Origin of the sequence: Curtobacterium sp. VKM Ac-1376 (assembly GCF_015351025.1) — a bacterium.
Classification (GTDB): domain Bacteria; phylum Actinomycetota; class Actinomycetes; order Actinomycetales; family Microbacteriaceae; genus Curtobacterium.
The window spans coordinates 1-53,948 of record NZ_JADKRV010000016.1 but is presented as its reverse complement, the minus strand read 5'-3'; the positions used below and the strand labels follow the sequence as shown (position 1 = coordinate 53,948).

At 68.7% G+C, this 53,948-nt stretch carries 45 protein-coding genes and 3 tRNA genes; 25 read left to right on the top strand and 23 right to left on the bottom strand.

Translation table 11 applies throughout. The features are described from left to right. Positions 1-258: 258 nt before the first annotated feature. From ITJ56_RS15195 to ITJ56_RS15185, 3 genes are read right to left on the bottom strand one after another with little or no spacing between them, the layout of a single operon-like run. The gene (locus tag ITJ56_RS15195; RefSeq protein WP_323749834.1) at positions 259-2,169 is read right to left on the bottom strand and encodes a S9 family peptidase; all 1,911 of its coding nucleotides are present in this window, start codon (positions 2,167-2,169) and stop codon (positions 259-261) included. Between the two features lie 23 nt (positions 2,170-2,192). Continuing rightward, positions 2,193-4,004: an N-acetylglutaminylglutamine amidotransferase gene (locus ITJ56_RS15190; protein WP_194631466.1), complete on the bottom strand. Its 1,812-nt coding sequence runs from the start codon at positions 4,002-4,004 to the stop codon at positions 2,193-2,195. Beyond that, a complete protein-coding gene (locus ITJ56_RS15185) occupies positions 4,004-6,607 on the bottom strand; it encodes a glutamate--cysteine ligase (RefSeq protein WP_228517989.1) in 2,604 nt (867 codons plus the stop codon). Before ITJ56_RS15185 ends, ITJ56_RS15190 begins: the two co-directional genes overlap by 1 nt. Before the next feature lie 109 nt (positions 6,608-6,716). On the opposite strand from ITJ56_RS15185, the gene ITJ56_RS15180 reads away from it, so the two are divergent. Further along, on the top strand, positions 6,717-7,370 hold the full coding sequence (locus ITJ56_RS15180; protein ID WP_194631465.1) for a DUF1345 domain-containing protein: 654 nt from the start codon (positions 6,717-6,719) through the stop codon (positions 7,368-7,370). 84 nt (positions 7,371-7,454) lie between these two features. Here ITJ56_RS15180 and ITJ56_RS15175 read toward each other — a convergent pair whose 3' ends face one another. Continuing rightward, complete coding sequence (locus ITJ56_RS15175) at positions 7,455-7,616, bottom strand: hypothetical protein (protein ID WP_194631464.1); 162 nt, start codon at positions 7,614-7,616, stop codon at positions 7,455-7,457. 256 nt (positions 7,617-7,872) lie between these two features. Then, positions 7,873-7,959: transfer RNA gene (locus ITJ56_RS15170), tRNA-Leu, on the bottom strand. An 86-nt stretch (positions 7,960-8,045) separates the two neighbouring features. Here ITJ56_RS15170 and ITJ56_RS15165 point away from each other — a divergent pair. From ITJ56_RS15165 to pknB, 7 genes are all read left to right on the top strand, one after another. Next, positions 8,046-8,726, top strand: a complete 681-nt coding sequence (locus ITJ56_RS15165) for an FhaA domain-containing protein (protein ID WP_194631463.1) — start codon at positions 8,046-8,048, stop codon at positions 8,724-8,726. Continuing rightward, a complete protein-coding gene (locus ITJ56_RS15160) occupies positions 8,723-9,274 on the top strand; it encodes an FHA domain-containing protein (protein WP_194631462.1) in 552 nt (183 codons plus the stop codon). The genes ITJ56_RS15165 and ITJ56_RS15160 overlap by 4 nt, the downstream gene beginning before the upstream one ends. A 6-nt stretch (positions 9,275-9,280) precedes the next feature. Continuing rightward, a complete protein-coding gene (locus ITJ56_RS15155; RefSeq protein ID WP_194631461.1) occupies positions 9,281-10,633 on the top strand; it encodes a Stp1/IreP family PP2C-type Ser/Thr phosphatase in 1,353 nt (450 codons plus the stop codon). After that, on the top strand, positions 10,630-12,060 hold the full coding sequence (locus tag ITJ56_RS15150) for an FtsW/RodA/SpoVE family cell cycle protein (protein ID WP_194631460.1): 1,431 nt from the start codon (positions 10,630-10,632) through the stop codon (positions 12,058-12,060). The genes ITJ56_RS15155 and ITJ56_RS15150 overlap by 4 nt, the downstream gene beginning before the upstream one ends. Continuing rightward, complete coding sequence (locus ITJ56_RS15145; protein WP_194631459.1) at positions 12,057-13,511, top strand: peptidoglycan D,D-transpeptidase FtsI family protein; 1,455 nt, start codon at positions 12,057-12,059, stop codon at positions 13,509-13,511. The genes ITJ56_RS15150 and ITJ56_RS15145 overlap by 4 nt, the downstream gene beginning before the upstream one ends. Then, positions 13,508-15,277 (top strand): serine/threonine-protein kinase, encoded by a 1,770-nt coding sequence (locus tag ITJ56_RS15140; protein WP_194631458.1) that lies wholly within the window; start codon positions 13,508-13,510, stop codon positions 15,275-15,277. The genes ITJ56_RS15145 and ITJ56_RS15140 overlap by 4 nt, the downstream gene beginning before the upstream one ends. 120 nt (positions 15,278-15,397) lie before the next feature. Further along, positions 15,398-17,203, top strand: a complete 1,806-nt coding sequence (gene pknB, locus ITJ56_RS15135) for a Stk1 family PASTA domain-containing Ser/Thr kinase (RefSeq protein WP_323749833.1) — start codon at positions 15,398-15,400, stop codon at positions 17,201-17,203. Between the two features lie 238 nt (positions 17,204-17,441). On the opposite strand, the gene ITJ56_RS15130 is transcribed toward pknB, so the two are convergent. Further along, entirely contained in the window at positions 17,442-18,086 is a 645-nt protein-coding gene (locus tag ITJ56_RS15130) for an anthranilate synthase component II (protein ID WP_194631457.1), read from the bottom strand. A gap of 82 nt (positions 18,087-18,168) precedes the next feature. Here ITJ56_RS15130 and ITJ56_RS15125 point away from each other — a divergent pair, with 82 nt between their 5' ends. Beyond that, the gene (locus ITJ56_RS15125; RefSeq protein WP_194631456.1) at positions 18,169-18,423 is read left to right on the top strand and encodes a cell division protein CrgA; all 255 of its coding nucleotides are present in this window, start codon (positions 18,169-18,171) and stop codon (positions 18,421-18,423) included. Between the two features lie 492 nt (positions 18,424-18,915). On the opposite strand, the gene ITJ56_RS15120 is transcribed toward ITJ56_RS15125, so the two are convergent. Both ITJ56_RS15120 and ITJ56_RS15115 read right to left on the bottom strand, forming a co-directional pair. Beyond that, on the bottom strand, positions 18,916-19,770 hold the full coding sequence (locus ITJ56_RS15120; protein WP_194631455.1) for a rhomboid family intramembrane serine protease: 855 nt from the start codon (positions 19,768-19,770) through the stop codon (positions 18,916-18,918). 7 nt (positions 19,771-19,777) lie between these two features. Then, positions 19,778-20,317, bottom strand: coding sequence for a peptidylprolyl isomerase (locus ITJ56_RS15115; RefSeq protein ID WP_194631454.1), 540 nt, complete (start codon positions 20,315-20,317; stop codon positions 19,778-19,780). A 115-nt stretch (positions 20,318-20,432) separates the two neighbouring features. Between ITJ56_RS15115 and ITJ56_RS15110 the strand changes: the two genes are divergently transcribed. Further along, positions 20,433-21,008, top strand: a complete 576-nt coding sequence (locus ITJ56_RS15110; RefSeq protein ID WP_194631453.1) for a hypothetical protein — start codon at positions 20,433-20,435, stop codon at positions 21,006-21,008. 455 nt (positions 21,009-21,463) lie between these two features. Here ITJ56_RS15110 and ITJ56_RS15105 read toward each other — a convergent pair. The 10 genes from ITJ56_RS15105 to dnaA form a co-directional block, all read right to left on the bottom strand. Next, positions 21,464-21,536: transfer RNA gene (locus ITJ56_RS15105), tRNA-Ala, on the bottom strand. A gap of 53 nt (positions 21,537-21,589) precedes the next feature. After that, positions 21,590-21,666 (bottom strand) — tRNA-Ile (locus tag ITJ56_RS15100). A 75-nt stretch (positions 21,667-21,741) separates the two neighbouring features. Then, positions 21,742-22,149, bottom strand: a complete 408-nt coding sequence (locus tag ITJ56_RS15095; RefSeq protein WP_027466922.1) for a DUF3566 domain-containing protein — start codon at positions 22,147-22,149, stop codon at positions 21,742-21,744. Next, positions 22,142-24,799, bottom strand: a complete 2,658-nt coding sequence (gene gyrA, locus ITJ56_RS15090) for a DNA gyrase subunit A (protein WP_194631452.1) — start codon at positions 24,797-24,799, stop codon at positions 22,142-22,144. Before gyrA ends, ITJ56_RS15095 begins: the two co-directional genes overlap by 8 nt. Positions 24,800-24,931: 132 nt before the next feature. Continuing rightward, the gene (gene gyrB / locus ITJ56_RS15085; RefSeq protein ID WP_194631451.1) at positions 24,932-26,917 is read right to left on the bottom strand and encodes a DNA topoisomerase (ATP-hydrolyzing) subunit B; all 1,986 of its coding nucleotides are present in this window, start codon (positions 26,915-26,917) and stop codon (positions 24,932-24,934) included. 133 nt (positions 26,918-27,050) lie between these two features. Beyond that, positions 27,051-27,515 (bottom strand): DUF721 domain-containing protein, encoded by a 465-nt coding sequence (locus ITJ56_RS15080; RefSeq protein ID WP_323749832.1) that lies wholly within the window; start codon positions 27,513-27,515, stop codon positions 27,051-27,053. 35 nt (positions 27,516-27,550) lie between these two features. Further along, positions 27,551-28,825, bottom strand: a complete 1,275-nt coding sequence (gene recF, locus ITJ56_RS15075; protein ID WP_194631449.1) for a DNA replication/repair protein RecF — start codon at positions 28,823-28,825, stop codon at positions 27,551-27,553. 31 nt (positions 28,826-28,856) lie between these two features. After that, positions 28,857-29,744 carry a phosphogluconate dehydrogenase (NAD(+)-dependent, decarboxylating) gene (gene gnd, locus ITJ56_RS15070; protein WP_194631448.1) on the bottom strand — a complete coding sequence of 296 codons (888 nt, stop codon included), beginning with the start codon at positions 29,742-29,744 and terminating at the stop codon, positions 28,857-28,859. Between the two features lie 71 nt (positions 29,745-29,815). Beyond that, positions 29,816-30,961, bottom strand: coding sequence for a DNA polymerase III subunit beta (dnaN, locus tag ITJ56_RS15065; RefSeq protein ID WP_194631447.1), 1,146 nt, complete (start codon positions 30,959-30,961; stop codon positions 29,816-29,818). Between the two features lie 406 nt (positions 30,962-31,367). Beyond that, a complete protein-coding gene (gene dnaA / locus ITJ56_RS15060) occupies positions 31,368-32,822 on the bottom strand; it encodes a chromosomal replication initiator protein DnaA (RefSeq protein ID WP_194631469.1) in 1,455 nt (484 codons plus the stop codon). Positions 32,823-33,334: 512 nt separating this feature from the next. Here dnaA and rpmH point away from each other — a divergent pair. From rpmH to ITJ56_RS15020, 8 genes are all read left to right on the top strand, one after another. Further along, positions 33,335-33,472 carry a 50S ribosomal protein L34 gene (rpmH, locus tag ITJ56_RS15055; RefSeq protein ID WP_055951440.1) on the top strand — a complete coding sequence of 46 codons (138 nt, stop codon included), beginning with the start codon at positions 33,335-33,337 and terminating at the stop codon, positions 33,470-33,472. A gap of 47 nt (positions 33,473-33,519) precedes the next feature. Then, positions 33,520-33,870, top strand: coding sequence for a ribonuclease P protein component (rnpA, locus tag ITJ56_RS15050; RefSeq protein WP_194631446.1), 351 nt, complete (start codon positions 33,520-33,522; stop codon positions 33,868-33,870). Next, complete coding sequence (yidD, locus tag ITJ56_RS15045) at positions 33,867-34,250, top strand: membrane protein insertion efficiency factor YidD (protein WP_194631445.1); 384 nt, start codon at positions 33,867-33,869, stop codon at positions 34,248-34,250. Before rnpA ends, yidD begins: the two co-directional genes overlap by 4 nt. Before the next feature lie 8 nt (positions 34,251-34,258). Continuing rightward, a complete protein-coding gene (gene yidC / locus ITJ56_RS15040; RefSeq protein WP_194631444.1) occupies positions 34,259-35,227 on the top strand; it encodes a membrane protein insertase YidC in 969 nt (322 codons plus the stop codon). After that, on the top strand, positions 35,228-35,752 hold the full coding sequence (locus ITJ56_RS15035) for a R3H domain-containing nucleic acid-binding protein (protein ID WP_194631443.1): 525 nt from the start codon (positions 35,228-35,230) through the stop codon (positions 35,750-35,752). After that, positions 35,749-36,408, top strand: coding sequence for a 16S rRNA (guanine(527)-N(7))-methyltransferase RsmG (gene rsmG / locus ITJ56_RS15030; RefSeq protein ID WP_194631442.1), 660 nt, complete (start codon positions 35,749-35,751; stop codon positions 36,406-36,408). The genes ITJ56_RS15035 and rsmG overlap by 4 nt, the downstream gene beginning before the upstream one ends. 81 nt (positions 36,409-36,489) lie before the next feature. Further along, complete coding sequence (locus ITJ56_RS15025) at positions 36,490-37,383, top strand: ParA family protein (protein WP_323749831.1); 894 nt, start codon at positions 36,490-36,492, stop codon at positions 37,381-37,383. Next, positions 37,383-38,345, top strand: coding sequence for a ParB/RepB/Spo0J family partition protein (locus tag ITJ56_RS15020; RefSeq protein ID WP_194631441.1), 963 nt, complete (start codon positions 37,383-37,385; stop codon positions 38,343-38,345). The genes ITJ56_RS15025 and ITJ56_RS15020 overlap by 1 nt, the downstream gene beginning before the upstream one ends. Before the next feature lie 1,284 nt (positions 38,346-39,629). Here ITJ56_RS15020 and ITJ56_RS15015 read toward each other — a convergent pair. The 5 genes from ITJ56_RS15015 to ITJ56_RS18550 all read right to left on the bottom strand — a co-directional run bounded on the left by ITJ56_RS15015 (position 39,630) and on the right by ITJ56_RS18550 (position 47,698). Next, the gene (locus ITJ56_RS15015) at positions 39,630-40,592 is read right to left on the bottom strand and encodes a D-alanine--D-alanine ligase family protein (RefSeq protein WP_194631440.1); all 963 of its coding nucleotides are present in this window, start codon (positions 40,590-40,592) and stop codon (positions 39,630-39,632) included. A 61-nt stretch (positions 40,593-40,653) separates the two neighbouring features. Then, positions 40,654-41,958 carry a PLP-dependent aminotransferase family protein gene (locus ITJ56_RS15010; RefSeq protein WP_194631439.1) on the bottom strand — a complete coding sequence of 435 codons (1,305 nt, stop codon included), beginning with the start codon at positions 41,956-41,958 and terminating at the stop codon, positions 40,654-40,656. A 149-nt stretch (positions 41,959-42,107) separates the two neighbouring features. Beyond that, complete coding sequence (trxA, locus tag ITJ56_RS15005; protein ID WP_111124403.1) at positions 42,108-42,434, bottom strand: thioredoxin; 327 nt, start codon at positions 42,432-42,434, stop codon at positions 42,108-42,110. A gap of 65 nt (positions 42,435-42,499) precedes the next feature. Next, positions 42,500-43,498 (bottom strand): thioredoxin-disulfide reductase, encoded by a 999-nt coding sequence (gene trxB, locus ITJ56_RS15000; protein WP_194631438.1) that lies wholly within the window; start codon positions 43,496-43,498, stop codon positions 42,500-42,502. A 93-nt stretch (positions 43,499-43,591) separates the two neighbouring features. Next, positions 43,592-47,698, bottom strand: coding sequence for a DUF6049 family protein (locus tag ITJ56_RS18550; protein ID WP_228517980.1), 4,107 nt, complete (start codon positions 47,696-47,698; stop codon positions 43,592-43,594). Positions 47,699-47,829: 131 nt separating this feature from the next. Between ITJ56_RS18550 and ITJ56_RS14990 the strand changes: the two genes are divergently transcribed. The 7 genes from ITJ56_RS14990 to ITJ56_RS19150 all read left to right on the top strand — a co-directional run. Continuing rightward, positions 47,830-49,269, top strand: a complete 1,440-nt coding sequence (locus ITJ56_RS14990; RefSeq protein WP_194631437.1) for a CCA tRNA nucleotidyltransferase — start codon at positions 47,830-47,832, stop codon at positions 49,267-49,269. Between the two features lie 193 nt (positions 49,270-49,462). Beyond that, positions 49,463-49,852 (top strand): 30S ribosomal protein S6, encoded by a 390-nt coding sequence (gene rpsF, locus ITJ56_RS14985; RefSeq protein ID WP_110863692.1) that lies wholly within the window; start codon positions 49,463-49,465, stop codon positions 49,850-49,852. Positions 49,853-49,855: 3 nt separating this feature from the next. Further along, positions 49,856-50,443, top strand: coding sequence for a single-stranded DNA-binding protein (locus ITJ56_RS14980; protein WP_194631436.1), 588 nt, complete (start codon positions 49,856-49,858; stop codon positions 50,441-50,443). 100 nt (positions 50,444-50,543) lie between these two features. Next, positions 50,544-50,801, top strand: a complete 258-nt coding sequence (gene rpsR / locus ITJ56_RS14975) for a 30S ribosomal protein S18 (protein WP_017887834.1) — start codon at positions 50,544-50,546, stop codon at positions 50,799-50,801. Between the two features lie 14 nt (positions 50,802-50,815). Further along, positions 50,816-51,268, top strand: a complete 453-nt coding sequence (gene rplI / locus ITJ56_RS14970) for a 50S ribosomal protein L9 (protein WP_123680389.1) — start codon at positions 50,816-50,818, stop codon at positions 51,266-51,268. A 644-nt stretch (positions 51,269-51,912) separates the two neighbouring features. Next, the gene (gene dnaB, locus ITJ56_RS14965; RefSeq protein WP_416354794.1) at positions 51,913-53,277 is read left to right on the top strand and encodes a replicative DNA helicase; all 1,365 of its coding nucleotides are present in this window, start codon (positions 51,913-51,915) and stop codon (positions 53,275-53,277) included. 298 nt (positions 53,278-53,575) lie between these two features. Continuing rightward, the coding region (locus ITJ56_RS19150) for a helix-turn-helix domain-containing protein (protein WP_416354793.1) at positions 53,576-53,948 on the top strand (373 nt) is incomplete at its 3' end.

Here is a 53,948-nt window from a genome sequence, read left to right as displayed (position 1 = left end):
CAGTTCGACGGTGAGGATTGGCCAACAGTCGTCGCGGTGGCAGGCCTGGACCGGATGTAGCTGACCTTCGTCGCCAGGCCACGAGGACCTCTCCGGGTCGCGTCAGATCAGTCGTCGTCATCCCACCATTCTCCGCCCGCGGCGAGGGGGTCCGCGGCCCGTGCGAGGTTCCGTACATGGTGCGAGGGCGCGTGCACCGCACGGAGTACGGAACCTCGCACCAGACCGAGCACCAGACCGAGCACCGGCGCGCCCCGCCTACCCCAGGCGCGACGCCACGAACTCCACCATCCGCCGCACGAGCACCGCCCGCGACGACGCCCGCCGGTACTCGTGCCCCTCACCCTCGAGCTCCAGGTACTCCACGTCGTGCGACCGCTCCCGCAGCGCCGCGACGACCTGGTGCGCCTCACCGATCGGCACGTTCGTGTCGAGTTCGCCGTGCACGACGAGCAGCGGCGCCGTCACGTCGTCGATCGCACGCATCGGCGACAGTGCCGCGAGCAGGGCTTCGTCCTCGACGGGGTGGCCGTACTTGGTGGCGGCAGCGGCCGCGATCCACGGTTCGGTGTCACGGTAGAAGGTCGCGAAGTCGCTCATCCCGCACACCGCGACCCCGGCCGCGAACACGTCCGGCGTGAACGCCAACGACGCGAGGGTCGCGTACCCGCCGTAGGAGCGGCCCTCGACGGCGACCCGGGACCGCTCGGCGTGCCCGTTCGTCACCAGGAACCGTGCGCAGTCCACGACGTCGGCGAGCGCGTTCCACCGCAGCGCCAGGTCGTCGGCGTGCACGAACTCGTGCCCGTACCCGGAGGACCCCCGGATGTTCGGTGCGAACACGGTCACCCCGGCGGCGGCGAGCGCCTGGTGCTGCGGGGAGAACGTGGGGCGCTCCTGCGACTCCGGTCCCCCGTGCAGGTGGACGAGCGCTGCGCGCGGGCCGGGAGGCACGGCACCAGCAACAGGGTCGGCGCCCGCCGCCGACGCGGTCGGCTCCACCGCCCGGTACAGCCACCCGGTCAGCTCCAGCCCGTCACGGGCGGCGAACCGCTCGAGCGTCGGCTCGACCAGCTGCACGTCCGGCAGCGCGGGCACGTCGGTGACCCGGCTCCAGGTCAGCGCGTTCGTGTCGAGCCGCCACAGTTCGCGCGGCCGGGTCGGTCCCTCGACGGCGAGCAGCACGCTCCGCCCGTCGCGACTGAGCACGGGATCGGTGACGACGTACCCGGGCAGGTCCGGCACGGGGGTGCGCGAGGCGTCGTGGGTGTTGATGAGGTCGAGTTCACTGCGACCGTCGACGTTCCAGACGAGCAGCAGGGTTCGTCCGGCGTCGTCGGCGTCCAGGTACTCGAGCTCGGCATCGTCGCGCTCGGCGATCCGCCGGGGTGTGCCGCGCCAGCCGTGCGGACCGACCGGCTGGGCGACGAGCCCGCGGCGGGGCAGCCCGGCCTCGGTGGCGACGTAGGCGACGAGCGGACTGGTCTCGCTCGCGGGCGAGGGCCGCAGGAACGCGATCTCGGCGGACCCGTCGGGGTCGTCGGCGAACAGCGCGTGGCTCTCGTCGGTCAACCGGTCGACGACCACGACGAACTCCTGGCCGCGCTGCCCGTCGCTCAGCACGACGAGCCGTTCCTCCACCGACAGGTCGAGGATGTGGATGAGTTCCCCGACCGCCAGGTCGTCGCGGTCACCGGTGACGGGGTCGACCAGGTACGCCCGGGCCGGCTGCTCGGGCTCGGTCGAGGGCAGGGTGATGACGACCCGGTGGCCACTGCGGCTCCACGGCCCGAGTTCGGCGTGCTGGTACCGCGAGCCGGCGATCTGCGCGGCGTCGGTGCCGTCCGGCCGCACCACCCAGACCTGTTGCTTCACGCCGCCGTCGGTGGCCAGGGCGACGGCGAGCCACTCGCCGTCGGACGACCACGACACCCGGATCACCGGGTCGTCGGACAGCGCGATCCGCACGGGTTCCGGCAGCTCGCCGTCGACGACGACGTCCTGCACGAAGACCTCGGGGGTGCCGTGCCGGTCGCTCACGAACGCCACCCGCCGGGCGTTCCGGGTCATGGTCGGTCCCCACGACCCCCAGGCGGCGGTGAGCCGCGCACCCAGGTCGGCCGCGGCCTCGGCAGTTACCGACGGCGCGACCGGGTCCGACGTCGACACGGATGTCGCGCCTCCCGGCCGCATCACCGCACCCCCTGCTGCTGCAGCCACATCTCGATCAGGCCGAGCTGCCAGAGCGCGTTGGCGCCGATCGCGGTCCTGGTGCTGTTCGGGTCCTGCAGCATCCGCTCGACGGCTGCGGGGTCGAAGAGCCCGCGTTCCCGGGCCTCCGGTGCGTGCAGCGCATCGCGGACGCGCTCCAGGTACGGGCCCTCGAGCTGCCGGATGGCGGGGACCGGGAACGAGCCCTTGCTGCGGTCGATGACGGCGTCGGGCACGACCCCGCGCGAGGCGCGCTTCATCACGCCCTTGCCGCCGTCGGTGAGCTTCATCGACGGTGGGATCGCGGCGGCGAGCTCGACGAACTCGTGGTCCAGGAACGGCACGCGGGCCTCGAGCCCCCACGCCATCGTCATGTTGTCAACCCGCTTCACGGGGTCGTCGACGAGCATGATCGTGGTGTCGCTGCGGAGCGCGGCGTCGACGCTGGTCTCTGCTCCCGGCCGTGCGAACTGGCGGTCCACGAACGCCGACGGGGTGTCGTCGTCGCTCTTCCAACGATCCCCGAGCAGACCCTGCAGCGCCGGCCACCGGCGGTCCATGAACACGGAGCGGTAGGCCTCGGCGGCCTGGTCACGCGGCACGTCGGCGAGTGGCGGGTACCAGTCGTAGCCGGCGAGCACTTCGTCGGCGCCCTGGCCGGACTGCACCACCTTGACGTGCTGCGAGACCTCCTGCGACAGCAGGTAGAAGGCGACGCAGTCGTGGCTGACCATCGGCTCGCTCATGGCGGCGACCGCACCGTCGATGCCGTCGAGCAGCCGCGACGAGGGGATGTGGATGCGGTGGTGGTCGGTGCCGAAGTGCGCAGCGACCTGGTCGGAGTACTCGAACTCGTCGCCGGATTCACCACCCGCCGCCTCGAACCCGATGCTGAACGTGGCGAGGTCCTGCTGCCCGGCCTCGGCGAGCAGCCCGACCACGAGCGAGGAGTCGATCCCGCCGGAGAGCAGCACCCCGACCGGGACGTCGGCGACCATCCGGCGCTCGACGGCGGTGCGGAGCGAGCCGATGAACGCCTGCTCCCAGTCCCGCTCGGACCAGCCGGCCCTGGCGGGGTCGCGCTCGAAACGGGGCTCCCAGTAGACGGTGTCGTGCGCGGTGCCGTCGGGCTCGATCACCCGGACGGTCGCGGGCGGGAGCTTGCCGACGCCGGCCAGGATCGTGCGGGGAGCGGGGACGATGGAGTGGAAGCTCATGTACGAGGCGAAGGCGACGGGGTCGATGGACGTGTCGATGCCACCGGCGCTCGTGCCGCCGCTGCCGGCGTCGCCGGCCAGGATCGCGGGCAGGGACGAAGCGAACCGCAGCCCGCCCGGGACCGGAGCGACGTAGAGCGGCTTGATGCCGAGCCGGTCGCGGGCCAGGACCAGCCGACCGCTGCCGTGCTCCCAGATCGCGATCGCGAACATCCCGATCAGGTGGTCGACGAACGCGGTGCCCCACTCGGCGTACGCCAGGGCGATGACCTCGGTGTCCGACGTCGACGCGAACCGGTGGCCCTTGCCGTGCAGCTCGTCGCGGAGCTGCCGGTAGTTGTAGACCATCCCGTTGTAGGCGATCGTCAGCCCCGCCTCGGCCAGCACCATCGGCTGCGCACCGGCGGTGGACAGGTCGACGATGGACAGTCGGCGGTGCCCGAGCGCCACCGGTCCGCGAGCCCACAGTCCGTCGCCGTCGGGGCCGCGGTGCGTCATGCAGCCGGTCATCCGGGCGACCGCCCCGACGTCCGGCGCTCGGCCGTCGAACCGGATCTCACCCGCGAGTCCACACATCAGCGTTCTCCTCCGGTCGGTGCCGCTCCGGTCGGGGCGGTGCCGGTCGGCACGGCTCCGGTCGGGGCTGCACCCACGATCCAGGTGTCCTTCGCGCCACCCCCCTGCGACGAGTTGACGACCATGCTGCCCTCGGGCGCGACGCGGGTGAGCGCGACGTCCGCCAGGTGCACGTCGTCCGGCCCGGTGCCCGTCGCGTACACGAAGGCCCGCAGGTCCACGTGCCGCGGGTCGAGCCCGTTCGGTCCGATCGTCGGGTGCGAGGACAGCTGCACCACCTCTTGTCCCACCCAGCCGGCCGGGTCCGCGGCGATCTCCCGCCGGCGCTCGGCGACCTCGGGTGCACTCGCGCTCGGCCCGATCAGGACCCCGCGGCCGCCCTCGCCGTCGACCGGCTTCGTCACGAGTTCGCCGACGCGGTCGAGGACCGACAGCCGCTCGGCCTCGATGCTCGTGCGGTAGGTCGGTACCGAGTCGAGCAGGGGTTTCTCGTCCAGGTAGTACCAGATCAGGTCCGGCACGGTGACGTACATCGCCTTGTCGTCGACCAGCGCGTTCCCCGGCGCGTTGGCCAGGTACACGCGGCCCGCCTCGGCGGCGTCGAGGATCCGGGCACCGAGGTCGGGCGCGTGCTCCGCCGTCAGCGCGCTGACGTCGCGGTCGATCCGCAGGTACAGCCCGTCGAGCACGTCGCCGGTGGTCACGTCGACCACGCGTCCGTCACGGACGTCCAGGTCGGACCCGGCCACCAGGCGCAGCCCGGCTCCGTCGGCCAGCCTGCGGTGCTCGAACCAGGCGCCGGCGGCGGGGCCGTCGCTGACCAGCGCCATCACCGGATCGGTGGCACCGGTCACCGCGGTCGTGTTCGCGCAGAGGGTCCGACGCAAGCGGTCGGTCACGCCGTGCGGGTCGCGCAGGTGCGCCGGCCGCGGGGCGTCCGGTACGACGTCGTCCATGAGCTCGCGCAGGGCGATGCCGTACGCGACGCCCGACGGCGAGCGGACGTTGTCCTCGAGCACCCGCCACCCGCCGAACTCGTTGCGCACCAGGTCGAACCCGAGCACCGGCGCACGGACGGCGGCCGCCGGCAGCCTGGTGGCGTCCGGGTCCCAGCCCTTCGCACCCACGAAGTGGTCCGCGTCCAGCACGCCGTCCGCGACGATCCGCCGCTCGCCGTACGCGTCCCGCAGGAACAGCTCGATCGCCCGGGCCCGTTGCCCGAGGCCCCGCTCGAGCTGCGCCCACTCGTACGCGCTGATCGTCCGTGGCACCAGGTCGCAGCCGAACTCCTGCGCCCCGCCGTCGACCACGAAGCCGACGTGGTGCTCGCGCGTCCACACGTCGCGGGCAGCGCAGCGCTCGATCGTCGCCTCGGCGTCCCACCCGCTGAAGAACGCCGCCAGGTCGCGGAACGCCGGACGCGGGCGTGCACCCGGGCCCACCGCCTCGTCGCCGGCACGCACGCGGTACCCGTGGATCGCGACCGCCGGGTCCTCGTTCCGGCCGGAGGGGGTACCGGCGGTGTCCTCGACCACCAGGGCGACGACGTCGTCGAGCTCCCCGCGCTCGGCGTACGCGGTGCGCTGCCGATCGGTCGAGTTGCCCCGGGCCAGGGTGTCCTCGAGCAGGTCCGCCACCGTGCCCCAGTCGCCGAGCTCCTCGAGCTCCGGGCGCAGGCGTGACACGAGTTGGCGCACCGCGACCTCGGCGGGCAGGCGTTCCGGGTGCTGCCCGAGTCCGACGAGTTCGCCGCTCAACCCGGAGCGGGCGGCCTGCCACATCGCCGCACGGTGCAGGGGTTCGCTGCGCGGGTGCCACTCGGCGCCGGACACGATCGACTTCTCGGCCTTGCGCACGGCGGCGCGGAAGAGCCCGGCGATGAGCACGGCGTCGTCGACCACCGGCGTCGCGTCGCACACCCGGAGTTCGAGCGTCGGCGCGTGCGAGGACGGCCGCACGTCGAAGTAGGCCATCTTCTTGTCCGCGATGACCCCGGACGCGATCAGGTCCTCGAGCACCCGGTCGTACTCGGCGGCGTCCGTGACCGGGCCGAAGCTGCCGGCCGACGGCCATCGCTGCCAGATGATGCTCCGGAACGACGCGTACCCGGTGTCCTGCCCGTTCCAGAACGGGCTCGACGCACTCAGGGCCAGCAGTGCCGGGAGCACCGGCGCCACCCGCTGGGCGATCTGCACCGCCAGGTCGCGGTCGCTCACCCCGACGTGCACCTGCAACCCGCAGATCAGCTGCTCGTCGACGAGCATCCGGTACTGCTCCTGCATCCGGCCGTACCGTCCGCCGGAGCTCAGCTCGAAGTCGGCGTACTCGGACCTGGGGGCGGTCCCGACGGCCGCGATGGTGACCCCGGCCGGGGCGATCGCGGCACTGAGCTCACTGCGCAGGTCCACGATCACGCGCCGCAGGTCGTCGAGGGTCGTCACCACCGGGGTGTTCGTCTCGATGGTCGTGCGCTGCAGTTCGGCGCCGAAGCGGTCGGCGGGCAGTTTGGGCAGAAGGCGCGGGGCCTTCGCGGAAAGTCGGCCGGACTCGAGGTCGATGAGGTGCAGCTCTTCCTCGGCGCCGAGCGTCAGCTCTGCACTCATGGCTGGAACCTACGCGAGACGCCCGTGGTGTGTCCGCCGCCGCTCTCCACGACTCACACTCGTAACACGCCCGGCGAGAACGGCCGGAGCACCGTGCGACACTCGCTCCGTGACCCCGACGAGGACCCGCCCCCGACACGAACACCGGGCACCGGTCGCCGTGGCGGTCCTGGTGAACCTGGCGCTCAGCCTGTTCCTGCCCGACGAGGTGCTGTTCTTCCCGTCGTGGGTCGTACCGGCGCTCGGCGTCCTGCTGCTCACCCCGCTGATCGTCTTCAACCCCCGACGCCTGACCCGCGAGACGACCTGGTCCCGGTGGCTGTCCTTCGCACTGGCGATCCTGCTGACCGTCGCCAACCAGCTCACGGTGATCCGGACGGTCACCGAGTTGCTGGGCGGTCACGCGGACGGTGCGGCCGTGCTGCTCACCGCGCTGCAGGTGTGGGTGAGCACGATCATCGCGTTCGGGCTCGTCTACTGGGAGCTCGACCGCGGCGGGCCGGTGGCACGTCGTCGTCCCGAGCTGTGGGCGAGCGACGAGGCGGACTTCCAGTTCCCGCAGGAGACCGACCCGAAGACCGCTGCCTGGCGCCCGGTCTACCTCGACTACCTCTACGTCGCGATGACGAACATGATGGCCTTCAGCCCGACGGACACCATGCCGATGACCATCCGGGCGAAGATGATCATGGCCTACCAGTCGCTCGGCGGGTTCATCCTGCTGGCACTGGTCATCTCACGGGCGGTCAACATCATCAGCTGACGCGGTTCGCGCGACACCCTGGAACGACGGACGGGAGGCGCGGTGCCAGCTGGCACCGCGCCTCCCGTCCGTCGTCGGTCGCCGCTACTGCGGGTCGGCGGGCTCGCCGCCCGAGTCGACGTCGCTGTCCTGCTCGGGGTCCTTCGTCGCGTCACCCGTGGACGACCCGTCCGGGAGGTCCTCGGTGTACTGCTGCTGGGTCTCGGTGGGATCGCTCGATCCGTCCGGTGTCGTCGAATCAGTCATGACCCGGACGCTACGCGGAGCGGCACCACCCCCGTTCAGCGACCGATCAAGCGAGGGGCAGTCGGCTCCCGGGTCGCGCGTGGCGTCCTCCGTACCGAGGACGCGCTGGGCACCGACCACGGGATCGACGGACCCGGCGTGTCGGGGCCGAGCCGTGCCTCCAGGCCGGACGGCGACCTGGAGACGGACGACCGGCGACGGACCCCCGAACACGAAGAAGGCCCCGGATTCCTCCGGGGCCTTCTTCTTCTTCGCCTGGTGCGCGAGGGGGGACTTGAACCCCCACGCCGTTTCCAGCACACGGACCTGAACCGTGCGCGTCTACCAATTCCGCCACTCGCGCCAGCCCCGAAACACTATCACGCACAGACGGCCTCAGGTGCCAACCACTACCATGCAGTGGTTGACGACCGACGACACGGGAGACGCATGGGCCTGCTGGACAACTTCGAGCGAGGGTTGGAACGCGCCGTCAACGGCGCGTTCGCGAAGACCTTCCGCTCCGGGGTGCAGCCCGTCGAGATCTCGAGCGCCCTCCGGCGTGAGCTCGACACGAAGGCCGCAGTCGTCTCCCGCGAACGCATCCTCGTGCCGAACGAGTTCACCGTGCGCCTCGCGCCGCCGGACTTCACCCGCATGAACGACGTCGGCCGACCACTCATCGACGAACTCACCCAGATGGTCCACCAACACGCCGTCGCGCAGAACTACTCGTTCTCCGGACCGGTCACCATCCGGCTGCAGCAGGACGGCACCCTGTCGACGGGCATCCTGCAGATCGACTCCACCACCGTGCAGCGCGACGTCGCGTGGATCCCGGTCCTCGACATCGGCTCGCAGCGACACCGTCTGCACCGCGGGCGCACGGTGATCGGGCGCGGCAGCGACGCGGACATCACCATCGCGGACACCGGAACCAGCCGGAAACACGTCGAGGTGCTGTGGGACGGCAAGCACGCGCAGGCCACCGACCTCGGCTCGACGAACGGGTCGAAGCTGAACGGTCAGCACTTCCAGCAGGCGATCGTCGAGCCGGACTCCACCATCGAGATCGGTCGTACCCGTATGGTGTTCCGGGTGATCCCCGAGAACGACGGAGGTGCTCGATGACTACAGGGCTGACTCTGCTCGTCCTGCGCTTCGCGTTCCTCGCGGTGCTCTGGCTGTTCGTCTTCGTGATCGTGTTCGCCCTGCGCAGCGATCTCTTCGGTCAGCGCGTGCGCACGATCCCGACCGATCCGAAGTCGGCCCCGTCCGGGCCGAGCACCCCAACGGCACCCGCGGCGGCCGCGCCCGGCCCCGTTTCCAGCGGCGCGTTCACCGACCTCATCGGTCAGCCCGGAACCGCGCAACAGTCCGCCTCGCAGGTCCCGTCCCGCCTCGTCATCACCGAGGGCGCGCGTGAGGGCATGGAGATGCCGCTGGGCGGCGGACCGATCACGATCGGGCGGTCGAGCGAGTCGAACGTCGTCATCCGTGACGACTACACCTCGACCAACCACGCCCGCCTCGAGCTGCGTGCCGACGGCTGGCTCCTCACCGACCTCCAGTCCACGAACGGCACCTTCGTCAACGGTCAGAAGGTGAGCGCTCCCGTGACCGTCGCGGAGGGCACACCGATCACGATCGGGACGACGACGTTCGAGCTGCGGCGGTAACCCGGCATGACCGCTCGCACGCTGAGCGCCGCTGTGTCCCACGTGGGGCGCATCCGCGCGAACAACCAGGACTCCGGCTACGCCGGGGCGCACCTGTTCGCGGTCGCGGACGGCATGGGCGGGCACGCCGGCGGCGACGTCGCCTCGGCGATCGCGATCCGACGCGTCCGCGAGGTCGACCGCGAGTTCCCCTCGGCGCACGACGCCGAGTTCGCGCTGCAGTCGGCGCTCATCGCGGCGAACCAGCTCATCACCGAGACGGTGTTCGAGCACCAGGAACTCACCGGCATGGGCACCACGGTGTCCGCGATGATCCGCGTCGGCGAGCAGATCGCGATCGCGCACATCGGCGACTCCCGCATCTACCGGCACCGCGACGGCGAACTGCAGCAGATCACGTCGGACCACACCTTCGTGCAGCGCCTGGTCGACAGCGGCCGGATCACGCCGGAAGAAGCCGCGGTCCACCCGCGCCGCTCGGTGCTCATGCGCGTCCTCGGCGACGTCGACGCAGCACCCGAGGTCGACACCGCGATCATGGACATCCAGCCGGGCGACCGCTGGCTCCTGTGCTCCGACGGTCTGTCGTCGTACCTCGCCGAAGAGCGCATCCGGCACGCACTGGCATCGAACATGGACGCCAACCAGGTCACGCAGCGCCTGGTGAAGGAGACGCTCGACCACGGCGCGCCGGACAACGTCACCGTCGTGGTGATGGACGTCACCGACGCCGAGGTCGAGGACGACGACGACGCGGCGACGACCGTCGGGTCCGCGGCGGCACCCCTGACCTTCGAGGCGTCGACCGGCCGCAAGCCGATCCGCCTCCCCACGATCCTGCTGCACCCGCTCAAGGTCACCACCGCTCCGGAGGACTCGCACTTCGAGCCGGAGTCCGACCAGTTCTTCGCCGAGCTGATCGCCGAGGACCGCCGTCGTCGCATCCGTCGACGGGTGTCGTGGACGGTCGCGCTCGTCGCCGCCGTCGCCGTGCTCGTCGGTGCGGTGTTCGTCGGCTGGCGCATCACGCAGGACCACTACTACGTCGGCGCCGACCGCGGCACGGTGGCGATCTACAAGGGCGTGCAGCAGTCGATCGGCCCGCTGGCGCTGTCCGACGTCTACGAGGACAGCGACATCACGGTGTCGTCGCTGCCGGACTACACCCGCGAGAACGTCCGCTCGACGATCAACGCGCAGTCGCTCTCCGACGCCCGCGACATCGTCGATCGCCTGCGCAAGGCCGCCGCGACCGGCGAGGACCAGGCCGGTACCGGTGGTGACGGTGACGTCAACTCGTCGCCGTCACCGACGCGCTCGTCCACGCCGTCGCCGTCGCCGACCAGGGGCTCGCGATGAGCACCACCTCGGCGCAGTCCTTCACCCAGGCGATCACGATCAAGCTCCGTGAGCCCGCACGCGCCCGGAACCTCGAGCTGTTCCTGCTGGTCATCGCATGCGGCATCTGCGCGGGGGCGATGGTGCTCGTGCAGCTCGGCACCAAGGGCCGACTGTTCGACCAGTCGGTGCTCTGGGTCGGCGGCGGCATCCTCGGGCTCGCGCTCGTCATGCACGTGGTGCTGCGGGTCGTCGCGAAGAACGCCGATCCGTTCGTGCTGCCGATCGCCCTGGCCCTGAACGGGATCGGCATCGCCGAGATCTACCGCATCGACGTCCACAACGGGCTGACCGGCTGGGACGCAATCGGTGTGAAGCAGATCGTCTGGACGATGCTCGCGATGGTCCTGGCCATCGTCACCGTCGTCGCGGTGCGGAACCACCGGTTCCTGCAGCGCTACCGCTACATCTTCATGGCGCTGACGATCGTCCTGCTGCTCCTGCCGATGCTGCCCGGCATCGGGACCAACATCGGCGGCGCCCGGGTCTGGATCAAGATCGGTCCGTTCTCGTTCCAGCCCGGCGAGCTCGCGAAGATCACGATGGCGCTGTTCTTCGCCGGCTACCTCGTCACCGCCCGTGACTCGCTGTCGATCGTCGGCAAGAAGTTCCTCGGCATGACGTTCCCCCGGGCCCGAGACCTCGGTCCGATCCTCGTCATGTGGGGCGCCGCGATGGCGGTGCTGGTGTTCCAGCGCGACCTCGGCACGGCCCTGCTGTACTTCGGCCTGTTCCTCGTGATGATCTACGTCGCGACCGCCCGCATCAGCTGGGTGGCCATCGGGCTCGCCATGTTCGTCGGCGGCGCCCTCGTCGCACAGAGCGTCCTCGAGTACGTGCACGGCCGCTTCGAACAGTGGCTCGACCCCTTCGACCAGCAGGTCTTCAGCCGTGAGACGCAGGCGAGCTACCAGCTCGTGCAGGGCCTGTTCGGCTTCGCCAACGGCGGGATCACCGGCACCGGGCTCGGCCAGGGGCGCCCCTACATCACGCCGGTCGCCAACGCCGACTACATCGTCGCCTCGCTCGGCGAGGAGCTCGGCCTGATCGGCGTCTTCGCGATCCTCGCGCTCTTCATCGTGCTCGCCTCCCGCGGCATCCGCGTCGGGTTCATGGCGCAGGACGACTTCGGCAAGCTGCTCGGTGTGGGCTTCGGCTTCATCATCGCCCTGCAGGTGTTCGTCGTCGTCGGCGGCATCACCCGGATCATCCCGGTGACCGGTCTGACGACACCGTTCATGGCCGCAGGTGGTTCGTCGCTCATCGCCAACTGGATCATCGCCGCGATGCTGCTGCGCCTGACCGACTCGATCCCCGCCGAACAGCGCGTCCAGCAGGGCGCGCTCCCCGCCGCGAGCGGGCGGACCAGGAAGGAGCGCCGTCGATGAACCGACAGCTCCGCGGTGTCTCGACCGTCATCGTGCTCATGTTCGTCGCGCTCTTCGTGTCGACGACCTCGATCCAGTTCTTCTCGGCCGACTCATTGCGCGCCGACTCCCGGAACTCCCGAACCATCTTGGACAGTTACTCGACGAAGCGTGGCGCGATCCTCGTCGACGGCAGCCCCATCGCCGAGTCCACGCCCGTGGACGACCAGTACCAGTACCAGCGCAAGTACACCAACGGTGACCTGTACTCCGCGGTCACCGGGTACTTCACCATCGGTCAGGGCAACACCGGCATCGAGAGCGCGGAGAACACCGTGCTGTCGGGCAACTCCGACGCGTCGTTCTTCCAGAACCTCAACTCGATCCTCACCGGGCAGGACGTCCAGGGCGACAACGTCAACCTGACGATCGACCCCGACGTGCAGCAGGCCGCGTACGACGCCCTCGGCACGAACAGCGGCTCCGTCGTCGCGATCCAGCCGAAGACCGGCAAGATCCTCGCGATGGTGTCGAAGCCGAGCTACGACCCGAACGCGCTCACCTCGCACGACACGGCCGAGGTCAAGCGGCAGTACGACGCCCTGCTGAACGCGTCGTCCTCCCCGCTGCAGAACCGGGCGATCGGCGGCGACCTGTACACGCCGGGGTCGGTGTTCAAGCTCGTCGTCGCCTCGGCCGCGCTCGAGGGTGGCAAGTACAACCTCGACTCGACGTTCCCGAACCCGTCGCGCCTGCAGCTGCCCGGCACGAGCTCGTACATCAACAACGCCGAAGGCGGCACCTGCGGCGGCGGCGGCGAGGTCAAGCTCCGCACGGCGATCCAGTACTCGTGCAACATCCCGTTCGCGGAACTCGGCCAGAAGCTCGGGTACGACGCGATCAAGAGCATGGCCGACAAGTACGGCTTCGGCGACGCCATCGAGGTCCCGATGTCCGCCACCGCGAGCCAGTACCCCGACGTCGACTCCACGGCGCAGCTCATGCTGAGCGCCTTCGGCCAGGCCAGCGTCCGGGTTTCCCCGCTGCAGATGGCGATGGTCTCGGCCGGCATCGCGAACAGCGGCAAGGTCATGCAACCGTCACTCATCGACTCGATCACCACGAGCGACCTGAAGACGGTCGAGTCCTTCGCTCCGAAGCAGTACAGTGATCCGCTGTCGTCCTCCGAGTCCGCTGACCTCACCGAGGCCATGCAGAGCGTCGTGAGCGCGGGGACCGGGACCAATGCCAAGATCGACGGTGTCGACGTCGCAGGGAAGACCGGCACGGCCGAAGGCGGCACCGGCGATCCCTACACACTCTGGTTCACCGGGTTCGCGCCCGCGAACGACCCTGAGGTCGCCGTGGCGGTCGTCGTCGGCGACGGCGGCGGACTCGGGCAGTCCGGGGTCGGCAACACGGTCGCGGCTCCGGTCGCGAAGAAAGTCATGGAGGCGGTGCTGAACAAATGAGACCCACCAGCGGACTCACCTTCGGTGGGCGGTACCAGCTCTCCTCCCGGGTCGCCATCGGCGGCATGGGAGAGGTGTGGCAGGCCACCGACCTCGTCATCGGCCGAACCGTCGCACTCAAGATCCTCAAGGACGAGTACCTCGGTGACCCCGGGTTCCTCGAGCGCTTCCGCGCCGAGGCCCGGCACGCCGCACTCGTCAACCACGAGGGCATCGCGAACGTCTTCGACTACGGCGAGGAGGACGGCAGCGCCTACCTCGTGATGGAGCTCGTCCCCGGCGAAGCCCTGTCGACCATGATCGAGCGCGAGCACACCCTGCCGGTCGACAAGGTCCTGGACATCGTCGCGCAGACCGCGAACGCCCTGCAGGCCGCGCACGCGGTCGGCCTGGTCCACCGCGACATCAAGCCCGGCAACCTGCTCATCACGCCGGACGGCCGCGTCAAGATCACCGACTTCGGCATCGCGCGCATCGCCGACCAGGTCCCGCTCACGGCGACCGGTCAGGTGATGGGCACCGTGCAGTACCTGTCGCCCGAGCAGGCGAGCGGTCACCCCGCCTCGCCGTCGACCGACATCTACTCGCTCGGCATCGTCGCGTACGAGGCCCTCGCGGGTCGGCGCCCGTTCACGGGTGAGTCGCAGGTGGCCATCGCGATGGCGCACATCAACGAGCAGCCGCCGGCGCTGCCCGGGGACATCCCGGAGCCCGTCGCGGCCCTCGTGATCTCCTGCATCGCGAAGAAGCCCGCCGACCGCCCGGCGACCGCTGCCAACCTGGCCCGTGCCGCGCAGGCGCTCCGTCGCGGCGACGTCGCGGCAGCCACCGTCGCCGTCCCCTCCCTGGCGCAGAACGGCACCGTGGCGTTCAACCCGCCGCAGGGTCAGGGGAACGACGCGGCCACGGCTCTCCTCGGCACCCAGGCGGGCGCGGTCGCCGGCGGTCCGGGGACCCCTCGTTCGCCCGTCACGGACGAGCCCGAGGAACCGAAGAAGAAGCGAGCCTGGATCTGGTGGGTCGTCGGCGTCGTCGTCGTGCTCGCCATCGCTGCTGGCATCGGCGCGTACGCCCTGAACGGCAACGACCCGGAACCCGAGCCGACGAAGTCCTCGAGCACCCCGAAGGCCAGCCGCACCCCCACGCAGACGCCGTCACCCGAGCCGACCGAGGAGACCCGTGTCACCGTGGCCTCGGCCGACTACCAGGGCCAGAACGCCGAGCAGGTCGCGAACCAGCTCCGCGGTCAGGGCCTGCAGGCCGAGGTCGTCGCCGGGTCGAACGCGACGTCGTCCGACCAGGTGGGCACCGTCGAGTCGCTCAGTCCCGAGGGTAACCTCGCTCCCGGCACGCTCGTCACGATCAAGGCGTACGGCGACGTCCTGACGGCTGCGGCGCCGGGCCGGGCAACCGGCGGCGCGGTGAGTGAGTCCGGACGCGTGACGTTCAGCTGGCCCGCCTACGACGACTGCCCCGCCGGCTACTCGGACGTGACCTACACGTACACGATCGACAACGGCACGGTCCCCTCGAACGGCAGCAGCTCGGGCTCGACGTCAGGCACCGCGGTGACCGTTGCGGGTGCGCAGTACGGCAACGTCACGCTGTCCTACAAGGTCACGTGCAAGTCGCCGCAGTCCGGAGCGACCGTCGTGTCCGACTCGTCGCCGGGCACCCAGGTCGAGTGGACCGAGCCCACGGACGAAGAGACGACGAACCCGGACCAGGGCATCAACCCCACCGAGACGCCGATGGACAACGGCTGAACGTCCCCCGGACGGGGACTGTCGACACCGTTCGGTAACGGTTCGCGCAACCCCTCCCTGACCAGCGTCTGACCAGCTGGAGCTGCCGTACACTATCCGGACGGACAGACGGAGGAGTACGTGCCAGAAGGTGTGACCGCGGGGATCACGCTCCTCGCCAATCGCTACGAGATCGGTGACGTCATCGGCCGAGGCGGCATGGCGACCGTGCACCTCGGCAACGACACCCGCCTCGGCCGCAAGGTCGCGGTGAAGCTCCTGAAGCCGAGCCTCGCCAACGACCCCGCCTTCCGGACCCGCTTCCGGCAAGAAGCCCAGGCCGCGGCGCGGATGGCGCACCCGACGGTGGTCCGTGTCTACGACGCCGGCGAAGAGACCGTCACCGAGCCCTCCGGCGCCGAGGTGCAGGTCCCCTTCATCGTGATGGAGTACGTCGAGGGGCGTCCGCTCTCCGACATCATCGCCGAGGGCGCCGTTGCCCCGGACGAAGCGGTCCGCATCACCGAGGGCATCCTCACCGCACTCGAGTACTCACACCGCGCCGGCGTCGTTCACCGCGACATCAAGCCGGCCAACGTCATGGTCACCTACAGCGGCCAGGTCAAGGTGATGGACTTCGGCATCGCCCGGGCGATCACCGACACGTCCGCCACGGTCGCGCAGACCACCTCGATCCTCGGCACGGCGTCGTACTTCTCCCCCGAGCAGGCCCGCGGCGAGACCGTCGACGCCCGCACCGACCTCTACTCGACCGGCGTGGTGCTGTTCGAGCTCCTCACCGGACGCGCGCCGTTCCTCGGGGACACCCCCGTGGCGGTCGCGTACCAGCACGTCAGCGAGCAGCCGGTCGCACCGTCGACCATCTCGCCCGAGGTCTCGCCGGCCCTCGACGCCGTCACGCTGCACGCCCTGGTCAAGGACCGCACGCGCCGCTTCCAGAACGCCGCGGAGTTCCGTGCGGACCTGCAGCAGGCCGCGGCGGGCCGGGTCCCGGCATCCACCAAGAAGCTCCACCAGAACGTCGCGAACGACGCCTCCACGGTGCTGTTCGGCGTCGACCCGCGCACCACCTCGAACGCGGCGTCCGCCTTCCGTGAGCTCGACGACGACACCGCCGAGCACCGCCCGCAGCGCACGCAGAACCGCCCGCCGGTCGCGTGGATCTGGGTCGGCATCCTGCTCACCGTCGCGGTCATCGTCGGCGTCGTCTTCTTCGTCGCGAACCTGCAGCCGGGCAAGCCGCCGGTGTCGTCCTCGGTCAGCGTGCCGAACGTCGTCGGCTCCACGTACAGCGCCGCGGCCACTGCCCTCGAGAAGAAGGACCTGACGCCCGTCAAGGTCGAGGAGAACTCCGACGACGTCGACAAGGGCGTGGTCATCCGCACCGACCCCGGCTCGGGTGTCAACGTCGGGCGGAACCAGAACGTCAACGTGGTCGTCTCAATCGGGCCGGAGCGCGTCGCGGTCCCCGAGTTGAGCGGGCAGGCTCAGGCCGCCGCACAGCAGGCTCTCGAGGCCGCGGGGTTCGAGGTCGGCGCGATCTCGAGTGACTACTCGGCGGACGTGCCCCAGGGAACCGTGTTGAGCTCAGACCCCGCATCCGGCTCGATGCACACGAAGGGCATCGCGATCAACCTCACGGTGTCCAACGGCAAGGTGCAGCTGCCGGACGTCACCCAGCAGCAGTTCTCCGCCGCCAAGGCGACCGTCGAGCAGCTCGGACTCACCGTCACCCCAGCGCCTTCGTACTCGTGCACGGGCGGGATCGTCACGCAGCAGGACACCCCGGCCGGTGACGTCGCGCAGGGCAGCGCCGTGACGCTCACGTACTGCGCCCGTGCCGCCACACCGTCCACGGCGCCGTCCTCCGACGAGAGCAACAGCAACAGCGGTGGCAGCAACGACCGGGGTGACGACGGCCGCTGAGCCCGCCACGCGCTGACGCGACCCGCGCCGAGCACGCACCGTGTGCCTCCCGTCCGTCGTCCCGTCTGGAGGCACGACGTGCGCCCGCAGCGCACCCTGCCACCCTCGGACGGCTCGGTCCACCGCCGACCGCAAGACGCCGCCGTGCTCGTCCGACGCCCGCGGAACGCACGAGACGCCGCCGAATTCGGCGGCGACTCGACCACACGACGCTGTCGGTGCCCGCCGCTGCCCAGCGTCAGGCGGTGCGCGTCGCGATGAGCGGCCCGAGGCCCGCAGCGCGCTCGACGGCGCCGGACAGCCCGGCGGTCTCGAGCCAGTTGCCGACCATGCGGTACCCGCCCTCGGTGAGCACGGACTCGGGGTGGAACTGGACGCCGAACACGGGGTGATCGCGGTGCTGGACGCCCATGATGACGCCACCGCCGGTCCGGGCCGTCACGGTGAGTTCCTCGGGGACCGTCCCGTCGACGATCGCCAGCGAGTGGTAGCGCGTCGCCGTGAACGGGTGCGGGACGCCGGCGAAGAGTGGACTGTCATCGTGGTCGACCTGCGACGTCTTGCCGTGCATGAGCTCGTCGGCGTGCGTGACCGTCGCGCCGAGTGCCTCGGCGATGGCCTGGTGCCCGAGGCAGACCCCGAGCAGGGGGATCTCGGCAGCGATGGCGGCATGGACCGTGGGGACCGAGACCCCGGCCGCTGCCGGCGTACCGGGGCCCGGGGAGAGCAGCACGCCGTCGTACTCGGCGATGCGGCCCGCGATCTCCGACTCGGGGAAGGCGTCGTTCCGGACCACGTCGGTGTCGGCACCGAGCTGCTGCACGTAGCCGTTCAGCGTGTAGACGAAGCTGTCGTAGTTGTCGACGACGAGGATCCTGGTCATGGTCGGTTCACCGTACTCGTGGGGGATGTGTGCGGCGGTCCGCGGGCCGATCCACACACGTGGTCACGGTAGGATACCGGCCATGGCCAAGGACAAGGACCGCACCAAGCCCGCCCGGAAGACCCGAGCCGACTCGGTCGAGACCGCGGGGGACGCCCCGAACCCGGTGTGGTTCAAGCCGGTCATGTTCGGCTTCATGCTCATCGGTCTGGTGTGGGTGATCGTCTTCTACATCTCGAACGCCACGCTCCCGGTTCCGAGCCTCGGCTCGTGGAACATCCTGATCGGGTTCGGCATCATGTTCGTCGGCTTCCTCATGACCACGCGGTGGCGCTGACCCCCGGCCGCACGCCTCTCGACGCCCGTCGCACCGCAAGGTGCGGCGGGCGTCGTCGTTCTCCACAAGCGCCCGGCGCGAGAACCACAGATCCTGGAGGATCACGGCTCCTTTCCACAGTTCTCCACACTCTCCACATCCTCATCCACACCCCCGTCCCGGAGTTATCCACAGCAGAGTCCACAGTGGGGATAATCACACGCGTGTAACTCACCGGGTTCTCCACACCTGTGGACAACTTGCAGCGCTGCCTGTGGATTGCAGTCTGGCCCGCCGATCGGCGCGCGTGCCAGCAGATCACAACACCCCGCCTGCACGCCGTCCACCGGGCGAGGATCGTCGAGACGAAGCCGGCTGACCGATGATCTGCGACCACTCGGCGGTACGACGACAGCGAGTTGTGACCGCGCGGCAGAGCGCGCCCGGGAACGACGAACGCCCCGCCGCAGCAGCGACGGGGCGTTCGGTGGGGCAGGTGTGACCCGGTCCGGATCAGCCGACCGTGACGGCGTACCCGACAGCGGTCAGCACGATGCCGAGGACCGCCGCCGCGACGATCAGCGCGATCTGCAGTGGGCGCCTCCGGATGTTCCGCGTCTGCGCGAAGACGAAGCCCATCAGGAAGCCGCCGATGATCCCGCCCACGTGTGCCTGCCACGAGATGTTCGTCCCGGGCAGGAACCCGATCACCAGGTTCAGACCGATGATCACGAGCAGCTGCACCGCGTTGTTCCCCAGGCTGCGCTGCAGCACGAAGAACGCGGCGAACAGGCCGAAGATGGCGCCGGACGCTCCCACCACCCAGGTGCCGGGCGCCAGGAACGTCACGAGCATCGACCCGAAGATGCCGGTGATGAAGTACAGCGCGAGGAACCGCCAGGCACCGAGCATGTTCTCGAGCATCCGGCCGAAGATCCACAGCGCCCACATGTTGAAGAGGACGTGGAAGATGCCCGAGTGCACGAACAGCACCGTGACGGCTCGCCACGGTTGCGTCGGCAGGAGCAACGAGTTGTAGGCGAGCAGGCTGGAGAAGAACCCGCCACTCACCTGGTCGAGCAGCCAGATCGCCACCGTGATCGCCACGATGACGACCGTGGCCTTCTGATCGAGCATCGCGAAGCGCCGCCGAGCCACCGTGAACCCGCTGGGGGCCCCGGACGCTCGACGGTTCGCTGCGAACTGCGCGCGCTGTTCACGGACGCACTCCGGGCAGTGCACCCCGACCGCTGCCGGCGTCTGGCACTCCGGGCAGATCGTCCGCCCGCAGCGCTGGCAGAGCACGAAGCTCTGCCGGTCCGGATGCCGGTAGCAGGTGTTGTTCGGGTTGTACGCCTGGTCGGTCACGTGCGGGTCAGACGCCTTCGACGTCGATGCTCTGGATGACGACGTCCTCGACCGGCTTGTCGCGGCCGTCCGTGGGGACACCCTCGATCGCGTCGACGACGGCGCGGGACTCGTCGTCGGCGACCTCACCGAAGATGGTGTGCTTGCCCTGCAGCCACGGCGTCGCCACCGTGGTGATGAAGAACTGCGAGCCGTTGGTGCCGCGGCCGCCCTGGATACCGGCGTTGGCCATCGCGAAGATGTAGGGGTTCTGGAACGTGAGCTCCGGCGAGATCTCGTCGTCGAAGCGGTAGCCCGGGCCGCCGATGCCCTGGCCGAGCGGGTCGCCGCCCTGGATCATGAAGTCCTTGATGATGCGGTGGAAGACCACACCGTCGTACAGCTTGTCGGTCGAGACCTTGCCCGTACCCGGGTGGGTCCATTCCTGCTGACCGGTGGCGAGGTCGACGAAGTTCTTGACGGTCTTCGGTGCGTGGTTGCCGAACAGGTTGACGCGGATGTCGCCCTTGTTGGTGTGGATCGTTGCGACAGCGGTGTGCAGAGACATGTTCCGATTCTCGCATGTACTCCTGATCGCAGACGGATCCCACAGCTGCGGTTCCGTGACCTGTCAGGCACTGTGGTGGCAGGATGGGGTCACGCCGTTCCGATGGAGGTACCAGATGACGACGATCGAGATCCCGCGAAAGCGCCGGAAGCAGATCAAGAAGCTCAAGGGCCAGACCGCCTCGCTCCTCGGCGAGCAGCGCAAGGTCCTCGAGCACGCGAACGCGATCCTGGCCGAGGCCCGGTCGAACGCCGCCGACGCCGCTCGCAAGGACATCGCACCCCGCGTGCAGAACGCGATCGACAACGGGATCCGACCCGCGATCGCCACCGGTGTGCACGCTGCCACGTCGGCAGCGCAGAACGCTTCGCACCGCTTCCAGTCCGAGGTGGTCCCCGGACTCGTCTCGACCGCTGGCTCGGTGCTCAGCGTGGGCGACCTCGCGAAGGACCCGCGCATCAAGAAGATCGTGAAGAACGCGCAGAAGAAGAGCAAGAGCGCGAGGAAGGCCGCGGCGAAGTACGTCCCGTCGCAGCAGAAGAAGGGTCTCGGCTTCGGCGGAGTCGCACTCATCGTGGTCGGCGTCGTCGCCGTCGCTGGTGCAGCGTACGCCGCGTACCAGACGCTCCGCGCCGACGACGACCTCTGGGTGGCCGACGACGCCGACACGGCGGAGAAGCCCGCCGCCTGACCTCCCGGTTCGTACGAAGGGCCCCGGCACCTGCCGGGGCCCTTCGTCGTTCTCTCGGTGCGTGGGTGCGCGCACCCCTGCACAGCGTGCACTGCACGTGCCCACCCACCGACCTGGAGGCCCGTGCCGGCCCGACACCGCGCCTCCCGTCCGCCACGCGGCAGGGCGACCCGCCCGCGGCCGCGCGCCGAGGGGCCGCAATCTGTCGCCCGGACGGCGCGCAGACGACAGTTCCAGCGACCTCACCGCCGCGCGCACGGCATGTCGTGACCACTCGACGAAGACGACGGCGCATGGCGGAGCCGGCCACCGTGGAGCGGCGCTGCCGAAGGCAGCAGACAAGCACGACGACCGAGCCACCTGCGCCGATCGCGCCGCAGGGGAGGCGGCGCGTATGAGCACAGAACGAAGCCCCTGGGCAGACGACGAAGTCGTCAACCAGGGGCTGATGCGAGTGGAGCCTAGGAGAATCGAACTCCTGACATCCTGCTTGCAAAGCAGGCGCTCTACCAACTGAGCTAAGGCCCCGGAACGGCCGAACCGGCCGCGACGCCGAGACTTCCGACGCGGGAGTTGAATTGTGGTGGGGCTACAAGGACTTGAACCTTGGACCTCTTCGTTATCAGCGAAGCGCTCTAACCGCCTGAGCTATAGCCCCTCAGACCGGATGAAAGCCTACCGTACGATCACGTCGGAACGAAATCGAGCGGCGGGCTCATCCGGCCCGGGTGTGTCAGTTGTTCGTGAAGCCCACGAGCAGACCGCCCGTGATCCGCACGCTGAGGTTGTAGAGCACGCTCACGATGGCGCCGAGCACGGTGCCGACGACCACGTTGAGGATGCCCACGACGATGGAGAACCCGAGGACCTGGCCCAGCGAGAACTGGTCCATGATCGAGTAGCTGTTCTGTCCGGTGACGTCCTTCAACAGGGCGTCGACCTGGGTGAACACACCCGTCTGGTTCAGGATGACCCACACCAGTGCCGTGGCGACCACGATCACGATGCTGCCGGCCAGGGCGATGAGGAAGCTCAGCTTCACCATCGACCAGAAGTCGACGTAGACCAGCCGCAACCGCACCTGGCGGGTGCCGACGGGTCGCTTCGCCTTCTTCTGGAGCTTCTCGGCGACACTACTCATTGCTTGACTGGTCCTCTCCGGCCTCGTCTGCGACGGGCTCGGTGTCGATGGGATCAGTGGAGTCCGGGGCCGCTTCGGCAGGGCTGACCGTCTCCACCGGGCCCGCGGGCTCGATCTCGGCGTCGTCCTGGTCGTCCAGGTTCCGCTCGGTGTTCCGGGCCACCGCGATGATCCGGTCGTTCTCCGCGAACCTCGCGAAGACGACGCCCATCGTGTCACGGCCCTTGGCAGGGACCTCGGCCACGGCAGACCTTACCACCTTGCCCGATTGCAGCACGACGAGCACCTCGTCGTCCTCACCGACGATGAGAGCCCCCACAAGGTCGCCCCGGTCGACGGCCAGCTTGGCCACCTTGATGCCGAGACCGCCGCGGCCCTGCACCCGGTACTGGTCGACGGCGGTGCGCTTCGCGTAACCGCCCTCGGTCATGACCCAGACGAAGCCGTCGTCCGACACCACGCGCGCCGCGAGCAGCGAGTCGCCGTCACGGAAGGACATGCCCTTCACGCCGGAGGTCGAGCGACCCATCGGCCGCAGGGTGTCGTTCGTCGCGGTGAACCGGAGCGACATGCCCTGGCGGGACACGAGGAGCAGGTCGTCGTGCTCGTCGACCAACAGTGCCTGGCGGAGCTTGTCGCCGTCGCGCAGGTTGATCGCGATGATGCCGCCGGTGCGGTTCGTGTCGTACTCGGTCAGCGCGGTCTTCTTGACCAGACCGTGTTCGGTCGCCAGCACGAGGTACTGGGCGACCTCGTAGTCGCGGATGTCGAGCACCTGCTGGATCTGCTCGTCGGGCTGCAGCGCGAGGAGGTTCGCGACGTGCTGACCCTTCGCGTCGCGACCGGCTTCCTGCAGCTCGTACGCCTTGGCGCGGTAGACCCGGCCCTGGTCGGTGAGGAAGAGCAGCCAGTGGTGCGTCGTCGTGACGAAGAAGTGCTCGACGATGTCGTCGGCGCGGAGCTGGGCCCCACGCACGCCGCGGCCGCCGCGGTGCTGCGAGCGGTACTGGTCGCTGCGGGTGCGCTTCACGTAGCCGCCGCGGGTGATGGTGACGACCATCTCCTCTTCGGGGATCAGGTCTTCCATCGACATGTCGCCGTCGTAGCCGAACATGATCTCGGTGCGACGGTCGTCGCCGAAGCGGTCGACGATCTCGGTGAGTTCGTCGCGGATGATCGAGCGCTGGCGGCTCTCCGACGCCAGGATGTCCTGGAAGTCGGCGATCTTGCGCTCGAGTTCCTCGGCCTCGTCGTGGATCTTCTGCCGCTCGAGGGCGGCGAGACGACGGAGCTGGAGCTCGAGGATCGCGCGCGCCTGGATCTCGTCGACCGACAGCAGGTCCATCAGACCGGTGCGGGCTTCTTCGACGTCGGGGGAACGACGGATGAGTGCGATGACCTCGTCGAGTGCGTCGAGCGCCGCCAGGTAGCCGCGCAGGATGTGCGCACGCTTCTCAGCCTCGCGCAGCCGGAACTGGGTGCGACGGACGATGACGTCGACCTGGTGTGCGACCCACGCCGAGATGAAACCGTCGAGCGGCAGCGTGCGCGGCACACCATCGACGATGGCGAGCATGTTCGCGCCGAAGTTCTCCTGCAGCTGCGTGTGCTTGTAGAGGTTGTTCAGCACGACCTTCGCCACGGCGTCGCGCTTCAGCACGATGACCAGGCGCTGCCCGGTGCGACCGGAGGTCTCGTCGCGGATGTCGGCGACGCCGGCGAGCTTGCCGTCCTTGACGAGTTCGGCGATCTTGATCGCCAGGTTGTCCGGGTTGACCTGGTACGGCAGCTCGGTGACGACCAGGCAGGTGCGTCCCTGGATCTCTTCCACCGAGACGACGGCACGCATCGTGATCGAGCCACGACCGGTGCGGTAGGCGTCCTGGATCCCCTTGGTGCCGAGCACCTGGGCGCCGGTCGGGAAGTCCGGTCCCTTGATGCGCTGCATGAGTGCGGCGAGCAGTTCCTCGCGCGTGGCCTCGGGGTTCTCGAGCGCCCACTTCGCGCCGTCGGCGACCTCGCGCAGGTTGTGCGGCGGGATGTTCGTCGCCATGCCGACCGCGATGCCGACCGAACCGTTGACGAGCAGGTTCGGGAAGCGGGCCGGCAGGATCGCGGGCTCCTGCGTGCGGCCGTCGTAGTTGTCCTGGAAGTCGACGGTGTCCTCGTCGATGTCACGGACCATCTCGAGCGCGAGCGGCGCCATCTTCGTCTCGGTGTACCGCGGCGCCGCGGCGCCGTCGTTGCCCGGCGAACCGAAGTTGCCCTGGCCGAGCGCCAGCGGGTAGCGGAGCGACCACGGCTGCACCAGGCGGACCAGCGCGTCGTAGATCGCCGAGTCACCGTGCGGGTGGAACTGGCCCATCACGTCGCCGACGACGCGGGAGCACTTCGAGAACGCGCGGTCCGGACGGTAGCCACCGTCGAACATGGCGTAGATGACGCGGCGGTGCACCGGCTTGAGGCCGTCGCGGACCTCCGGCAGGGCTCGACCGACGATGACCGACATCGCGTAGTCGAGGTACGAGCGCTGCATCTCGAGCTGCAGGTCGACCTGCGAGATGCGGTCACCGGAGACGACGATGTCCCCGCTGTCGCCGTGGACGATCTCGGGCAGCTCGTCGGCGCCGTTCTCGTTGTCGTCAGCCATTGGCTTGCGTTACCTTTCTGACGGCCGGGAGGCCGTGGTGACGTTCGTCGCGGTGGACGCGACCACAGGTGGTCCGGACCAGAGCACGCGGCTGGCACCGCGCCTCCAGGTCGGTCGAGGTGTCGAGGCGGTTCAGATGTCCAAGAAGCGGACGTCCTTGGCGTTCTGCTGGATGAACTGGCGACGCGCGTCGACGTCCTCACCCATCAGCGTCGAGAAGACGCCGTCCACCGCTGCGGCGTCCTCGAGCGTGACCTGCAGGAGCGTGCGGGTGTCCGGGTTCATCGTGGTGTCCCAGAGCTCCTTGTAGTCCATCTCGCCGAGGCCCTTGTAGCGCTGGATGCCGTTGTCCTTCGGGATCCGCTTGCCGGCCGCGAGGCCCGCCTGCATGAGGGCGTCGCGCTCCCGGTCGCTGAACACGTACTCGTGGGCCGAGTTCGACCACTTGAGACGGTAGAGCGGCGGCTGCGCGAGGTACACGTACCCGCGCTCGATGAGCGGACGCATGTAGCGGAACAGCAGGGTGAGCAGCAGCGTGGTGATGTGCTGGCCGTCGACGTCGGCATCGGCCATGAGCACGATCTTGTGGTACCGGGCCTTGTCCGCGTCGAAGTCCTCACCGATGCCGGCGCCGAACGCCGTGATCATCGACTGGATCTCCTGGTTGGCGAGGGCTCGGTCGAGCCGGGCCTTCTCGACGTTCAGGATCTTGCCGCGGAGGGGCAGGATCGCCTGGGTCATCGGGTTGCGCCCCTGCACGGCGGAACCGCCGGCGGAGTCACCCTCGACCATGAAGATCTCCGACAGTGTCGGGTCCTTCGACTGGCAGTCCTTGAGCTTGCCGGGCATGCCGCCCGACTCGAGCAGCCCCTTGCGGCGGGTGGTCTCACGGGCCTTGCGCGCCGCGAGCCGTGCCTGCGACGCCTGGATCGCCTTGCGGACGACGTCGCGGGCCTGCGTCGGGTTGCTCTCGAACCAGTGGGTCAGTTCGGTGCCGACAACACGCTGGACGAACGACTTCGCCTCGGTGTTGCCGAGCTTCGTCTTCGTCTGGCCCTCGAACTGCGGCTCGGCGAGCTTCACGGAGATGACGGCGGTCAGACCCTCACGGATGTCGTCGCCCGTGAGGTTGTCGTCCTTCTCCTTGATGATCTTCGCCTCGCGCGCGTAGCGGTTGACGAGCGTCGTGAGCGCGGCGCGGAAGCCCTCTTCGTGGGTGCCGCCCTCGTGCGTGTTGATCGTGTTCGCGAAGGTGTGGACGCTCTCCTGGTAGGAGGTGTTCCACTGCATCGCGACCTCGAGCGAGATCTTGCGATCCTGGTCCTCGGACTCGAAGCCGATGACGTCCGGGTGGACGAGGTCGGCCTTCTTCTGCGCGTTGATGTACTCGACGTAGTCGGCGAGCCCGCGCTCGTACATGAAGGAGTCGTTGCGAGCCTCTTCCCCTTCTTCCGGGGTGCGCTCGTCACGCAGGTTGATCCGCAGGCCCTTGTTCAGGAAGGCCATCTGCTGGAACCGCGTGCGCAGGGTCTCGTAGTCGAAGACGACGGACTCGAAGATCTCGGCGTTCGGCCAGAACGTGATCGTGGTGCCGGTCTCGTCGGTCGCTTCGTCCTGCGAGACGGGCGCGACGGGAACGCCGTTGGTGTAGCTCTGGCGCCAGACGTGACCCTGTCGGCGGACCTCCACGTCGAGCTCGGAGCTCAGCGCGTTCACGACCGACGAACCGACGCCGTGCAGACCGCCGGAGACCGCGTACCCGCCGCCGCCGAACTTGCCGCCGGCGTGCAGGACGGTCAACACGACCTGGAGCGTCGAGACGCCCTCGGCGGTGTGGACGTCGACCGGGATACCGCGACCGTTGTCGACGACACGGACCCCACCGTCTTCCCGGATGCTGACGTCGATGGAGTCGCAGTACCCGGCGAGGGCCTCGTCGACGGAGTTGTCGACGATCTCCTGGACCAGGTGGTGCAGACCGCGCGGGCCCGTCGAACCGATGTACATACCGGGGCGCTTGCGGACGGCTTCGAGCCCCTCGAGCACCTGAATCTGGTCGGCGCCGTAGGACGGTTCGCTCTGCGGGGTCTTCCGGGCGTCGTCAGGTTCTGATGCCATGTCGAGAGTGCTCCTGCCTGCGCGCGGAACACCCGCGCACTGCACCTCCCAGTCTACCGCAGAGGGCCCTCTTTCGAGGGCTCATCTGCCCCGCAGGCGGGCTTTTCTGGCACTGCAGGATGATTTCGTCGGCTCAACCGTAGGTGTCGCGAGGACCGCGCCCCTGGACCGTCCTGGGGCCGCGTTTCCACGTGGGGGCGTCCGGGCCCGAAACCCGGATCGACTCGACCCCCGCCTCCGGGTGCCGCTCGGCGATGGTCGTCGTGACGTTCGCGCGCATGAGTCGGAGCTGCGTCGCCCACGCCGTCGAGTCGCACCGGATGACGAGTGCACCGTCGTCGATCGTCACCGGCCGGGAGTGCTTCGCGAGCTCCTCACCGACCACGCTCGGCCAGTCCACGAAGAGCTCGGAGCGGGCCAGGGGTTCGGTCCAGCCGAGCTCCTGGGCGAGCGAACCGACGATGTCGGCCAGGCCCTTCGGTTCGCGTCCGCGGCCGTACGGCACGGTGTCGGCGTCGAACTCGCGGGCGCGCCGACGGCGGGCGTCGACGCCGCGCTTCGACGGGTCGCCGAAGACCGCGCGGAGATGGCGGTACACCTGCGACGGTTCGGTGGGTTTCCGGGGCCGGGGCATCAGGCGTCAGCTTCCGCGGGGGTGGGGTCGGTCGGTTCGGTGGCGTCCGTCGGTCCGGCGGCGTCCGTCGCGTCCGTTGTCGGACTGGAGGCGCCACCCCCGTCCGCCTCGTCGCTCACGATCGTGCCCGCCTCGATCCGTACGGTGTGTGCCGCGAGCTGCGGTGGCACGTCGCCGAAGACGGCAGCGGTGATGAGCACCTGCTCGTAGTCGGCGACCGCGTTCGCCAGGCGCTCCCGCCGGGATTCGTCGAGCTCGGCGAAGACGTCGTCGAGGATGATGATCGGGTCGCCCAGGTTCGACTCGGCCCGGAGGATCGAGGCGCTCGCGAGTTGCACCGCGAGGGCGAACGACCAGGATTCACCGTGGCTGGCGTACCCGCGTGCAGGTAACCCGTTCAGCTGGAACAGAACATCGTCGCGATGGGGCCCGACGAGGGTAAGGCCGCGGTCGAGTTCGTCCCGACGACGACGCTCCAGCGCCGCGGCGAAGGCCTCTGCAGCCGAGGACACGGTCACCGGCTCATCCGGCGTCCCGAGGACGGGGTCGGTCGCCGCTGCCGCCTCGGGGTCGCCGCCCCGGATCGACAGCACACCGGTGATCGAGGCGTCGTGGTGTTCGCCGGCGACGGTGGCGTACGCCTCGGCGACGAAGGGTGCGAGCCGTCGGGTCAGGTGGTCGCGGGCGGCGACGATCTCGGCACCGAGCCCGACCAGCCGATCGTCCCAGACGTCGAGCGTCGACAGTGCGTTCGCCTTGGCGCCGGTCGCCCGAGCGGACTTGAGCAGGGTGTTCCGCTGCCGCAGCGTTCGGTCGTAGTCGGCGAGGACGCCCTGCATGCGGGGCGCGATCTGCCCGAGCAGTTCGTCGAGCATCCGCCGGCGCCCCGCCGGTTCGCCCCGGACAAGCGCGAGGTCCTCGGGGGCGAAGAGCACGGAGGTGCAGTACCGCGGCAGCTCACGGGGCTTGATCGCCGATCGGTTCACCTGGGCACGATTCGCTCCGGTGCGGTTGATCTGCACCTCGGCGAGGATGCTGCGATCCTCGTGGGCGAGCCGGGCCCGGACGATCGCGGCGTCGCACCCCTGTCGCACGAGCGCCGCATCGGTGGGCACCCGGTGTGAACCGAGGGTGGACAGGTACCCGACCGCCTCGACCAGGTTGGTCTTGCCCTGTCCGTTGCGCCCGACGAACAGGTTCGGCCCGCGTGCGAGGTCGACGTCCGCCTCCCGGTAGTTCCGGAAGTCGGTCAGTTGGAGATGGTCGACGTGCACGCGGGCCGAGTCCGGGTTCCCCCGGGGGGTCCTAGGACTTCTTGACGGCGTGACCGCCGAACTGGTTGCGGAGCGCCGCGACGGCCTTCATCGTCGGCGAACCGCTGCCCTGCCGCGAGACGAAGCGCGCGAAGATCGACGCCGAGATCGTCGGCATCGGGACGGCGTGCTCGATGGCTTCTTCGACCGTCCAGCGGCCCTCGCCGGAGTCCTCGACGTAGCCCTCGATCGCCTCGAGCTTCGGGTCCTCGTTCAGCGCGAGCACCATCAGGTCGAGCAGCCAGGAGCGGACGACCGTGCCGCGCTGCCAACCTGCGAAGACGGCGGGGACGTCGTTGATGATGTCCTTGGCCTCGAGGAGCTCGTAGCCCTCGCCGTACGCCTGCATGATCGCGTACTCGATGCCGTTGTGGACCATCTTGGCGTAGTGACCGGCACCGATCGGGCCGGCGTGCGAGAAGCCCTCTTCACGAGGGCCCTCGGGGCGGAGCGCGTCGAAGACGGGCATCGCGAACTCGACGTCCGCAGCGTCACCTCCGACCATCAGGCCGTAGCCGTTGTCCTTGCCCCAGACACCACCGGAGACGCCGACGTCCATGTAGCGGATGCCGCGCGCACCGAGCTGCTCGGCGTGCTTGGTGTCGTCCAACCACTTCGAGTTGCCGCCGTCGATGACCAGATCGCCCTCGTTCAGGACGCCGGCGAGGTCCGTGATCACGTCGTCGGTGATCTTGCCGTGCGGGACCATGACCCACACGAGACGCTGGCCCTCGGGGAGGGCGGCGGCGAGGGCGCCGAGGTCGGCGACGTCGGAAACGGCGGGGTTGGCGTCGTAACCGGTGACCTCGATCCCTGCGTTGCGGAGACGGGCACGCATGTTGTTGCCCATGCGACCAAGGCCGACAAGACCGATGTGCATGATTTCCTCTTCTGTTCGTCGTCGCGCTGAAGCTGCCGGTGGTGTGCGCCAGCGCAGGTTGCCTGTTGTGCCTATCGCAGCAGCAGGTTCGGCTGCAGCAGGTACCGGTATCCATCGGTGGCTGCGGCATCTTGCGAAGTCTGGCCGGTGATCAGCACCGGGCCCGGCTTGTTGGGGTTCTCCGTCTTGGTGAAGGAGATACGGACGAACTCGGAGTGCACCGCGTTCAGTCCGTCCAGGAGGAAGGCGGGCTTCAACGAGACCACCGTTTCCTCGCCGGTCAACAGCGCGCTGATCGACTCTGATGCCTGCGCTTGCTCGGATCCGATCGCCTCGAGCGTGAGCCCGTCGACCGTGAAGGAGAACCGGAGCGCCGCTTCGCGCTCCAGGACGAGGGAGACCCGTCGAACCGCTTCGACGAGCTCGGCGGTGTTGATCACCGCGTGGTCGTTGACGGTCTCGGGGAAGAGCCGGCGGACCGGCGGGTAGTTGCCCTTGATGAGCAGCGAGGTCACGGTCTTGTCGTCGGCGTGGAACGCGATGAGCTCGCGGTCCGAGCTCCCGGTGATCGACACGGAGACCGTGGACGCCGAGCCGAACGTACGTCCGACCTCCTGCAGGGTGCGCGCCGGGACCAACGCGTGCAGCGGGTCGGAGCCGACACGGCCGGAGTCCCATGCAATGGTGCGGACGGCGACGCGGTAGCGGTCTGTCGCGATCAAGGAGAGGTCGTTGTCGCCGACCTCGAGCTGGACACCGGTGATGACCGGAGTGACGTCGTCGCGGCTGGCGGCGACGGCTACCTGGGACACGGCCTCGGAGAAAGCGTCACCGGGGATGACCCCCGTCTGCGGACCGATCTCGGGCAGCGTCGGGTACTCCTCGACCGGCATCGACAGCAGTGTGAAGTGCGCCGAACCACAGCTGACCGAGATCTTGGCGTCCTCGGTCGTGAACGACACCGGCGCGTTCGGAAGCCGGCTCGCGATGTCGTTGAGCAGGCGGCCGGACACCAGGACCGTGCCCGGCTCGTCGATCTGTGCCGAGATGGACGTCTGTGCCGAGACCTCGTAGTCGAACGACGACAGGGTCAGACGATCTCCCTCGGCGTGGATGAGGACACCCGACAGGATCGGGAGGGTCGTGCGCTGCGGGAGGAGCTTCACTGCGAAGGAGACGGCTTCGGAGAAGACGTCCCGGTTGACCTCGAACTTCACAGCTGGAACCCCTGTCGATCGGCTTGGACTGTCCGGCCGCCCCATTCTGGCACAGGCGGACGAAGGCCGGATTTCTTGTCATCCCGCCGTCCACAAGGTTGTCCCGCAGAGATCAATCGTTAACCAGGAGTAATGGTGTTAACGCCTGTGCACACTGTGGATAACCCTGTGCATCCCGCTCAGGCGTAGGGAACTACACCGTTGTGACTTGTGGGAGGCCTGTGAGCGTTAACGGGATGAATTTTTCTCATCTATCCACTTCCATCCCCAGTTTCCACATGTGACCCCTCACCTGTGAACAACCGGGCGGCGTGTCCTCCACAGTTATCCACAGGCTATCCACACTGTGAGAAGTCCGGCGCTTGGAACCGTCTCAGATGGTGGACGGCACCGGGAACGGGCCGATCTAGCGGTAGCGGCGGTCCTGTTTGATGCGGCTGGTGAGCTCGGTCACCTGGTTGTAGATCGACCGACGTTCCTTCATGAGCTCGGTGATCTTCTTGTTGGCGTACATCACGGTGGTGTGGTCCCGGTTGCCGAACAGCTGCCCGATCTTGGGCAGGGACAGGCTCGTCAGCTCACGGCAGAGGTACATCGCGATCTGTCGCGCGGTGGCGATCGCCTGCGAGCGGGAGGACCCGTAGAGGTCGTCGACGGAGAGCTTGAAGTACTCAGCGGTGTGGTTGATGATGTCCGTCGGCGCGACGACGTTGTCCTCGTCGAGGGTGATGAGGTCCTTGAGCACGGTCTGCACGAGGGCCATGTCGACGGCCGTCCGGTTCAGGCTCGCGAACGCGGTGACGCGGATGAGCGTCCCCTCGAGCTCCCGGATGTTGCTCGACACCTTGGACGCCATGAACTCGAGGATGTCGTCGGGAACCTGCAGGTGGTCGGACTGCGCCTTCTTGCGGAGGATCGCGATGCGCGTCTCGAGTTCGGGGGCCTGCACGTCGGTGATCAGACCCCACTCGAAGCGGGATCGCATCCGGTCCTCGAACCCGGTGAGGTGCTTCGGCGCCACGTCCGACGTGATGACGACCTGCTTGTTGTGGTCGTGCAGCGTGTTGAACGTGTGGAAGAAGGCCTCCTGCGTCGAGTCCTTCCCCTGCAGGAACTGGATGTCGTCGATGAGCAGGATGTCGATGTCGCGGTAGCGCTGCTGGAACTGGTTCGACCGGTTGTTCGCGATCGAGTTGATGAAGTCGTTGGTGAACTCCTCGCTCGACACGTACCGGACGCGGATCCCCGGGTAGAGGCTCTCGGCGTAGTGCCCGATGGCGTGGAGCAGGTGGGTCTTGCCGAGTCCCGAGTCCCCGTAGATGAAGAGGGGGTTGTACGCCTTGGCGGGTGCCTCGGCCACGGCGACCGCTGCGGCGTGCGCGAAACGGTTCGACGAACCGATGACGAAGTTGTCGAAGTTGTACTTCGGGTTGAGCCGCGACTCGGGCCGACCGCTGGTACCCGGCGAATCGGTCTGGCTCGGGACGAACGGCGCCTCGATGTACTGCCGCGGTGCCGCGCTCTGCTCGACGGCTTCCCGCACGGGCTCGGCGTACTCGGGGACGTTCGGGTCGACGCGCGGCTCCGACGCCATGTCCGGGTTCACCGTGATGGCGAAGTTCGCGACCGAGTCGTCGCCGATGCGGCCCACGGCCTCGGTGATCGGGATGCGGATGCGCTGTTCGAGCATGCCCCGGGTCAGGTCGTTCGGCACCTCGAGGTAGAGGGTGCCCGCGAGGACGCCCTTCGGCTCGACCAGGTTCAGGAAGCCGTGGAGCTGCGGGGTGATGCGAGGGTCCTCGGCGAGGAGTCCGAGGACGGATGACCAGAGGTCCTCGACGGGGTCGGCGGCCATCGTCATGTCGCGCTCGTCTCCAGGGGTCGTGTCGTGCGTTCGCTGCCGGACGAGGGTGTGTCCTGCGGGGTCGGACATGCCGTGGCGTCCTCTGGGACCGCACTCGGACCAGGTCGTCGCCGGCGGATCGTCGGTGGCTTCGAGGGCTTCGTCGACGCCTCGTTGCCGCGGAGGTTCCCACAGGGTTGTCCACAGTGTTGTCCACGATCGTTCCGAGTCGTCCGACAGGAGCACTTCCCTGTCGTGGCGGGCCACGGAGCCGATCGATCACACCACTGTAAAGGACCGGACCGGGTCGTACCGAACGGAAGTTGTCCCCAATGTGGAGAATGGGCTCGGGTGACCGGAGCGATGGTCATCGGGGTCACCGGTCCGAGCAGGGTTTGACCTGCTCGCTGCTGTCACGTACCGTTAACCAGTTGACTGCGGCCCTTTGGTCGCGCCCATCTGCGTCGTTCGACACCCGGACGGCTACACATACGTGACGGCTCGCCGCGAGCAGCCGTGTGGAGAACATCATGAGCAAGCGCACCTTCCAGCCCAACAACCGTCGCCGCGCCAAGAAGCACGGCTTCCGCCTCCGCATGCGGACCCGTGCCGGCCGCAGCATCCTGGCGGCGCGTCGCGCCAAGGGCCGTACCGAGCTGTCGGCCTGATCAGGCTGATCGCCTGATCCGGTCCTCGGTCTGACCCCGGCGTCGCAGTGTTGGCCAGCGCCAACCGCATCGTCCGCGGGGACGACTACCGGAACGTCGTGCGTCGTGGTCGCAAGAGCGCCACGGCGCACGTCGTCGTGTCCGTGGTCCGACAGTCGAGCGGGCACGTCGGGCCCACGCGGTTCGGTTTCATCGTCGCGAAGACGGTCGGCAACGCCGTGACCCGGAATCTGATCAGGCGGCGGCTCAAGGCCATCGCGCACGACCTGCTCGTCGACACCCCCGAGGGGTTCGACGTGGTGGTCCGCGTACTGCCAGCCGCATCGCAGGCCGGATGGCCTACCCTGCTCGAAGACGTCACGCGCTCCTTCGCGCGCGGGGTGGAGAAGGCAGCATGAACCGCACTCTGTGGACCCGGCTGGCCTGGGTCGTCGCGTTGCTCCCACGCAACGCGTGCGTCGTCGTGCTCCGGGCCTACCGTGCGGTGATCTCCCCGCTGTACGGCGACGTCTGCCGCTACCACCCGTCGTGCTCCCGGTACGCCCTCGGAGCGATCCAGCAGTACGGCGTCGTGCGCGGATCCGCCATGGGCGCCTGGCGCATCGCCCGCTGCAACCCCTGGGCTGCTGGTGGCATCGATGACGTGAAGGAACGTCGTCGACCGTTCGTCGTCAACCGGTTCGGGTTCGTCCTCGCGCCGATCTCGCAGCAGCAGCCGCACCCTGCGGTCGGAACGGCCCGGCCGGTCCTGCTCCCCCAGCGCACTCGAAAGGCGTAGCCGTCCCCATGGACATCATCGGAACGATCCTCTGGCCGCTCAAGTGGGTGGTCTCGGCCATCCTCGTCGGGTTCCACTGGATCTTCGAGAGCATCGGCCTGGACCCGGGTGCGGGCATCACCTGGGTGCTCTCGATCATCTTCCTGACGTTCGTCGTCCGCGCCGCACTGATCCCGATCTTCGTGCGGCAGATCAAGTCGCAGCGGCGCATGCTCGAGGTCGCGCCGCAGCTGAAGAAGATCCAGGACAAGTACAAGGGCAAGAAGGACCAGTTCTCGCGTGAGGCCATGAGCCGCGAGACGATGGCGCTCTACAAGGAGACGGGGACCAACCCGCTCAGCTCCTGCCTGCCACTGCTGCTGCAGATGCCGATCTTCTTCTCGCTCTACTCCGTGTTGCACGAGGCACAGATCAACAAGACGGGCATCGGCCTGCTCACGAACGACCTCGCGGCGTCGTTCGGCAACGCCGCCCTGTTCGGTGCGCCCCTGCACGAGACGTTCACGAACGCCTCCGGCTGGGAAGTCCGTGCGATCGCGGGCTTCATGATCGTCGTGATGACCGCCTCGCAGTTCATCACGCAGCTGCAGCTCGTCGCCAAGAACATGTCGCCGGAGACCAAGGAGTCTCCGATGTACCGCCAGCAGAAGATGATGCTGTACATCCTCCCGCTGGTCTTCGTGATCTCGGGCCTCAGCTTCCCCCTCGGCGTCATGTTCTACTGGCTCGCCTCGAACGTCTGGACGATGGCGCAGCAGTACTTCGTCATCCGCAGCATGCCCACCCCGGGTTCCGAGGCCGCCCTCGCTCGCGAGGCCCGCCTCGCGAAGAAGGCCCAGCGTCGCGGGACCGCCACCCCGGTCCTCGCCGAGGCAGGTGCCGGCGCGAGCGCGGCCGAGATCGAGGCCGTGCGCGTCACCACCCAGCGTCAGCAGCCGGTCGGCAAGCAGCGCTCGAAGAAGAACGGGAAGAAGTAAGTGACCGAGCAGGACACCGCCGCGGCCGTCGACGCCACCGAAGCCGCAGCCGAGACCGAGATCGAGACCGACGTTGAGGACGCCCGCGACGAAGCGGACATCGCCGCGGACTACATCGAGGAACTGCTCGACATCTGCGACCTCGACGGCGACATCGAGATCGAGGAGCGCGCCGGTCGCGTGTACCTGTCGGTCACCGACGACGGCGAAGCACTCCGTGTGCTCTCCAAGCCGGACACGGTGACGGCGCTGCAGGAGCTCACCCGCATCGCGGTCCAGGCCGAGACGGGCGAGTTCAGCCGGCTCATCCTCGATGTCGGTGGGTCGCGTGACGCCCGTGCCGAGGAGCTCCAGCGCCTGGTCGACACCGCCGTCGAGCGTATCGAGGCAGGGTCGACGTCAGCGGCACTCCCCCCGATGTCGTCGTACGAGCGCAAGCTGGTGCACGACCTGGTCGCCGAGAAGGGCTTCCACTCGGAGTCCGAGGGTGAGGGTCGGGACCGTCACACGGTCGTCACCCGATGACGGATCCATCCGCTCCCACGGATGCGGCACCGGTGCTCGAGGCCGAGCCGGCCGCCGCGGCGAGCCTCTTCGGTGAGCAGATCGACGTCGCACGCTCGTTCACGAACGAGCTGGCTCGGCGCGGTGAAGAGCTGGGCCTGATCGGCCCACTCGAGCTTCCCCGCCTCTGGACGCGACACATCCTCAATTCGGTATTGCTGGCACCCCTCCTGGAGGCCCGTGGTCGCGTTGCCGACGTCGGCTCGGGCGCAGGATTGCCGGGTCTCGTGCTCGCGATCGCCCGGCCGGACGTGGAGTTCGTCCTGATCGAGCCGATGGAGCGTCGGACCGACTGGCTCCAGGGTGAGGCGGAGAGGCTCGGGCTGCAGAACGTCACGGTCCTCCGAGGCCGTGCCGAGGACGTGACCGACGAGGTCGTCGTGGACCAGGTCACCGCACGTGCCGTCAGTGCGCTCTCGAAGCTCATCCCCCTCACCGTCCCGTTGGTCCGCTCTGGCGGGCAGCTCATCCTGATGAAGGGTGCTCGGGTCGACGAAGAGATCGAGAAGGCTCGGAAGGTCATCCTCCGGAAGCGCCTCTCCGACGTCGAGGTGCTCGAGCTCGGGGACGGTGTGGTCGACGAGACCACCCGGGTCTTCCGGGCTACAGTTGACTGACGCTGCGGCTCGGGCCGGGTCATCCGGCCGCCAGTGGCTCCGCGTTCCACGTGAAACACCGAACCGGGGAAGAGGCACTCGTTGAGTTCATCGACCGATTACGACGCGTCGACGCCGCTCGCTCGCGAGATCGCCGACCTGAACCGTCGTCGACGCGCAATCGCCACGCAGCAGTTCCCACTGCCGTCCGAGACGCGGATCATCACGGTCTCGAACCAGAAGGGGGGCGTCGGCAAGACGACCAGCACGGTGAACCTCGCCGCCGGGCTGGCGCACGGTGGTGCTCGCGTACTGGTGATCGATCTCGACCCCCAGGGCAATGCTTCGACGGCACTCGGCGTCGACCACCAGGCCGAGGTTGCCAGCATCTACGACGTGATCGTCGATGAAGCCGCGATGGCAGACACTGTGCAGGCGTCCCCCGAGTCGGACACGCTCTGGTGCGTGCCCGCGACGATCCATCTCGCCGGCGCGGAGATCGAGCTCGTCTCTCTCGTGGCACGCGAGCAGCGGCTCCGCACTGCACTCGATCTCTACCTGCAGTCGCTCGACGAGCCGTACCACTACGTCTTCATCGACTGCCCTCCATCTCTCGGCCTGCTGACCATCAACGCGTTCGTGGCGGCACAAGAGGTGCTCATCCCGATCCAGTGCGAGTACTACGCGCTCGAGGGTCTGAGTCAGCTGCTCCGCAACATCGAACTCATCGAGCGTCATCTCAACCCGAATCTCCGGGTGTCGACGATCCTGCTGACGATGTACGACAGCCGGACAAACCTGTCGAACCAAGTTGCGAACGACGTTCGTGAGCACTTCGGTGAGCAGGTGCTGAAGGCCATGATTCCCCGGTCCGTCCGGGTCAGCGAGGCACCGAGCTACGGGCAGAGTGTCGTCGCGTACGACGTGAACTCCACCGGGTCGCTCTCCTACCTGGAGGCGGCCGCCGAGATCGCAGCACGAGGAGCGAAGCACTGATGGCACCGAAGCGAACGGGACTCGGCCGAGGTATCGGCGCGCTGATCCCCACGGCCACGGATCAGCAGGACCGCCCCGTGGATGTCTTCTTCCCCACCGGGGGCTCCCCCGCGTCAGCGCCGACCGCCGATGAGCTCGTGGCAGTTCCCGGTGCCCGTCTCGCGAACCTCAATCCTCTTGACGTGGTCCCGAACGCGCAGCAGCCGCGGAAAGAGTTCCGCGAGGAGGAACTCCAGGAGCTCGTGCACTCGATCCGCGAGATCGGCGTACTCCAGCCCATCGTCGTTCGGCCGGTTGCTGGCGCGTCCGGAACGGCCCCGCAGTACGAACTGATCATGGGCGAGCGTCGTCTTCGGGCGACCAAGGAGCTCGGGCTCAGCACGATCCCGGCCATCATCAAGGACACCCCGGATGACGCGATGCTCCGGGATGCCCTGCTCGAGAACCTGCACCGCGCCCAGCTGAACCCCTTGGAGGAGGCGTCTGCGTACCAGCAGCTCCTCGCCGACTTCGGCATCACGCAGGAGCAGCTTGGTCAGCGCATCGGCCGATCGCGTCCTCAGATCACGAACACCATCCGTCTCCTGCGTCTGCCCTCCCCCGTGCAGCGTCGGGTTGCGGCCGGCGTCCTCTCAGCCGGCCACGCTCGGGCGATCCTCGCAGCACCGGACGCTGAGGCCATGGAGTACTTGGCCGAGAAGATCGTCAACGAAGACCTTTCGGTCCGCGCGGCGGAAGCAATCGCGCAGCAGCTGTCCACGAAGCCGGTGAAGCAAGCTCCTCAGCCCTCGAAGCGTCAGACGCATTTCAACGACCTGGCGGAGCGTCTCGGAGACCGTCTGAACACCCGTGTGAAGATCGCCGTGGGAGCTCGAAAGAGTTCGGTTACGATCGACTTCGCGAACGGCGACGACCTGAACCGGATCCTCGGCGAGCTCGGGGTCAGCGACGTCGCCGACTGACTGCACCTCGTAGCCTCTGTGCGGCCGGCAGCCCTGGGAACAGCGCGGGGAGCACCTCAGGCGCGCCGAGGACGTGCTGACCGCCGAGAGCGCCACACAGCGCGGTCTCCGGCGGGGTCGTGCTTGTACCCGGTGTTCCTCGTGGAACCGTGGTGACTCGGAACAGGCAGGTGATTCGGCTGTACTCGAGGTGCAGAGCAGCCCCCTGGCCGCACCGGAGATTCGGGTGTTTCACGTGGAACGCTGCGGGGGCGTGCCACGGGGCGGGTGGGCCGACCAGGCGGAGCCCCAGGCCTCCGCGGCAGGGGTCTTCGTTGTCAGGAGAGCCGTACGGCCCGATGACACGGTCTGCCGAATGGCGCCGCGTTGTCGCTGAGCAGCGGAACCTGGGCCGCGGCTTGAGGCGTCGACGGGTGCACGCAGCGGTTCGCCACGGGCCGGGCGAGCTCGCAGACGCTGCGGAGCGTTGGTATGGGTGGAACGGCTGTGTCGTGGGGGGCGCGTGGCGCGCGATCTCCAACGAGCGGCAAGCAAGGTGCGACCCGCGGCGCGAGTCGTTGCAACGGTCGACGTGAGAGCGCCGCTGCGTGGCCTGCCTTCATCCCGCCGAAGGCGGAGCCCGACGGGAGGGGTCAGCTTCCATCCCGCACTGGCGCGTGGAGGGGTTCGGGGCCGCGAGACCTCGGGCTGGGGCGGTTCATGTTTCACGTGGAACACCATGACGCGAGAAGCAGCAGTGCCGAGCGAGTGCTGACCACCCCGGTGCCATCCGAGGAGACTGTGCCTTGATTCATCGATACCGGGGCAGCACGAGCTCGGCCGAGGTCAGGACGGACGACCAGCTCAGCGGTGCACGAACAGACTCTTCCCACCTGGGCTGTCACGCTGTCGTTCGGTGTGGGGTGGGGCGCCGCAAGCTCCGACGGCAGGGCGCGGCGGACATCGGCGACGCCGACACTGCTGCGAGGCATCCGCACGGGGTGGGTGTTGCGGCCAGAGCACCGCGGGAACAGGGCCAGCACGGCGAGGTGGGACAGGTGTGGGATCGCCCCGCTGTTGCGAGGTTGCACGAACGATCGCGGGCCTCGCGTGCCCGTGTTCGACGTTGCCCACTCCCCCGCCAGCGGGGAGGGGAAGACACCACGAGGCGCGGGTGAGGCCGCGGCTTCCGTTGCAGCAGGACAGCGGGGCCCGCTCGGGTGATTCCGAAAGTGCGCCCGAGGATGAGCGCCGCTGAGCTTGACCTCGATGTTCCACGTGGAACATCGAGCCGTCAGGAGGGCCTCAGACCCGGTGGTCGCGGATCGCCTGCTCTGCGAGTTCCGCGTACGTCCACCCGAGATCGAAGCCGGAGGCCGACAGCGCCTGTGGGAGGAGGGAGGTCTCGGTCAGCCCCGGCAGGACGTTGGCCTCGAGGAACCACGGGGTCCCGGCACTGTCGATGATCAGGTCGACGCGAGAGAGGTGTCGGAGGCCGAGGGCTTGGTGTGCGAGCACCGCGGCATCGGCGGCAGCTGCTGCGTACTCGCCCGACAGTCGAGCCGGCGTGTAGAACGTGGTCTCACCGGCGTTGTAGCGCGCCTCGAACCCGTAGAAGCCGTTCTTCGGCACGATCTCGACTGCGGACAGCGCGACCGGACCGTCTCCGGTGTCGATGATCCCCACCGCGACCTCGGTGCCCCGGATGAGCTGCTCCACCACGACGTCGTCGCAGTACGTGTACGCGGTGACCATCGCCCGCGGCAGGTCACTCACGTCATCGACCAGGGTGACACCCTGGGCGCTGCCGCCTCGCGCCGGCTTCACCGCGAGCGGCACCGGGTGTTCCCCGGCGATCGCCTTCAGTACGCCGACGGCGCCGAGCTCGCGGAAGACATCGTGCGACAGCGTGACCGATCGAGGCGTCCGGACGCCAGCTCTGGCGACCAGCGCGGACGCGGTCGGCTTGTCCCAGGCAAGGCGGGCGGACGTGGATCGTGAGCCGACGAACGGGATGTCCACCGCCTCCAGGATGCCCCGCAGGGCACCGTCTTCACCGGAGGCGCCGTGCAGTGCAGGCCACACGACGTCCGGGCGTGACTCGGCGAGAGCCGGCAGGAGGAGTGCGTCCGCGTCGCGGAGGTCGACCTGCCAGCCGTACCCGGTCAGCGAGTCGGCGACCCGCCGACCGGACCGGAGGGAGACGTCCCGCTCGTGGGAGATGCCTCCGGCGACGACGACGACGTGACGACGGGTGAGCTCGGCCATGCGGGGGTCCTCCGATGTGGAACTGGGGTGCTGTCTGGTGGGCGCCGAGGAAAAGCGCTGATCAGGAGATGTTGGGCGGCGGCGCGCTGACTGATGAGGTCTCGCGGAGGACCGTGTTCGGTCGGGTCGTCGGCCCGAAGGTCTCGATCAGTTCGAGCTCGTCGTTCACGACGTTCGCAAGGCGCTTCACGCCGACGCGGATCTGCTCCGGCGTCGGGTAGCAGAACGACAGCCGGATGTGACCGGCGCCGCGACCGTCGGCGTAGAAGGCCGTACCCGGGGTGTACGCCACGAGCTCCTTCACCGCGCGCGGGAGCATGCCCTTGGAATCGAGCGACTCGGGCAGGGTCAGCCACACGAAGAAGCCGCCGTTCGGCTTCGTCCAGGACAGGTCTGGGAGGAACTCCCCCAGGGCGGACAGCATGGCATCGCGGCGCTCGGCGTAGATGCCCCGGAAGGTGTCGACCTGACCCTTCCAGTCCGCGGCATCGAGGTAGGCGTTGACGACGTACTGCCCGAACGAGTTCGGAGCCAGGACCGCTGACTCGTTGGCGAGCACGAGCTTCTCGCGGATGGCGTGCGGGGCGAGCGCCCAGCCGACACGGAAACCCGGTGCGAGGGTCTTCGAGAAGGAGCCGAGGTAGACGACGCCCTCCTCGTCGATTGAGCGGATCGCCTGCGGCGCGGGCTCGTCGAACCAGAGCAGTCCGTACGGGTTGTCCTCGAGCACCAGGATGTTGTTCGACCGGCAGATGTCGAGCACTTCGATGCGGCGCTCGCGGCTCATCGTGACGCCGGCCGGGTTGTGGAAGTTCGGGATCGTGTACAGGAACTTGATCCGTTTGCCCTGCGTGCGCAGGTTCGCGATCGCCTCGCGCAGGGCTTCGGGCACCAGCCCGAGCTCATCGGTCGTCACGTGGACCGTCTCGGCCTGGTACGAGCGGAAGACACCGATGGCGCCCACGTAGGACGGCGACTCGGCCAGGACGACGTCGCCCGGGTCGATGAAGAGCCGCGTGACGAGGTCCAGCGCGTGCTGCGAGCCCGTGGTGACCACGACGTCCTCGGCGCTGGCACGGATGCCCTCGAGGCTCATGACGTCGACGATGTGCTCACGGAGGGACCGCAGGCCCTGTCCGCCGCCGTACTGCAGCGCCATGGCGGAGTGCTCGGTCATGACACGGTCCAGGGAGCCCGTGACGAGCTCTCTGGGGAGCGCGGAGACGAACGGCATGCCGCCGGCCAGCGAGACCACCTCAGGGCGCGAGGCGACGGCGAACAGGGCTCGGACCTCGGAGGCGCTCAGCCCGGCGGTGCGCTGGGCGTAGGAGTCGTACCAGGGGTCGAGGCTGTTGCCGTTCGTCATCGAGTGCTCCGTTCAGTGGGACATTCCCGCCACACTACGACATCGACGTCGTGAACCAGGGCTCCGCGACGGGGCCGATCGTGAACGGGTGGCCCGGAACGACGACAGCCCCGCTCTCCGGGGAGAGCGGGGCCGTCGTGGGGGAAGACCTAGACGAGGAACTCGGCGAGGTCGGCCTCGAGCGCGGGCTTCGGCTTGGCGCCGATGACGGTCTTGACGACCTCGCCGCCCTTGAAGACCTTCATCGCCGGGATCGACGTGATCTGGTAGTTCATGGCCGACTGGGGGTTGTCGTCCACGTTGAGCTTCACGATCTCGATCTTGCCAGCGTGCTCTTCGGCGATCTGGTCGAGGATCGGGGAGACGGCGCGACACGGGCCACACCACTCGGCCCAGAAGTCGACGAGGATCGTCTTGTCGGACTTGAGGACCTCGTCCGAGAAGGTGGCGTCGGTGACAGCCTTGGCGTTGGACATGTGTGCTCCTTCGAGAAGTCGTTCAGGGGGTACAACGGCGGAGCCGTCGTGGTATTCCGAGCGGATCAGGCGCGTGCGGCGATGACGTCGATCATGGCCGGCTCGGTCGCACCGACACCCTCGGCGTCGTCCGTCAACGCGTCGTCGAGATCGGCGAGGTACTTCTCGGCGTCGAGCGCCGCGACCGTGCCGGAGCCGGCGGCCGTGATGGCCTGACGGTAGGTCGGGTCGATGACGTCACCCGCGGCGAAGACGCCCGGCAGGTTGGTCTTCGACGAGCGGCCCTGGACGGCGATCGTGCCCTCGGGCGCGATGTCGATCTGGCCGTGGATCAGGTGCGTGCGCGGGTCGTTGCCGATCGCGATGAACAGGCCGTCCAGTGCGAGCTCGGACTCCTCGCCCGTGACGGTGTCCTTCAGGGTGACGCCCTCGACCGCGGAGTCACCCGTGATGCCGGTGACCTCCTTGTTCCACGCGAACTCGATCTTCGGGTCGTTCATCGCGCGGTCCTGCATGATCTTCGACGCACGCAGGGAGTCCTTGCGGTGGATGACCGTCACCTTGTCGGCGAAGCGGGTGAGGAACGTGGCCTCTTCCATCGCGGAGTCGCCACCACCGACGACGGCGATGTTCTTCTGTCGGAAGAAGAAGCCGTCGCAGGTCGCGCACCACGAGACACCGTGGCCGGACAGGCGCTCTTCGTCAGGGAGGCCGAGGTGGCGGTACGCCGAGCCGGTGGCGTAGATGACCGCGAGGGCCTCGTACGTCTCGCCGGAGCCGACCGTGACCTTCTTGACCTTGCCGGTGAGGTCGACGGAGACGGCGTCGTCGTACAGGACCTCTGCACCGAACTTCTCGGCCTGTTCCTGCATCTTGATCATGAGGTCGGGACCCTGGATCCCCTCGGGGAAGCCGGGGAAGTTCTCGACCTCGGTGGTCTTGGTGAGTTCACCGCCCGTCTCGACGCTGGACGCGACGATGAGCGGCTTGAGCTCTGCGCGCGCGGCGTAGATGCCGGCGGTGAACCCGGCCGGGCCGGAACCGATGATGATGAGCTGGCGCATGCCTGAGTGCCCTTCCGTTGCTTCTGACCGGGTCAACCCATCGTACCGGCGCGGCATTCCGCGCAGCCCGTGAACCCCGGGGATCGGGGTGGGTCAGCGGCCGAGCTTGCTGCGGAGCATCGTCACGGCACTCCCGATCTCCCCGTTCTTCGCGACCACGAGAGCGCCGAAGTACACGGCGACCATCGCGGCGCCGGTGAGGATGATCGTGATGAGGGCGCCGGTGCGGTCGGACATCGCGAACCCTGCCTCGGAGAACGCTCCGAAGAAGTTGACGACGAGGAGCCCGACGACGCCGGAGATCAGCGCCGCGATGATGAACTGCACGTGCGAGCGGGTCACGACGGGGCCCTCGATGCTGCCCAGCTTGCGACGCACGAGGACGAGCGCCACGATCGTCTGCGCGGTTCCGGCGAGGGTCGTGCACGCGGCCACCCCGATGCCGATCACCGAGGTCGGGAAGGTCGAGACCGCGAGTGCTCCGACGACGAACAGCACCGACTGGATGCACTGCATGAGGAACGGCGTGCGGTGGTCGTGCATCGCCCAGAACACGCGCTGGATGATGAACAACATGCTGAACAGCACCAGGCCGGGCATGTACGCCACGAGGACGGCTCCGACCTGCAGGGCGCTCTCGAACGTGCCCTCGTAAAGGCGTCCGAACGGCACTGCGACGACGATGAGCGCGACCGATGCGAAGACGGTGAAGAGCCCGACGATGCGGAGCGACAGCGAGAGGCTGCGGCGGACCGCACCGAGGTCACCGCGCTCGGCGTCGTGACTCATCCGCGTGAAGTAGGCGGTGGCGATCGAGACCGTGATGATCGAGTGCGGCAGCATGAAGATCAACCACGCGTTGCCGAGCACCGCGTTGCCCGGCCCGTCGTCCTGGCCGCGCCACGCGACCGCGGACTGGACGATGCCGGCGACCTGCGTCACGAGGATCATCGCGAAGAGCCAGCCTGCCGCCGTGCCCGTGGACTTCAGTCCGACGCCGCGCCAGCGGAAGTCGGGTCGGAACGACAGGCCCGCGCGCTTCCAGAAGAGCGGGAGGAATGCCGCCTGCGCGAACACCCCGAACGAGGCGCTGCCGGCGAGGAGCGCGATCTTCGCCGGCGTCCACTCGTCGAGGCTGCTGCCGCTGCTGCCGTACAGGGCGATGAACACGACGAGCCCGGCGATCGCGATGACGTTGTTGAGCAGCGGCGCCCATGTGAAGGGCCCGAAGACCTGCTTGGCGTTGAGGACCTCGCCGAGCAGCGAGTACATCGCGTAGAACAGGATCTGCGGCAGGCACCAGAACGCGAAGGCGATGGCGAGGTCGGTGGCGGCCGGTCCCGAGGACTCCGACGACGTCGTGTACAGCCGGACCAGCAGCGGGGCGATTGCCGTTGCGACGATCGTGATGACGATGAAGACCGAGCCACCGAGCGTCACGATCTTGTTGACGTACGCCTGGCCGCCGTCCGTGCCGTTCTTCATGGCGCGAACGATCTGCGGGATGAGCACCGCGGAGAGCAGGCCGCCGGCGATGAGCGCGTAGATGTTGTTCGGCAGCTGGTTGGCGACCGCGAACGCGTTGGCTGAGGGACTCTTGTTCTGCCCGATCGCGTACGCCAGCACGAAGGTCTTCGCGAAGCCGAGGATGCGGCTCACCATCGTGCCCGCGGCGAGCATCGCGCTCGCCCGACCGAGGCTGCGCTCGGTGACCGGTTCCGCGTCGACGTCTGGCTGGGGCTGGCTCGTGCTGATGGTCGGCTCCTCGGGGTCGCGGTCGTCCGCGACGGTGCTGCGTGCGGCGTCGGACGGGAGGCCCGGCTCGGCTCCGGCGCGCGCGATGGCGTCACGCAGGGGACCGCGGTCCACTTCCGTGACGGGCGTCCCGGCAGCCGCGCCCGCTGCGGACGCGGCCACGATGGATGCCGGGACCGCTCCGGAGCGGTGATCCGTGCCTCCAGGCCGGATCGCGGCCGCATGTGCGCCGGCGACCGTCGGCTGGACCGCCAGGGGACGGTTCGGGTCGTCGTCGTCCTCGTCGTCGAGTTCGCCGTTGCGACGACGGGTGCGCTTGCGGATGCTGCGGAAGATGCCGAAGCCGAAGATGGCGATCAGGGCGAACGCGGCCGCGGCGGTGATGACGGTCTCCCACTGCGCCTGCACGTTCAGCTCGACGGTCGCAGGCTCGGAGATCGCGACGCCGCTGGCGCTCGAGAGCGACATCGTGAGTTGGACCTTCCCGTTCGCGACCGACTGCACGGGGACGGTGGTGCGGGTCGATGAGTCCGGTTGGATCTCGACGACGATGTCGTTGCTGACGACCCGGAGCGCGGAGTTCGACGGTTGCACGGACAGGTGGACGGTGACCGGGAACCGCGAGCTGTTGCGGATGGAGACGGGCAGGGACGAGCGGTCGCCGAGCAGGGTGAGGCTGCTCGAGTCGACGATCCCGACATCGGTGGTGCTCTTCGCCCAGGCTGCGGTCCGCGCGTCGACGGCGGCAGTCAGCCCCTCGTCGTCGCCGCGCCATGCGTTCGAGGCGAGTGCGAGCAACCGGAGCCGCGCGGGAGCGGTGATCTCGGCCGGGGTGGCGAGGACGGTGGAGAAGGCGGTGAGGCCCTGCTCGCCCTGCACCAGGCGGCCGAGCTGGTCCACGCGCCCCGCACCGGTCGAGGCGCTGCTGAGCGTGAGTGACCCGGCGACCGCGTCCGAGGCGGTGGAGAGGTCGGCCGGGGCGACCCAGGCCGTGCTCTCGAGGGCGTCGAGCGCCTGGCTGAGACGGGTCGAGTCGCTGGGCCACTCGCGCCCGAGGGTGAGCAGGATCGGCCCGGTGGCCGTAGCCGCACGGGCTGACGTGGCGAGGGTCGCCGTGAGCTCGGACATCGAGGACGACCAGGTCTGCCGGTCGGTGGCGGTGGCGGCGCGACGCAGGAGCGACGACATCGACTGGTCGGAGACGAGGACGTGGTCGTCGCCGATCTTCTCGGACGCGGCGATCGTGGTGTCGGCGCCGGCCGAGGTGTTGCCGCTCGAGACGATGGTGGTCTCGGTGCCCGCCCGCTGGAGGGCCGGCAGGTCGGCGGACGACACCGTGCCCTCGGTGGGCCAGGCGATGGCGTCCATCGAGTACGGGAAGTCGAGCAGGGACTCGGTGGTGGGGAGGGTCTCCTGTGCTCCCTCGTTACCCGCGTCGGTCGTGGCGTCGTCGCTCGGCGCCGCGGGTGTGGCCGAGGCGGAGGTCTGCCCGGGGGTGGCCGTCGGCGTCGGGGCCGGGGTCTCCGCGCCGGGGAAGTTCTCGGACTTCACCGACTGATCGAGGGAGATCGGCGACAGGATTCCGTCGGCCCCCGCCTGACGGAGACCGGTGACGTCGGCGTCGGCGTAGGGCAGCGCGAACGTCTCGTTCCGTATGGACTCGAGGCGCTGCAGCCAGGTGACGGCGCTCGACGGGGCGTTCTCGCCGAGGACACGGATCGAGGCGACGATCCGGGGGTCCACGGCGACGGCGACGTTGTGGTCCTCTGCGGCGTCGAGCTGCTGCGTGAGGGTGCCGTCCACCGAGGTCGCGGCGGCGAGCACGGCTGCCGACAGGATGCCGTCGGTGGACTTCGGCACGGTCACCGGCATCGCCACCGAGACGCTGACGGGGGCCTGTTCGAAGTCCGGGTACCAGGTGATCGCCGAGCGGTCGACGGCGAAGGTGTCGCCGGCCGTGTACTCGGCCGCGATGCGTCGGGCGCCGAACGAGGAGTACCCGCCGAGCGCCACGTTGCCGGAGACGATGGCGACCGAGTCGATGGTGACCGATCGGTGCGCTGGGATGGCCGGGATGTCCACAGAGTCCATCGGTGCGCCGAGGTAACCTGTCGTGGTGGTGTCGGATAGCCAGCTCGCCAGCACGTCCCGCGTGCTCACCGAGCGGAAGATGTCGAACTCGGCGGTGCCCGCCGGCAGGGTCGCATCGGTGTCGTTCGTGACCGTGACGGACAGCGTGAGGTCCTGGTCGCGCTGCACGATGCCGCGGTCCGCGGGGGCGATCGAGATCGTCGCCTTGCCCTCGTCCGCGGCGGTGGGATCGGCGACGTGGGTCTTCGCCGTCGAGACCGTGGCCGCCGAGGCGTGGTCCGTGGTGACGGGCGCGACGACCAGGCCGAGCGCGACGAGGGTCGACGCGGCTGCGGCGAGTGTGGTGCGGAGCATCTGCATACGAGGAGCGGGCCACGGGGTCGGTTCGGGCCGAGCACGAGTGTATGAGGCGCGACCATGAACAGCTCCCGTGCGCGCGGGCTGTGGAGAACTCGGGCCGTCGATCTGGGAGGATGAGGACCGTCATGCAGTCCGTTGCCCAGGCCGTCGAACGACTCGACGCACTCGCCACCACCGAGCCCGTCGCCCTCCTCGCTCGGGCTTTCGCCGACGCCGGACACGAGCTCGCGCTCGTCGGCGGCCCCGTCCGCGATGCGTTCCTCGGCCGTCCGGTCACGGATCTCGACTTCACCACCGATGCCCGGCCCGACGAGATCCTGCGCATCGTCGAACCGATCGCGAGCGCGACGTGGGACGTCGGCCGGCAGTTCGGCACCATCGCGGCCCGCGTCGGCGGCGAGCAGGTCGAGATCACGACGTACCGCAGCGACGTCTACGACGGGGAGACCCGCAAGCCCGAGGTCGCGTTCGGCGACACCATCCAGGACGACCTGCTCCGCCGTGACTTCACGGTGAACGCGATGGCGCTCCGGCTGCCGGCCCGCGAACTCGTCGACGTGCACGGCGGCGTCGAGGACCTGCTGGCCGAACGGCTCCGGACGCCGCAGGCCGCGACCGTGTCGTTCCGCGACGACCCGCTGCGGATGATGCGCGCGGCGCGGTTCACGTCGCAGCTCGGGTTCAGCGTCGACGACGACGTGCGGGCCGCCATGCAGGAGCTCGTCGCGTCGATCGACATCGTGTCCGCCGAGCGGGTGCGTGACGAGCTGGTCAAGCTGCTCAACACGAACGACCCCGTCCCCGGCCTCCGGCTGCTCGTCGACACCGGGCTGGCCGAGCGGTTCCTGCCGGAGCTGCCCGAGATGCGCCTGGAGATCGACGAGCACCACCACCACAAGGACGTCTACGAGCACTCGCTGACCGTGCTCGAGCAGGCCATCGGGTACGAGGCGGAGCGGCACGCGGGCGATCCCCCGGACACCGTCCTGCGGCTCGCGGCGCTCCTGCACGACATCGGCAAGCCGGCGACCCGCAAGCTCGAGCCCGGCGGCGCCGTCAGCTTCCACCACCACGACCTCGTCGGTTCCAAGATGGCGAAGAAGCGGCTCCGCGCACTCCGCTTCGACAACGACACCATCGCGGCGGTGTCGCGCCTGATCGAACTGCACCTGCGGTTCTTCGGGTACACCGAGGGCACCTGGACCGACTCGGCCGTCCGCCGCTACGTCCGCGATGCCGGCCCGCAGCTCGAGCGCCTGCACGAACTGACGCGCTCCGACGTCACCACACGCAACCGCCGCAAGGCCGACCGGCTGGCGTTCGCGTACGACGACCTCGAGGAGCGCATCACGACGCTGTCGGAGCAGGAGGAGCTCGAGTCGATCCGCCCCGACCTGACCGGCGATGACATCATGCGGATCCTCGGCATCCCGCCGGGGCGCGCCGTGGGTGAGGCCTACCGGTTCCTGCTCGAGGCCCGGATGGACGAGGGGCCCCTCGGGCCGGAGGCCGCAGAGCAGCGCCTGCGCGACTGGTGGGCCACCCGGGGCGAGACCGGCGCCTGAAGCGGCACCAGCGCCCAGGAGGCGACCGCCTGACGGACGCGACCGTTCTCCACAGGCCGGTGGCGCGCCTCCAGGCAGTCCGGTAGGCTATCCAGGTTGCCCCTCGCGCACCTGCGTGGACGGGGCACATGCATCAACCCTCCTGCCCCGGGAACCGCCCGGGGCCGCTGAGACCAGAGGAGGTGGGTTCCGCATGCACCAGTACGAACTGATGGCGATCCTCGACCCCGAGATCGATGAGCGCACCGTCGCTCCCAGCCTGGACAAGTTCCTGGCCGTGATCCGCAACGCGGGTGGCACCGTCGACAACGTGGACGTTTGGGGCCGTCGCCGGCTCGCTTACGAGATCGCGAAGAAGTCCGAGGGCATCTACGCCGTCGTCGACTTCACGTCGTCGCCCGAGGCCGCCAAGGAGCTCGACCGTCAGCTCGGTCTCTCCGAGGCCGTGCTCCGCACGAAGGTCCTCCGCGCTGAAGAGGGCATCGCGCAGGTCGCCGCCCAGAAGCAGCGTGACGAGGCGCGAGCGGCCCGCAAGGCTGCCAACGCCTCCGCAACCGCAACCGCGACCGCGAGCGCCGAGTAACCCGTGGCCGGCGAAACCGTCATCACGGTGGTGGGCAACCTCACCGCGGACCCCGAGCTGCGCTACACGCAGAACGGGCTCGCCGTGGCGAACTTCACCATCGCGTCGACCCCTCGCACGTTCGACCGTCAGGCGAACGAGTGGAAGGACGGCGACGCGCTGTTCCTCCGCGCGAGTGTGTGGCGCGAGTTCGCCGAGCACGTGGCGGGGTCGCTGACCAAGGGCTCGCGCGTCATCGCGCAGGGTCGTCTGCGTCAGCGTTCCTACCAGGACCGTGAGGGCCAGCAGCGCACGAGCATCGAGCTCGAGGTCGACGAGATCGGCCCGTCGCTCCGGTACGCGACCGCACAGATCACCCGCGCAGCGGGTGGCAGTGGCGGCGGTCGTGGCCAGGTCGGCGGCGGTGGCACCGCTCCTGCCGGCTCCGGAAACGGCACCGGCAACGGCGGCGGCAACTGGAACAACAACGGTGGCGGTCAGTCGGATGCGCCCTGGTCCCCCCAGGGTGGCCAGCAGGGTGGCGGCAACGCACAGTCGAACGACGTGTGGAGCACCCCCGGTGGCAACTTCGACGACGAGACCCCGTTCTGATCGGAGCACGCAGCGCCGCCTGACAGCGGCAACTGCGAGTTCCGGACTGATCCTCCGCGTTCCGACGGACACACAACTTTTCTTCTAAGGACAAATCACTATGGCTGGAAAGAGCACCGGCGACCGCCGGAAGCCTCGCGGCAAGGGCGGCAAGAACGCTGCCCCCGCGAAGTCGATCAAGGTTGGCGTCATCGACTACAAGGACGTTGCGACCCTTCGCAAGTTCATCTCGGAGCGTGGAAAGATCCGCGCCCGTCGCATCACCGGCGTCTCCGTCCAGGAGCAGCGCCTCATCGCCCGTGCCGTGAAGAACGCCCGTGAGATGGCGCTCCTCCCCTACGCCGGCTCCGGCCGCTGATCGGAGGTCGACACATGTCGAAGCTCATCCTCACCCACGAGGTCTCCGGCCTCGGTTCCGCTGGTGACGTCGTCGACGTCAAGAACGGCTACGCCCGCAACTACCTCATCCCCCAGGGCTTCGCTGTCGCGTGGTCCAAGGGCGGCGAGAAGCAGGTCGAGTCGATCCGTGCCGCGCGTACCGCGCGCGAGCTCGCCACCATCGAAGAGGCACAGGACCTCAAGATGAAGCTCGAGAACGCGACCATCTCCCTGTCGGTCAAGGCCGGCAAGGACGGTCGTCTGTTCGGCTCCGTCCGTCCGGGCGACGTCGCTGACGCCGTCCAGGCGCAGGGCGTCGGCTCGCTCGACAAGCGCAAGGTCGAGGTCCCCGCGACCATCAAGACCGTCGGTGACCACGAGGCCACCGTGCGCCTGCGCGAGGACATCACTGCCGTGATCTCGCTCAAGGTCGTCGCTGCCAAGTAGCACTGACGTTCCGCTCCACGACGGGCGGGTCTCCTTCGGGAGGCCCGCCCGTCGTTGCGTCTGCGGGCGGGGGTGGGTGGGGTGACGTGGGGCGCTTCGGGCGCTCCGGGCGCTTCGCTTGGTGAGCAGAAGACGTCGGGTTCGGGGGCGGACGCGACATCTTCTGCTCACGATCGCGGGTCGCTCCGGCCTGGAGGCGCGGCTCGACTCGGACTGGCTGGTTACTGCTCAGACGGGGTCGCGCTGACTGGGAACGGGCCGAGAACTCTCCCCACAGGAGGGGTGCTTGTCAAGTCGTTTTACACAGTGGAAACGAGTCAAATCGGAACCCTCAAGGCGTACTTGAAGCCCACTTTTCCACACATGCTGTGAACCCTGAAACCCCAGGTCAGGTGGTCGAAAGTGTGTTCGTACGGCCCTTTTTCCACAGGCCCCTCCACAGATGTCCACACAGCTCTCCGGCGTGTTCCGCAATCCCTCCACAGAGTTATCCACAGGGCCGTTTGTTGGGGATAACTCTGGGCCGTAGCTTGGGCGAGCGACTCGGGGATGTCGGTCGCTGGGGGTAGAAACAGGGTGCGGGTTCGGGTCGGCGGGTGCAGTCCCGCGGGTTCCGGTCCGTGCCGTTCAACAGAGGAGAGAGTGTGTCGATCGCGCATCTTGAGCCCGCGCCGCAGGACTACGCGGAGCGCGGCATGGAACGCACACCGCCGCACGACATGCTGGCCGAGCAGTCGACCATCGGCGGCATGCTCCTGTCGAAGGACGCCGTGGCCGACGTCATCGAGACCGCCCGCGGTGTGGACTTCTACGTCCCCAAGCACGAGGTCATCTTCGACGCGATCCTGTCGCTCTACTCGCACGGCGAACCCACCGACGTCATCGCGGTCACCGACGAGCTGACCAAGACCGGCCTGCTGTCCCGTGCCGGCGGCGCCGAGTACCTGCACAGCGTCACGAGCATGGTGCCGACGGCCGCGAACGCCGGGTACTACGCCGGCATCGTCGCCGAGAAGGCCGTGCTCCGCCGCCTGGTCGACGCCGGCACCCGCATCGTGCAGATGGGGTACGCGTCCGAGGGCGAGGTCACGGACCTCGTCAACAGCGCGCAGGCCGAGGTCTACAACGTCGCCGGTGGCGTGCAGACCGAGGACTACGTCCCCCTGACCGACGCCATCGCAGCCGCGCTCGACGAGATCGAGGCCGCCAAGGGTCGTGACGGCCAGATGACCGGCGTGCCGACCGGGTTCGCTCAGCTGGACGGGCTGACGAACGGCTTCCACCCCGGGCAGCTCATCATCGTCGCCGCCCGACCTGCCCTCGGTAAGTCCACGTTGGCGCTCGACCTGTGCCGCGCCGCCGCGATCAAGCACGACCAGACCGCAGCGTTCTTCTCGCTCGAGATGGGTCGGGCCGAGATCGCAATGCGTCTGCTCTCCGCCGAGACCAGCGTCCCGCTGCAGAACATGCGCAAGGGCACCGTGGACTCCCGTGACTGGACCACCATCGCGCAGACCCGCGGCCGCATCAACGACGCCCCGTTCTTCATCGACGACTCCCCCAACATGACGCTCGTCGAAATCCGCGCCAAGTGCCGCCGGCTCAAGCAGCAGCACAACCTGAAGCTCGTCGTCATCGACTACCTGCAGCTGATGACCTCGGGCAAGAAGGTCGAGAGCCGTCAGCAAGAGGTCTCCGAGTTCTCGCGTGCGCTCAAGCTGATGGCGAAGGAGCTGCAGGTCCCCGTCATCGCGCTGTCACAGCTGAACCGTGGTCCCGAGCAGCGTGCCGACAAGAAGCCGGCGATCTCCGACCTGCGTGAGTCCGGCTCCATCGAGCAGGACGCCGACATGGTCATCCTGCTGCACCGCGAGTCGGCCTACGAGAAGGACAACCCGCGTCAGGGCGAGGCGGACCTGATCGTGGCGAAGCACCGTAACGGACCGACCGACACCATCACGGTGGCGTTCCACGGGATGTTCTCGCGGTTCGTCGACATGCCGCAGTAGTAGTCCGTCTGTCGCCGCGCACACAACTTGTCTCCTTCGCGCACAACTTGTCGCCGAAGCGCGTTCCTCGGTGCTGCCTCAGTCAGGGGTCGTCTCCCGGCGAGTCAGGAGCAGCGTGCCGTGCGCGCTAGGTTGTTGTCGCGTGGACATGGCGTTCTGAGGGGTCGTGCTCGAGCGGGACGCGCAGCGATCTGCCCCCGCTGGCGTCATCCGACTGGAAGTGCCGCGCCCTTGCGCGGGTGCGTGAACGGTGTTGCGTTTAGCGCCCCTTGGGTTCTTGCGGTGGTTGCAACACCTGATGGATGGTGTGCTGTGGCGACGTACTCGATATTTCTCCGACCTGACCTGCTGCAGGTGTTCTGGGCGCGGATGCAGGCGGGTGATTTCATCACCGGCGCGGTGGAACCGTTGGGCACCAGCAGGCGGACCGGGAGGCGGGTCTTGGTCGAGGCCGGCGGCGTTCGGCCGCGGCGTGGCCGGGATCTCAAAGGGCGGTTGCTTGACGTTCGGTGACCGGGAAGAGATCGCGGTCCTCCGCGCTCAGGGGAAGTCATTGCGCCAGATCGCGGACGTGATTGGCAGGTCAGCGTCGATGGTGTCACGGGAGCTGTCGCGGAACACCGCGCAAGGGTCCGCGTACCGGGCAACGACCGCGCATGTTCTCGCGTATC

What these genes read in the sequence shown, in the direction of transcription:
- ITJ56_RS15190 (WP_194631466.1), bottom strand. Translation starts at nt 4,004, where the DNA reads ATGTGTGGACTCGCGGGTGAGATCCGGTTCGACGGCCGAGCGCCGGAC.
- ITJ56_RS15185 (WP_228517989.1), bottom strand. Translation starts at nt 6,607, where the DNA reads ATGAGTGCAGAGCTGACGCTCGGCGCCGAGGAAGAGCTGCACCTCATC.
- ITJ56_RS15175 (WP_194631464.1), bottom strand. Translation starts at nt 7,616, where the DNA reads ATGACTGATTCGACGACACCGGACGGATCGAGCGATCCCACCGAGACC.
- ITJ56_RS15165 (WP_194631463.1), top strand. Translation starts at nt 8,046, where the DNA reads ATGGGCCTGCTGGACAACTTCGAGCGAGGGTTGGAACGCGCCGTCAAC.
- ITJ56_RS15160 (WP_194631462.1), top strand. Translation starts at nt 8,723, where the DNA reads ATGACTACAGGGCTGACTCTGCTCGTCCTGCGCTTCGCGTTCCTCGCG.
- ITJ56_RS15155 (WP_194631461.1), top strand. Translation starts at nt 9,281, where the DNA reads ATGACCGCTCGCACGCTGAGCGCCGCTGTGTCCCACGTGGGGCGCATC.
- ITJ56_RS15150 (WP_194631460.1), top strand. Translation starts at nt 10,630, where the DNA reads ATGAGCACCACCTCGGCGCAGTCCTTCACCCAGGCGATCACGATCAAG.
- ITJ56_RS15145 (WP_194631459.1), top strand. Translation starts at nt 12,057, where the DNA reads ATGAACCGACAGCTCCGCGGTGTCTCGACCGTCATCGTGCTCATGTTC.
- ITJ56_RS15140 (WP_194631458.1), top strand. Translation starts at nt 13,508, where the DNA reads ATGAGACCCACCAGCGGACTCACCTTCGGTGGGCGGTACCAGCTCTCC.
- ITJ56_RS15130 (WP_194631457.1), bottom strand. Translation starts at nt 18,086, where the DNA reads ATGACCAGGATCCTCGTCGTCGACAACTACGACAGCTTCGTCTACACG.
- ITJ56_RS15125 (WP_194631456.1), top strand. Translation starts at nt 18,169, where the DNA reads ATGGCCAAGGACAAGGACCGCACCAAGCCCGCCCGGAAGACCCGAGCC.
- ITJ56_RS15115 (WP_194631454.1), bottom strand. Translation starts at nt 20,317, where the DNA reads ATGTCTCTGCACACCGCTGTCGCAACGATCCACACCAACAAGGGCGAC.
- ITJ56_RS15110 (WP_194631453.1), top strand. Translation starts at nt 20,433, where the DNA reads ATGACGACGATCGAGATCCCGCGAAAGCGCCGGAAGCAGATCAAGAAG.
- ITJ56_RS15095 (WP_027466922.1), bottom strand. Translation starts at nt 22,149, where the DNA reads ATGAGTAGTGTCGCCGAGAAGCTCCAGAAGAAGGCGAAGCGACCCGTC.
- gyrA (WP_194631452.1), bottom strand. Translation starts at nt 24,799, where the DNA reads ATGGCTGACGACAACGAGAACGGCGCCGACGAGCTGCCCGAGATCGTC.
- gyrB (WP_194631451.1), bottom strand. Translation starts at nt 26,917, where the DNA reads ATGGCATCAGAACCTGACGACGCCCGGAAGACCCCGCAGAGCGAACCG.
- gnd (WP_194631448.1), bottom strand. Translation starts at nt 29,744, where the DNA reads ATGCACATCGGTCTTGTCGGCCTTGGTCGCATGGGCAACAACATGCGT.
- dnaA (WP_194631469.1), bottom strand. Translation starts at nt 32,822, where the DNA reads ATGACGATGGCCGCCGACCCCGTCGAGGACCTCTGGTCATCCGTCCTC.
- rpmH (WP_055951440.1), top strand. Translation starts at nt 33,335, where the DNA reads ATGAGCAAGCGCACCTTCCAGCCCAACAACCGTCGCCGCGCCAAGAAG.
- yidD (WP_194631445.1), top strand. Translation starts at nt 33,867, where the DNA reads ATGAACCGCACTCTGTGGACCCGGCTGGCCTGGGTCGTCGCGTTGCTC.
- yidC (WP_194631444.1), top strand. Translation starts at nt 34,259, where the DNA reads ATGGACATCATCGGAACGATCCTCTGGCCGCTCAAGTGGGTGGTCTCG.
- rsmG (WP_194631442.1), top strand. Translation starts at nt 35,749, where the DNA reads ATGACGGATCCATCCGCTCCCACGGATGCGGCACCGGTGCTCGAGGCC.
- ITJ56_RS15020 (WP_194631441.1), top strand. Translation starts at nt 37,383, where the DNA reads ATGGCACCGAAGCGAACGGGACTCGGCCGAGGTATCGGCGCGCTGATC.
- ITJ56_RS15015 (WP_194631440.1), bottom strand. Translation starts at nt 40,592, where the DNA reads ATGGCCGAGCTCACCCGTCGTCACGTCGTCGTCGTCGCCGGAGGCATC.
- ITJ56_RS15010 (WP_194631439.1), bottom strand. Translation starts at nt 41,958, where the DNA reads ATGACGAACGGCAACAGCCTCGACCCCTGGTACGACTCCTACGCCCAG.
- trxA (WP_111124403.1), bottom strand. Translation starts at nt 42,434, where the DNA reads ATGTCCAACGCCAAGGCTGTCACCGACGCCACCTTCTCGGACGAGGTC.
- trxB (WP_194631438.1), bottom strand. Translation starts at nt 43,498, where the DNA reads ATGCGCCAGCTCATCATCATCGGTTCCGGCCCGGCCGGGTTCACCGCC.
- ITJ56_RS18550 (WP_228517980.1), bottom strand. Translation starts at nt 47,698, where the DNA reads ATGCTCCGCACCACACTCGCCGCAGCCGCGTCGACCCTCGTCGCGCTC.
- ITJ56_RS14990 (WP_194631437.1), top strand. Translation starts at nt 47,830, where the DNA reads ATGCAGTCCGTTGCCCAGGCCGTCGAACGACTCGACGCACTCGCCACC.
- rpsF (WP_110863692.1), top strand. Translation starts at nt 49,463, where the DNA reads ATGCACCAGTACGAACTGATGGCGATCCTCGACCCCGAGATCGATGAG.
- rpsR (WP_017887834.1), top strand. Translation starts at nt 50,544, where the DNA reads ATGGCTGGAAAGAGCACCGGCGACCGCCGGAAGCCTCGCGGCAAGGGC.
- rplI (WP_123680389.1), top strand. Translation starts at nt 50,816, where the DNA reads ATGTCGAAGCTCATCCTCACCCACGAGGTCTCCGGCCTCGGTTCCGCT.